General features: G+C 43.4%; 28 protein-coding genes, 11 tRNA genes, 2 rRNA genes and 1 pseudogene. 35 read left to right on the top strand and 7 right to left on the bottom strand.

Annotation, left to right across the window (positions count from 1 at the left end; all coding sequences use genetic code 11):
- The 28 genes from BN1360_RS03570 to BN1360_RS03435 all read left to right on the top strand — a co-directional run.
- Nucleotides 1-1502, top strand: a 23S ribosomal RNA gene (locus BN1360_RS03570); the annotation flags it as partial.
- 59 nt (nt 1503-1561) lie between these two features.
- Nucleotides 1562-1678, top strand: a 5S ribosomal RNA gene (gene rrf, locus BN1360_RS03565).
- A 5-nt stretch (nt 1679-1683) separates the two neighbouring features.
- Nucleotides 1684-1759, top strand: a tRNA-Asn gene (locus tag BN1360_RS03560).
- Between the two features lie 3 nt (nt 1760-1762).
- A tRNA-Thr gene (locus BN1360_RS03555) sits at nt 1763-1838 on the top strand.
- A gap of 7 nt (nt 1839-1845) precedes the next feature.
- Nucleotides 1846-1920, top strand: a tRNA-Glu gene (locus tag BN1360_RS03550).
- Nucleotides 1921-1945: 25 nt separating this feature from the next.
- Nucleotides 1946-2021 (top strand) — tRNA-Val (locus BN1360_RS03545).
- A 13-nt stretch (nt 2022-2034) separates the two neighbouring features.
- Nucleotides 2035-2109, top strand: a tRNA-Gln gene (locus tag BN1360_RS03540).
- A gap of 6 nt (nt 2110-2115) precedes the next feature.
- Nucleotides 2116-2191, top strand: a tRNA-Lys gene (locus BN1360_RS03535).
- A 30-nt stretch (nt 2192-2221) separates the two neighbouring features.
- Nucleotides 2222-2305, top strand: a tRNA-Leu gene (locus tag BN1360_RS03530).
- 6 nt (nt 2306-2311) lie between these two features.
- A tRNA-Gly gene (locus tag BN1360_RS03525) sits at nt 2312-2386 on the top strand.
- A gap of 3 nt (nt 2387-2389) precedes the next feature.
- Nucleotides 2390-2466, top strand: a tRNA-Arg gene (locus tag BN1360_RS03520).
- Nucleotides 2467-2492: 26 nt separating this feature from the next.
- Nucleotides 2493-2569, top strand: a tRNA-Pro gene (locus BN1360_RS03515).
- A 7-nt stretch (nt 2570-2576) separates the two neighbouring features.
- A tRNA-Gly gene (locus BN1360_RS03510) sits at nt 2577-2650 on the top strand.
- A 387-nt stretch (nt 2651-3037) separates the two neighbouring features.
- Complete coding sequence (ppc, locus tag BN1360_RS03505; RefSeq protein ID WP_068778530.1) at nt 3038-5833, top strand: phosphoenolpyruvate carboxylase; 2796 nt, start codon at nt 3038-3040, stop codon at nt 5831-5833.
- Between the two features lie 273 nt (nt 5834-6106).
- Complete coding sequence (gene sigW, locus BN1360_RS03500) at nt 6107-6703, top strand: RNA polymerase sigma factor SigW (protein ID WP_068778529.1); 597 nt, start codon at nt 6107-6109, stop codon at nt 6701-6703.
- A gap of 130 nt (nt 6704-6833) precedes the next feature.
- Nucleotides 6834-7451 carry a zf-HC2 domain-containing protein gene (locus BN1360_RS03495; RefSeq protein ID WP_068778528.1) on the top strand — a complete coding sequence of 206 codons (618 nt, stop codon included), beginning with the start codon at nt 6834-6836 and terminating at the stop codon, nt 7449-7451.
- 288 nt (nt 7452-7739) lie between these two features.
- Entirely contained in the window at nt 7740-8573 is an 834-nt protein-coding gene (gene cdaA, locus BN1360_RS03490) for a diadenylate cyclase CdaA (RefSeq protein ID WP_068778527.1), read from the top strand.
- Complete coding sequence (locus BN1360_RS03485; protein ID WP_068778526.1) at nt 8566-9942, top strand: CdaR family protein; 1377 nt, start codon at nt 8566-8568, stop codon at nt 9940-9942. Before cdaA ends, BN1360_RS03485 begins: the two co-directional genes overlap by 8 nt.
- 36 nt (nt 9943-9978) lie before the next feature.
- The gene (gene glmM / locus BN1360_RS03480; RefSeq protein WP_068778525.1) at nt 9979-11319 is read left to right on the top strand and encodes a phosphoglucosamine mutase; all 1341 of its coding nucleotides are present in this window, start codon (nt 9979-9981) and stop codon (nt 11317-11319) included.
- 340 nt (nt 11320-11659) lie between these two features.
- Entirely contained in the window at nt 11660-11821 is a 162-nt protein-coding gene (locus BN1360_RS03475) for a hypothetical protein (protein ID WP_157259335.1), read from the top strand.
- A gap of 252 nt (nt 11822-12073) precedes the next feature.
- Nucleotides 12074-13906 (top strand): glutamine--fructose-6-phosphate transaminase (isomerizing), encoded by a 1833-nt coding sequence (gene glmS / locus BN1360_RS03470; RefSeq protein ID WP_068778524.1) that lies wholly within the window; start codon nt 12074-12076, stop codon nt 13904-13906.
- Between the two features lie 275 nt (nt 13907-14181).
- The gene (locus tag BN1360_RS03465) at nt 14182-14937 is read left to right on the top strand and encodes a hypothetical protein (protein WP_068778523.1); all 756 of its coding nucleotides are present in this window, start codon (nt 14182-14184) and stop codon (nt 14935-14937) included.
- The gene (locus BN1360_RS03460) at nt 14927-17044 is read left to right on the top strand and encodes a Mu transposase C-terminal domain-containing protein (RefSeq protein ID WP_068778522.1); all 2118 of its coding nucleotides are present in this window, start codon (nt 14927-14929) and stop codon (nt 17042-17044) included. The genes BN1360_RS03465 and BN1360_RS03460 overlap by 11 nt, the downstream gene beginning before the upstream one ends.
- Entirely contained in the window at nt 17037-17906 is an 870-nt protein-coding gene (locus tag BN1360_RS03455; RefSeq protein ID WP_068778521.1) for a TniB family NTP-binding protein, read from the top strand. Before BN1360_RS03460 ends, BN1360_RS03455 begins: the two co-directional genes overlap by 8 nt.
- A gap of 198 nt (nt 17907-18104) precedes the next feature.
- Complete coding sequence (locus BN1360_RS03450) at nt 18105-20132, top strand: type I restriction-modification system subunit M (protein WP_068778520.1); 2028 nt, start codon at nt 18105-18107, stop codon at nt 20130-20132.
- Complete coding sequence (locus BN1360_RS03445) at nt 20129-21409, top strand: restriction endonuclease subunit S (protein ID WP_068778519.1); 1281 nt, start codon at nt 20129-20131, stop codon at nt 21407-21409. The genes BN1360_RS03450 and BN1360_RS03445 overlap by 4 nt, the downstream gene beginning before the upstream one ends.
- Before the next feature lie 2 nt (nt 21410-21411).
- Nucleotides 21412-24654, top strand: coding sequence for a type I restriction endonuclease subunit R (locus BN1360_RS03440; RefSeq protein WP_068778518.1), 3243 nt, complete (start codon nt 21412-21414; stop codon nt 24652-24654).
- A gap of 5 nt (nt 24655-24659) precedes the next feature.
- Nucleotides 24660-25922: an ISL3 family transposase gene (locus tag BN1360_RS03435; protein ID WP_068778517.1), complete on the top strand. Its 1263-nt coding sequence runs from the start codon at nt 24660-24662 to the stop codon at nt 25920-25922.
- 407 nt (nt 25923-26329) lie between these two features.
- Here BN1360_RS03435 and BN1360_RS03430 read toward each other — a convergent pair whose 3' ends face one another.
- The 5 genes from BN1360_RS03430 to BN1360_RS03410 all read right to left on the bottom strand — a co-directional run bounded on the left by BN1360_RS03430 (nt 26330) and on the right by BN1360_RS03410 (nt 32365).
- Complete coding sequence (locus tag BN1360_RS03430) at nt 26330-28735, bottom strand: ATP-binding protein (RefSeq protein WP_068778516.1); 2406 nt, start codon at nt 28733-28735, stop codon at nt 26330-26332.
- A complete protein-coding gene (locus tag BN1360_RS03425; protein ID WP_068778515.1) occupies nt 28728-29444 on the bottom strand; it encodes an ABC-three component system middle component 1 in 717 nt (238 codons plus the stop codon). Before BN1360_RS03425 ends, BN1360_RS03430 begins: the two co-directional genes overlap by 8 nt.
- Nucleotides 29441-30859, bottom strand: coding sequence for an ABC-three component system protein (locus tag BN1360_RS03420; RefSeq protein ID WP_068778514.1), 1419 nt, complete (start codon nt 30857-30859; stop codon nt 29441-29443). The genes BN1360_RS03425 and BN1360_RS03420 overlap by 4 nt, the downstream gene beginning before the upstream one ends.
- A 124-nt stretch (nt 30860-30983) precedes the next feature.
- Nucleotides 30984-31643 (bottom strand): hypothetical protein, encoded by a 660-nt coding sequence (locus BN1360_RS03415; protein ID WP_068778513.1) that lies wholly within the window; start codon nt 31641-31643, stop codon nt 30984-30986.
- A gap of 380 nt (nt 31644-32023) precedes the next feature.
- The gene (locus BN1360_RS03410) at nt 32024-32365 is read right to left on the bottom strand and encodes a hypothetical protein (RefSeq protein ID WP_068778512.1); all 342 of its coding nucleotides are present in this window, start codon (nt 32363-32365) and stop codon (nt 32024-32026) included.
- 230 nt (nt 32366-32595) lie between these two features.
- Here BN1360_RS03410 and BN1360_RS03405 point away from each other — a divergent pair, with 230 nt between their 5' ends.
- From BN1360_RS03405 to BN1360_RS03400, 3 genes and pseudogenes are all read left to right on the top strand, one after another.
- Nucleotides 32596-34389: a TniQ family protein gene (locus BN1360_RS03405; protein WP_068778511.1), complete on the top strand. Its 1794-nt coding sequence runs from the start codon at nt 32596-32598 to the stop codon at nt 34387-34389.
- A pseudogene (locus BN1360_RS26360) lies at nt 34386-34820 on the top strand (TniQ family protein); the annotation flags it as partial. The gene BN1360_RS03405 and the pseudogene BN1360_RS26360, both read left to right, overlap by 4 nt.
- Before the next feature lie 204 nt (nt 34821-35024).
- Nucleotides 35025-36458 (top strand): hypothetical protein, encoded by a 1434-nt coding sequence (locus BN1360_RS03400; protein WP_229520786.1) that lies wholly within the window; start codon nt 35025-35027, stop codon nt 36456-36458.
- 21 nt (nt 36459-36479) lie between these two features.
- On the opposite strand, the gene BN1360_RS03395 is transcribed toward BN1360_RS03400, so the two are convergent.
- Nucleotides 36480-37079, bottom strand: a complete 600-nt coding sequence (locus BN1360_RS03395) for a hypothetical protein (protein WP_195714222.1) — start codon at nt 37077-37079, stop codon at nt 36480-36482.
- A gap of 172 nt (nt 37080-37251) precedes the next feature.
- Nucleotides 37252-37614, bottom strand: coding sequence for a hypothetical protein (locus BN1360_RS03390; protein WP_068778508.1), 363 nt, complete (start codon nt 37612-37614; stop codon nt 37252-37254).
- A 767-nt stretch (nt 37615-38381) separates the two neighbouring features.
- Between BN1360_RS03390 and BN1360_RS03385 the strand changes: the two genes are divergently transcribed.
- The 4 genes from BN1360_RS03385 to BN1360_RS03370 all read left to right on the top strand — a co-directional run bounded on the left by BN1360_RS03385 (nt 38382) and on the right by BN1360_RS03370 (nt 43952).
- A complete protein-coding gene (locus BN1360_RS03385; RefSeq protein WP_068778507.1) occupies nt 38382-38957 on the top strand; it encodes a dihydrofolate reductase family protein in 576 nt (191 codons plus the stop codon).
- Between the two features lie 536 nt (nt 38958-39493).
- Nucleotides 39494-40786 (top strand): hydroxylamine reductase, encoded by a 1293-nt coding sequence (gene hcp / locus BN1360_RS03380; protein ID WP_068778506.1) that lies wholly within the window; start codon nt 39494-39496, stop codon nt 40784-40786.
- Between the two features lie 678 nt (nt 40787-41464).
- The gene (locus tag BN1360_RS03375; protein WP_068778504.1) at nt 41465-42265 is read left to right on the top strand and encodes a response regulator transcription factor; all 801 of its coding nucleotides are present in this window, start codon (nt 41465-41467) and stop codon (nt 42263-42265) included.
- 232 nt (nt 42266-42497) lie between these two features.
- Nucleotides 42498-43952 (top strand): ABC transporter substrate-binding protein, encoded by a 1455-nt coding sequence (locus BN1360_RS03370; protein WP_420707870.1) that lies wholly within the window; start codon nt 42498-42500, stop codon nt 43950-43952.
- Nucleotides 43953-43974: the final 22 nt, after the last annotated feature.

The following is a 43974-nucleotide window of genomic DNA, read 5'->3' as shown; positions in this document are numbered from 1 at the left end:
CAACAGGTTGAAATTCCTGTACCACCGTAATCCGTTATGAGTGATGGGGTGACGCAGGAGGGTAGTGACGCGAGCTGATGGATGCTCGTCCAAGCAGTGAGGCTGATGTGTAGGCAAATCCGCACATCGAAAAGGCTGGGCTGTGATGGGGAGGGAAAATTTACAGTACCGAAGGTCATGATCTCACACTGCCAAGAAAAGCCTCTAGCCAGGAGAAGGTGCCCGTACCGCAAACCGACACAGGTAGGCGAGAAGAGAATTCTAAGGCGCGCGGAAGAACTCTCGTTAAGGAACTCGGCAAAATGACTCCGTAACTTCGGGAGAAGGGGTGCCCCGGTAGTGTGAATAGCACGAGGGGGCCGCAGTGAAAAGGCCCAAGCGACTGTTTAGCAAAAACACAGGTCTGTGCGAAGCCGCAAGGCGAAGTATACGGGCTGACGCCTGCCCGGTGCTGGAAGGTTAAGGGGAGTGGTTAGGGGTAACCCGAAGCTATGAACCGAAGCCCCAGTAAACGGCGGCCGTAACTATAACGGTCCTAAGGTAGCGAAATTCCTTGTCAGGTAAATTCTGACCCGCACGAATGGCGTAACGACTTGGGCGCTGTCTCAACGAGAGATCCGGTGAAATTTTAATACCTGTGAAGATGCAGGTTACCCGCGACAAGACGGAAAGACCCCATGGAGCTTTACTGCAGCTTGATATTGGACTTTGATACGATTTGTACAGGATAGGTGGGAGCCTAGGAAGCCGGAGCGCCAGCTTCGGTGGAGGCGCCGTTGGGATACCACCCTGATCGTGTCGGAGTTCTAACCTGGTACCGTGATCCGGTACGGGGACAGTGTCAGGCGGGCAGTTTGACTGGGGCGGTCGCCTCCTAAAGAGTAACGGAGGCGCCCCAAGGTTCCCTCAGAATGGTTGGAAATCATTCGAAGAGTGCAAAGGCAAAAGGGAGCTTGACTGCGAGACTGACAAGTCGAGCAGGGACGAAAGTCGGGCTTAGTGATCCGGTGGTACCGCATGGAAGGGCCATCGCTCAACGGATAAAAGCTACCCTGGGGATAACAGGCTTATCTCCCCCAAGAGTCCACATCGACGGGGAGGTTTGGCACCTCGATGTCGGCTCATCGCATCCTGGGGCTGAAGTAGGTCCCAAGGGTTGGGCTGTTCGCCCATTAAAGCGGTACGCGAGCTGGGTTCAGAACGTCGTGAGACAGTTCGGTCCCTATCTGTCGTGGGCGTAGGAAATTTGAGAGGAGCTGTCCTTAGTACGAGAGGACCGGGATGGACGCACCGCTGGTGTACCAGTTGTTCCGCCAGGAGCATAGCTGGGTAGCTAAGTGCGGAAGGGATAAGCGCTGAAAGCATCTAAGCGTGAAGCCCCCCTCAAGATGAGATTTCCCAATGAGTAAGACCCCTTGAAGACGACGAGGTTGATAGGCCTGAGGTGGAAGTGCAGCAATGTATGGAGCTGACAGGTACTAATCGGTCGAGGGCTTATCCAAAAACATCTAAATATGCAAAATGAGTTTCGTATCCAGTTTTCAAGGATTAACCTTGAACGTTTGGTGGCGATGGCGGAGGGGTTCCACACGTACCCATCCCGAACACGACCGTTAAGCCCTCTAGCGCCGATGGTACTTGGACCGAAGGGTCCTGGGAGAGTAGGAAGCCGCCAAGCAATGTTCCCTGATAGCTCAGTTGGTAGAGCACTCGACTGTTAATCGAGTTGTCACAGGTTCGAGTCCTGTTCGGGGAGCCATTAGCTCTCATAGCTCAGTAGGTAGAGTGCATCCATGGTAAGGATGAGGTCACCGGTTCGATCCCGGTTGAGAGCTCCACGAGTAAGGCCCGTTGGTCAAGGGGTTAAGACACCTCCCTTTCACGGAGGTAACAGGGGTTCGAATCCCCTACGGGTCACCATTTTCTTTAAAGGATTGTTACATATGGAGGCTTAGCTCAGCTGGGAGAGCATCTGCCTTACAAGCAGAGGGTCAGCGGTTCGATCCCGTTAGCCTCCACCATATGAGTCTTTATTGGGGATTAGCCAAGCGGTAAGGCAACGGACTTTGACTCCGTCACTCATAGGTTCGAATCCTATATCCCCAGCCATTTTATGAGCCATTAGCTCAGTTGGTAGAGCACCTGACTTTTAATCAGGGTGTCGAAGGTTCGAGTCCTTCATGGCTCACCAGTATTCTCTTGAAGAATACATTGTGTATGTGCGCGTGTGGCGGAATTGGCAGACGCACTAGACTTAGGATCTAGCGTCTTTGACGTGGGGGTTCAAGTCCCTCCACGCGCACCATGCTTTGCGGACGTGGCTCAGCGGTAGAGCATCGCCTTGCCAAGGCGAGGGTCGCGGGTTCGATTCCCGTCGTCCGCTCCATTTGCGCCCTTAGCTCAGCTGGATAGAGCGTTTGACTACGAATCAAAAGGTCAGGAGTTCGAATCTCTTAGGGCGCGCCATTTCAATTCAATAACATCATGTTTAACGGGATGTAGCTCAGCTTGGTAGAGCACCTGGTTTGGGACCAGGGGGTCGCATGTTCGAATCGTGTCATCCCGACCATCATTTTGCGGGTGTAGTTCAATGGTAGAACTCCAGCCTTCCAAGCTGGTAGCGTGGGTTCGATTCCCATCACCCGCTCCATACATAGCAGCAACATCATCAGCGCGATGATGTTTTTTGTTATAGATGTAGAATTTATATTCTATATCGCATGGAGCATGTCCTTGAATCGCGGCTGCTCTTTCTTAGAACAGTCTTGGATGGAGGGCTTAGGCCTAATCTTCAAATTTTTAAAGCGTTCAACTTATGGTTCTTAGCTTCCTTGAGAAGGCACTTCTATACCTTCCGATTTTACCGCTTTACAGTATTATCGGAGCGATGCGAGCGTTTGCTTGTGCTGATTTACCTTATTTAACCGTGTCGGATGTTGAATTCTTTACAAATAAAGTGAAGATTTTCAGAGAAGTTTATTGTATTATATTAGGAAGGCTTTAGAAAGACGGAATAGGGATGAAATGGGGGAGAAATATGACTGAAATAGCGGTTACCGCCGGCAAGAGCAATTCGAACAATCTACTAAGGCGCGACATCCGATTCCTCGGAAATATTCTGGGAGAAGTCCTTGTACATCAAGGCGGCAATGAGCTTCTGGATATTGTCGAGAAAATCAGAGAGACGAGTAAGTCCTTGCGGGCGGTTTTCATACCGGATCTACATGAAGAGTTTAAACAATTAATAAGCTCTCTTGAACCCGAGATTCGTCACCAAGTAATCCGTGCATTTGCTATTTACTTTCAGTTGGTCAACATCGCTGAGCAGAATCATCGGATTCGCCGCAAACGGGATTACGAACGTTCAGCTGGTGAAGCGGTGCAGCCTGGATCCATAGAGGCTTCCGTTCAAGAGCTGAAGGAGCATGGATTCACCTATTATGAAGCGCAGGAGATCCTGGAGGGGATGTCTCTGGAGCTCGTCATGACTGCGCATCCTACTGAGGCTAAGCGTCGTGCTATCCTGGATATCCATAAGCGGATTGCTGATGATGTAATGCAGCTTGACAATCCTACGCTTACATTCCGTGAAAGGGAACAATTGAGAGAGAAGCTTCTGAATGAAGTCATTACGCTCTGGCAAACTGACGAATTGAGAGACCGCAAACCAACGGTAATCGATGAGGTCAGAAATGGAATGTATTATTTCCATGAGACGTTGTTCCATGTGCTTCCCGATGTATATCAGGAATTGGAACGCTGCTTGAGCAAATACTATCCGGAGCATCACTGGCATGTGCCGAAATATTTGCGCTTTGGTTCTTGGATCGGTGGAGACCGGGACGGGAATCCTTCAGTAACTGCTGAAGTGACCTGGCAGACTCTGAAAATGCAGCGCAAGATGGCTGTTAGGGAGTATCAGCTTGCCCTAGCCGGGATGTTCAAGCATCTAAGCTTTAGTACGTCGATTGTAGACGTGACGGATGAATTAATGGCTTCGATTCAGAAGGATCGACTCCAGGTTACCCTTCAAAAGACGCCAGAATGGCATAATGAGAAGGAACCGTACCGCATTAAATTATCCTATATGACAGAGAAGCTTCATAATGTTCTGGATGAATCCAAAAATGGGACCTCGGAACGTTATGAGAATGCTCGGGAGCTTATCGCTGATCTGAAAATAATTGATCGCAGTCTGCGTCATCACTATGCGGACTATGTAGCCCATACGCATCTTAGCCAAATGATTCGGCAAGTAGAGCTATTCGGCTTCCATACAGCGACGCTGGACATTCGTCAGCACAGCCAGGAGCATGAGAAGGCTATGACCGAAATTCTGGCCAAGATGAACATTACAAGCAACTACGCAGAGCTGAAGGAAGAGGAGAAGCTGGTGCTGCTTGAGCAGCTGTTGAATGATCCTCGGCCGCTGACTTCTCCGTATCAGGAATATAGCCAGAGCACAACAGAGTGTCTTGATGTATACCGTACGATCTTCAGAGCTCAGAAGGAATTTGGAACCCAGTGTATCACCAGCTATCTGATCAGTATGACGGAAGCAGGCAGCGATATTCTGGAAGTAATGGTCTTTGCCAAAGAAGTGGGTCTGTTCTACAAAGATCAGGATGGCACTGTCGTAAGCACACTTCAATCGGTTCCACTATTTGAGACGATTGATGACTTGCATGCAGCCCCGGCTATTATGAGCCGTCTGTTTGAGATGCCGATCTATCGCCAGTCTGTGGCGGCAATGAATGATCTTCAAGAGATCATGCTAGGTTACTCGGATAGCAATAAGGATGGCGGCGTAGTTACAGCGAACTGGGAACTGCGTGTAGCCTTGAAGCAAATTACCGCAACGGGTAAGAAATATGGCGTGAAGCTGAAGTTCTTCCATGGACGTGGCGGAGCGCTTGGGCGCGGTGGAATGCCGCTTAACCGCAGCATTTTGGTACAGCCGCCTGAGACGATTGGTGGAGGCATCAAGATTACGGAGCAAGGAGAGGTAATCTCCTCCCGTTATTCTCTCAAAGGGGTTGCTTATCGCAGTCTGGAGCAAGCCACTTCGGCATTAATCAAAGCAGCCATAAATTCGAAGCTGTATGATGAGAATAATCAGCAAGAAGAGGAATGGGATGAGATCATTGCCGGCATCTCGGAGACATCCTTAACAAAATATCAGGATCTCGTATTCCACGATCCGGATTTCCTGAAATTTTTCAAAGAGTCAACGCCGCTTAGCGAGGTGGGTGAGCTGAATATCGGTTCTAGACCGTCGAAGCGCAAGAATAGTGACCGCTTTGAGGATCTGCGCGCTATTCCATGGGTATTTGCCTGGACTCAGAGCCGCTATCTCTTCCCGGCATGGTACGCTGCGGGAACAAGTCTGTACAACTTCTATCAAGACGATGAGAAGAAGCTGCAAGTTTTGCAGGATATGTATCACAACTCGACCTTCTTCCGCTCTTTGATCGATACGCTGCAGCTTGCTATTATTAAAGCGGATCTGGTTATTGCCAAAGAATATAGCGGAATGTGCGGTGATCAGGAAGTGAGGGATCGCATCTTTGGCAAGATCGAGCAGGAATTCAATCTGACCAAGGAAATGGTTCTGAAAATTACCGGGTTGCCTGAAATTCTTGATGATGCGCCAGCGCTTCAGGAATCGATCCGCCAGCGGAACCCTTACGTAGATCCGCTAAGTTATTTGCAGGTCCAATTATTAACTGAACTGCGTGCTGCTCGTGAGCAAAATCGGGATGACGCATTACTGCTTCGTGAAGTACTGCTTACGATTAACGGAATCGCAGCTGGCCTTCGTAATACAGGCTGATATTAGGTTTAATGTGACTAATTCAAGCCGGATTCCTCCTAATACGATGGGGGAGTCCGGCTGTTTCTTTTATAGGCAAGATCGTAATACCCCGATGAACGTAATAGAGACTTTTCCTATATATAAAGTCCCTGGAATCGAGCTAATTCTATTGCTTTTTGCAAGCACTTGAATTAACATTTGAATGAAGTACCGGCGATGAACGGGATTTTCCCTGGATTGCTAGATCGGGGAGAAAGCCGGACAGGCATAAGGCTGTGATGGAGCCCGTCCATGGATCTGGAGGAAATTATTGTGGTTGATCATTTTGATACGAGGTTGGTCAAGCTGGCGCGTAAAGGCGACCAGGGCGCATTTGCAGAACTCGTTGATTTATACAAAGATAAAATATTTCATTTAGCATATCGGATGTTGTCTAATCGGCATGAGGCTGAAGATATTGTACAGGAGACGTTTCTGCGTGTGTACAAAAATTTCAACCGATACGATGAGAAGCAGAAGTTCTCGACTTGGATTTACCGCATTGCGACAAATCTGTGTATAGACCGTCTGCGTAAGCGCAAGCCTAATTACTATCTTGATGCAGGTATGAATGATCAAGAAGGTGTGGATGGTTATGCGCTGATTCCTGGCGATGAGCGGACACCGGAATCGGAATACCTCTTATCCGAGACGCAAGCGATGATTCATCAGGCGATTGAAGGCCTGCCTGCCAAGTACAAGTCCGTTATTGTGCTAAGATATTTGCAGGAATTATCGCTTCAAGAAATTGGGGATGTTTTGGACATGCCGGTAACCACGGTCAAGACCAGGGTGCATCGCGGGCGTGAGTTTTTGCGTAAGAAGCTGGAACATAAAGCCGTCTTTTAAAAATGGATTATAATATTTCATTTTGTTTTTTGAAACGTTATTCGCTCCGTAACGTAATGTATGTTAGGACGACTACTTCCATACTGCGTATGGTTTTTCCATAGTATTGATATTGAAAGGAATGGCTGATATGGATTGCAAACATGCCTCCACTTTAATGCATGATTATTTCGACGGAGATCTTACGCATGAGCAGGCCGTGGAGCTTAAGGGACATCTGAATTCTTGTCCTGCATGCAGTGCTCTGTTCCAGCAATTGGAGCAGACGGAAATGACGTTGTTCGCGACATTAAGACTTGATCGCATCGATGCTCCAGATGCGTTGGTAAGCCGAATCATGAATGAGATTCCAAGACAACGCAAGCAGCAGCCATGGCTTCAGGTGATTAAGAGACATCCGGCCTTGACAGCGGCAGCGATTTTCTTGGTCGTTATGCTGTTCAGTGCTTTGTCTTTAATGAAGGCGGACGATCAGCTGATTGTCAAGGTAGGTAATCTGGATCAGGTAGTGATTAACGGAAATGTCGTTACTGTACCTGAGGGTGCCACTATCACGGGGAATCTTACCGTAGAGAACGGTAAAGCTGAAATTCTGGGAAATGTTGAAGGGAATGTGACTGTAGTCGATGGCTCTTATTATCAGGCTTCGACCGCGCATATTTCAGGCAAGGTCAAGAGTATCGATCAGGCTCTGGACTGGTTATGGTACCGAATCAGCAACACTTTTTCAGATGTCGCCTATAGGTAAGCAGGAAGTAACAAATAACGGTCTTGGCGCCCTCTTCTAGAAGAAGGCGTCTTTTATTTTTATCGATTAAAGAAAAATGCCTAATATTGCAGATGAACCTATGTTCTTCAAACTTGCATCTGGCTCAGGAACGTTATAACCTAGAGTTTAGAGAAATAAATAAATTTACAGATACAATTAAGGTTGATTAATACATTGCTGTATATCTGAGCAGACTTATAAGATATACATAAGCGTCTTCTAGTCAGTCACATGGCCTGAATTAGAAGAAAAACCGGGGGTTACACCATGGATTATTTTGCGAATATGGGTTGGCAGGACTGGATCAAGGATATCGTTGATATTCTGATCGTTACTTATATCATTTATCATTTGATTTTGCTCGTGCGGGGAACAAGGGCGATCCAATTGCTGAAGGGTCTGCTTGTCCTAGTTCTGATCTGGGCGGTTAGTACTTGGTTCGACCTATACACGCTCAAATGGCTGATGAACCAGATGTTCACGTTTGGCGTTGTGGCGATCTTCATTATCTTCCAACCTGAGCTTAGACGAGCCCTGGAGCAGCTTGGACGAGGAAAGTTGTTCAATCGGGGGATTGCAGATGAGGAAGAGTTCGCCCGTGAGCTTAGCGAGATTATTAAAGCGCTGAATTATTTATCACGTAGAAAAATAGGGGCATTAATTGTCTTTGAACGGAATACAGGCATTAACGAGTACACAGAGTCGGGCATTCCGATTCAATCGGTCATCACCTCACAATTGTTGATCAACATCTTCATTCCGAATACGCCGCTCCATGATGGTGCGGTTATTATTCAAGGGCATAAGATTACAGCCGCGGCCTGTTATTTGCCGTTATCCGAGAACCCGTTTATCAGCAAGGAGCTGGGGACGCGCCACCGTGCTGCGATTGGTATTAGTGAGGTAGGTGACGCAGTATCGATCGTCGTCTCGGAGGAGACGGGTCAAATCTCGCTGGCTATCGATGGACAGGTAGTGAGGGATATTAAGGAAGAATCTCTGATCTCCAAATTGTATGAAGAGCTTGGCCCGGACTCTAGCCCGAATGACAAGCGTAAGTCCTTCTGGCGTACGAAGGAGGCTGGCAAGAAGAATGGATAAATGGTTGAGTCATAACAATATTGTGAAGATCATTGCACTGGTCTTCAGTGTTATTCTGTGGGCTATGGTGCATATCGATAGTGGAACGACAATCGTCACGACTACACCGGATTTGAAGCCCAAGGTGATCAATAATGTAAATATTCAGGTGACGGGCTTTGATACCGATAGATATGTTCTATATGATTTGAATCCGGACAAAGTAAGATTGGAAGTCAAGGGGAGAAAAACCGATCTTACAACTAACTTTTCGAACTACAAAGTAAAATTGAACTTAAAGGATGTCGGGCCAGGTACATTTACCTTGCCATTGACGACAGAATTGCCCCCGGGTGTGCAGGCTGTCTCCATAGATCCGGCTTACGTAAAAGTCACGATTGAGGAGAAACGAACGAAGGAAATACCTGTTTCAATCATCACCAAGGGTGTTCCGGAGAAAGGCTTTGAAGTCGGAACTCCGATCTCGGCATTGGAAATGGTGAAGGTAACCCTGCCGGAGAGCGAGATCGATGATCTGCAGAAGGTACAAGGGGTAGTTGATATAACCGGACTGAATGATTCTCTCAAAGGGAAATCCGTGAAGCTAGTAGCCTATGACAAACAGGGTGAAGTGATGAGAAACGCGGAGATTGCCCCGGAAACCGTTGATGTTGATATCCCTTTTAACAAGACGTATAAGAATATTCCACTGGAGGTGCGCCAATCAGGGCAGCTTCCGGAGGGGTATGTGCTGGCTGGTGTAGATACAGATGTGAAGGGGGTTGTCGTATACGGGCCTAAAGAGGCTATGGATAAGATTACGGCTTACCCAATCACCGTTAATCTGAATAATTATAATGGTAACCCGGAAACGAAATATACCGTGAACTTGACTCCGCCTGAAGGATTTGAGAAAATCGAGCCTAGTTCTGTGCAAGTGACGATCAAGGTTGAGCCAGCTTCACAGAAGGTAATCGATAACATACCGATCTCTTTAACTAATCTGGGCGCGAATCTCACTGCTAGATTCATACAGCCCTCTGACAAAAAGCTTTCTCTAACGGTCATGGGTACGACTGACCAGCTTAGCGGACTGAAGGCGAAGGATATCATACTTGAGGCTGACTTATCTAAAATGGGTGCGGGTATACATTCCGTGCCCTTAAAGGTAACGCTGCCGAATTATGTGAAGCTGGTAGAATCGGGAGCGACGCTTGAGATTGAAGTGGAACTGACGGAGAAGGATTCGCATCCAGCTACGACGGACCCTGAAGGACCGCCAAGTCATAATACGGATGGGACGGATACGGGATCTTCAAATGGAACTGGGGAAAATGGTGCGACAGAATCAAACACAGGGACTAACAGTGAAAGCAATAGTGGGGGTTAATGATAGGCTTCACAAATTACTTGAGGAGTGAAAATCATGGGGAAGTACTTTGGAACGGATGGAGTAAGAGGGATAGCAAATCAGGAATTAACAGCTGAATTAGCCTATCGAATTGGCCGCTGTGGCGGGTATGTATTAACAGGCCAGGCAGCTAAGCCAAAGGTAGTTATAGGTATGGATACGCGGATCTCCGGCGTTATGCTGGAATCGGCTCTGGTCGCCGGTCTGTTGTCGATTGGTGCGGATGTCGTACGGCTTGGCGTAGTCACTACACCAGCCGTTGCTCTATTAACCCGGATGCTCAAGGCGGATGCAGGGGTGATGATCTCGGCATCGCATAATCCGGTAGAGGATAACGGGATCAAGTTCTTTGGCAGCGATGGCTTCAAGCTGCTGGATGAGACGGAACTGAAGATTGAGGAGCTTTTGGATAAAGAGACAGATGAGCTTCCTCGTCCTATCGGTGACGGGCTTGGTTCGGTCACGGTCGATTATGACTCCAAGCTGAAATATTTGGAGCATTTGAAGACGACGATAAGCCACTCCTTTGAAGGTTTGAAGGTTGTGCTTGATTGTGCGAATGGTGCCGCTTATGAACTGGCTCCAAGACTGTTCAGAGAGCTTGGCGCTGAGGTCCATACCATCGGTGCTGAACCAAACGGACTTAACATTAACGATCATTGCGGTTCGACGCATCCCGAGCTTTTGAAGGAAGAGGTTGTACGCCTTGGTGCTCATATCGGCCTGGCTTTTGACGGCGATGCCGATCGCCTGATTGCTATAGATGAACATGGTGAGGAAGTAGATGGGGACTATATCCTATGCATCTGCGGGCATGCGATGAACCAGGCTGGCAAGCTGAAGGACAGCACAATCGTCTCGACGGTTATGAGTAACTTCGGATTCTACAAGGCTATGAAGAAGCTGTCTCTGAATACGGAGCAAACTGCGGTTGGCGACCGTTATGTGATGGCCGAAATGATCCGCGGTGGTTATAATCTGGGTGGGGAACAGTCCGGGCATGTTATTTTCCTCGATCATAATACGACTGGCGACGGTATTTTGACAGCAATCCAATTGGTCGATACTTTGCTGGCTTCTGGTCAACCGCTAAGCGAGCTGAAAAATGTGATGAAGAAGTACCCGCAGGTGCTTGTAAATGTCCGTGTACAGGATAAGAGCAAGTATGCGGGGAACGCCGCTATCGAGGAAGCTGTAGCTGCTGTAGAGCGCAAGCTTGGTGATAATGGCCGCGTCCTGGTGCGTCCATCCGGAACAGAATCGCTGATTCGTGTTATGGCAGAAGGACCAGACAAAGAGGAAATCGAACAGTTAGTTGCGGATATTGTGACAGTAGTAGAGACTGAACTGGTATAATCTAATTTTTCTTACGGGTAAAGCCGCCGGACAGTGGTGTTAGAGTGCTGTCCAGGCGGCTTTGTTGCGTTATATGAGAGGCAGAAAGGCCATAATTGGGCATAATTGCGGATTTGCTCACAAATGCTTGATGGCCCTCTACAGTTGGTATATATAGGCCTTTCATTTGGAGAGCAGAGAGCTGAATAGGCTTTAGTAGAGCGATGAATGATTGCAAAATGGAACACAGATGCATATAATAAGCATATTCAAGTATAGAAAGTGAGGGTCGTGAGGTTACAAGCAAGATAAGCGCCAGAGCTTGGTTTCGCGCGGGAAGAGATTTGGAGCGGTTATCCGGATGACGCTGCTAAGAATCCTGTACCGGCAAATACAAGCTGACGAGGTGGGGGTGTTCGAAATGTTCGGCGGGGACCTCCCGGTGTGGCATCACACCGTAACCGTGAAGGCAAAACGAACAGGCGACTGTTCCGACAAACCTTACGGATGGATGCAGAAATAATTTGATTGTCTAATGAGTGAAACTCATGAGTGTACGCAAGAGATGAGCGGAAGGATCCGCGGTGAACGGAGCAGCAGTGGACATTCATGAAAAAAGAACGTTGGGCTGATGTGATTTTCATATTTTTCATATCGTAGAACCTGTACTTTGATAATTGAATAGTTCTGTCTCCTGTATACCGCGCGATAGGTCTTCCGCTTCTATTCTGCTTGCGATCATAACTGCAGAATTCGAACGGAGGATTATATAAATATGTGTGGTATTGTTGGATATATTGGGAAGAGAGACACGCAGTCGGTATTGATTGAGGGGCTTAAGAAGCTGGAGTATCGCGGGTATGATTCCGCGGGCATCGCTGTTTATACGAACAATGGGCTGAAGATTACCAAGGCGACTGGACGACTCGCCAATTTGGAGCACAAATTGGAGGATGCGCCATTGGTGGGCAACGCCGGGATCGGACATACGCGCTGGGCAACTCACGGCAAACCGTCTGATGTGAACTCTCATCCTCATACGGATCACAGTAAGAAGTTCTCTGTGGTGCATAACGGGATCGTTGAGAACTATCTGGAACTCAAGGATGAGTTGATCAGCCAGGGTTATGAATTTGTCTCAGAGACGGATACTGAGGTGATCTCTCACCTGTTGGCACGTGAGTACAATGGTGATATCGTAACAGCCGTTCAGAAGGCGATTAGTTATATGCGTGGCGCATTTGCGCTTGGAGTACTGACGGAATATGAACCGGATAAGCTGGTTGCTGTACGCCAAGCCAGTCCGCTTGTTATTGGAATCGGGGATGGTGAAAACTTCATTGGTTCCGATATCCCTGCGTTGTTGAATTATACGCGAAAAGTGTATATTCTGAACGACGGAGAGATGGCCGTATTGACTAAGGATGCTGTCGAATTGATGACCATTGAAGGGAATTTTATTTCTCGGGAAATGATTAATGTCGATTGGGACGCAGTCACTGCGGAAAAAGGCGGCTTTGCTCATTTCATGCTTAAGGAGATTCATGAGCAGCCTAAGGCATATCGCGACACGATGCTAGGCCGTATCGATGAGAGCGGGCGCCGTATTATTCTGCCTGATCTGCATCTGACTGAGGATAAAATACGGTCGATTAACAACGTTCACGTCGTGGCATGCGGAACTGCGTACCATGCTGGTCTAGTCGGGGGCGCCGTGATTGAGCGGCTCGTTCGAATCCCGGTAATGTACGACGTTGCTTCCGAGTATCGCTATCGCTCGCCGTTGATTACTCCGGAGACGCTGGTGATCGTTGTCAGCCAGTCCGGAGAGACGGCAGATACACTGGCTGCTTTGCGTGAAGCGCAAGCGAATGGAGCTCATGTACTGGCGATTACGAATGTAGTAGGCAGCTCGATTGCCCGTGATGCGGATGATGTCATCAACACGCTCGCTGGTCCGGAGATTGCTGTCGCTTCGACCAAGGCATATACGTCACAATTGATCGCTTTCTATCTGTTCAGCCTGTATCTGGCTCAAGTGCGCGGTACCCAAACCGATGATGAGATCGCGCATATTATTGCAGCAATGCATGCGTTGCCAGAACAAGTGGAGAGCATGTTAGCTAATGTTGATGCCATCAAGGTTTATGCTGAGCATATCGCCAAGCATGAGGATTTGTTCTTCATCGGCCGTGGCTTGGACTTTGCAGTGGCCATGGAAGGGTCCTTGAAGCTGAAGGAGATCTCCTATATTCATTCCGAGGCCTATGCCGCCGGCGAATTGAAGCATGGCACCCTGGCATTGATAGAAGAAGGCATCCCGGTCATCGCTCTGGCTACGCAGGAATCCGTGCTGGAGAAGACCGTCAGCAATATTAAGGAAGTGAAAGCCCGTGGCGCTGATGTTCTGGCGCTCACACATGAGGAGCATGTTGCCGGCCTTCTGAAGTCCGTCGACCAGGCCTTCGCCATTCCGAAGACGCTGTCGATTCTTACACCGGCTCTGTCCGTCGTACCATTGCAGCTACTCGCTTACTATGCTTCCCTTGCCAGAGGCAACGACGTAGATAAGCCGCGGAATTTGGCGAAGAGCGTGACGGTGGAGTAGAGGAGTAGTTATAGGTTTATATTAGTGTGAGTTATACTTTCAAATGGCATAAAGATTATTTAAGTTTGACACTAATGTGTAATTACAATTGACACTGAATTTTGATTCCCGCCATGGTACAATCATTGCCATGGCGGGATTTTTCTATGATTTAGCTTTATTTTCTGTATCAGGTATATCTGCCCTAACTGTAGTAGATAATGTCATAAATCATGCGCGTAATACGTCATAACAAATGACACAATTCGATTTAACTCTACTGAGGGAGGCTAACTATGCAATGGTTAGGAAAATCGTGGGCAAAGGAAGATGTTGAATTTGCTCCGAAAAGAAAGGTGGATAACAAAAGCAGTAAGCAGCGTCCCCATGTGATTGGTGCGTTCCACAGTCACAGGATGAATATCGTGGCAGAGTACGAGTCGCTTACGGAGTGGGCATTTTACTCCCTACTCGAACTGGATAAAGAAATCGTACGATATTACGTTCAACCTGTATGTATTCATATACCATATAACGGCAGTGATTATGGGAATCTCAACTTTTTTTCTCATGTACCGGATGTTCTCGTTTTCCGTGAAGGTTCTGTTCCCCATCTTTTTCAGATTAAGAGTTCACCAGAGGATTCAAATGAAAAGCTTGAAATTATCAACAAAGCTTGTGGGAAGTATGCAGCATCTCGTGGTTGGGAGTACTCGGTTATATATCCGAGGTCTCTGCCGAAGTTCGTGTCCAGGAACATAGATTTCCTGGCTGGATTCATAAAGACCCGCAAATGGTTTGACAGCTATTCCCCAAAAGTTATGTCTAGGCTACATTTAATCGGACAAACTTCCATAACCGAGCTATCTCAGAGCTTTATACCACAATATGACCCCCTATTAGTGCTACCAGTTATTTATCATCTTATAGCCAAGGGACATTTGTGGATTAATATTAATGATCCCATCAATGAATACTCATTAGTCCGAATTTCGACTGAAACGGATCGGTTCCTTTTACAAATCGGAGAGGGAAAAAGGTATGATCTTTAACGAAATCAAACTAAATGCTGAGCTCATATACTTCGGGAGAAAGTATGTTGTGCTCTCTATTTCCCCGCCGAGCATTGTGATTAAGCGGATTGAAGCAGATGGAGAGTCTATTGAAATAAACTTTGTCGAGTTGGTAACCAATCCTTCTTTCAAGGCAGGTAAAACAATGTTAAGGGAGATCGAGAGGGATAATACCAAATTTATGTCGGTACTAGATAGCCTATCTGAGGCGAATCGGAAGAAGGTATCAGACAGATATCAAATGATTAGAGTGCTACTTATTTTAGAACGAGTTAAACGCCATGATATCCGGGCCATGTATGAATTTATGATGAATCATCAGGATTATCTCTCTGACGGCCAAACTCTTAACGAGTTAACACAAGAGGAATTAATACGCAAAGTTTCTCAAAGATATTCAACTGTTGATGTAAATGGCGAAAGGATTAAGGGTACGTCTATTAGGACCATCAAACGTTTGTTATCAGCATACAGAAAAGCAGAAAGTGAAGACGAAAAGAGAGGAGAGGAAGGTCTAATTAGTCGAGCTGGCGGCGGCTATACGTCACGAACCGACAACAAACAACTGGTCATTTGTCACCCTAAGAAGCCTGATGAGGTTCTACAGGTGCTCGATGTAAGGATAGACGAGAGGTACATACCCATTATCAAAGAAGTGATTGAAAAGGAATTCCTCAACCTGAAGCGGATGACAAAGCAGGCATTCTACGAATCTGTTGCACTTCGATGTACTCGACAAGATATCGAGGAACCGAAGCGCATCACGATGTTGAAGCTACTTGATCGCATTGACTCGCAAATCAAAGTCAGAATGCGTGATGGCAATAAAGCTGCAAAGAAATTTGATGACCTGATAAGAGGGTTTTCCAACGAAGAAGCGCAATATCCACTTCACATTGTTGAAATTGATCACACCGAGCTTGATATAGATGTAATTGATGGGAATTCGGGTCTGGTGATTGGTCGCCCTTGGATTACGTTGGGGATAGACGTGTATAGTCGGATGGTATGGTGTATGTACGTCTCTTTCGAACCTCCATCAGCAAACGTTGTGCGTAAAGCTATTCAACAAGGCGTTTTCTTTAAAAAAGTTAAAGAGAAGTACGAATTGTTTAATGAGTGGGAGATATTTGGGATTCCTTCTGTCATTTTGCTGGATAACGGCTCAGAATTTCGCAGTGTAGCCGTGAGACGTATGATAAATGAAACTCTCAAATCTAATGTTCGATATCGTCCGAGAAAAACCCCAGAGTACGGCGCAGCCATTGAGAGGCTTTTCGGCACTTTGAATTCGAAATTGATACATAGGCTTGATGGAACCCGCAAGAGTAGTGTATTGGACCTTGGCGAATACAATCCGGACAAGGAAGCTGTTTTTACACTCGAAGACATTCGTGAGCTTCTGACAATGTATATTGTTGATCACTATCACATGGAGCCGCATCGAGGACTTCCGCTTAATGCAAATCGACCAATCACAAGATTTGTTGATGGACTCAAAAAGGTTGGATACCCGGATTTCATTAGCCCAGAGGATGAACAAACGTATGCGATTGAGCTTTTGCCCGTGGCGATGAAACCATATACTCGAGATGGAATAAGGATTGACAACCGATTGTATAAATTGGACAAGCTTTCCCACCTGATTGGATCTAGAACCATTAAATACAAAGTGAAGTACGATATCGATGACATTTCACGGATCTATATTCAACTACCGAATTCAACTGAATATATTGAAATTCCTGCGGTGTTACCCCCTGCTGAAGAGTTAGAAGGAATGAATGCTTATACCTATAAGCTTATCCGTGAAATTTCAAAAGAGGAAGCGGCAGATAAGGCGAATAAGATTCCAGGTACAAAAATGGTCCGGCATGCGAAAGTAAAGCTGCAACAACGCGTTCAAGAAAAGATTAAATCCGGCCGGAAGGCTCGGCAACTGGTGCAGCGTGCCAATATGGAAATTACGGTTGGACAACCACAACCAGTGACACTATCGAAACATGCACCGTCCTTGGAGCAACTAGCAGACGCAGTGAAAATGGCAGCAAAAGTACGGAAGCAAGGAGTAATGGAGCATGAATGATACCGATGTCAAAAATGCGTTGTTACAACGAGTGATGAGTCTAAATATTGAGCATCTCAGGTATAAAGAGATCTGGACAGAGTTGGACACCCTCCGGCCGGAAAAAGATATGGATCGTGGGTTGTTTACCCCAAGGCATTTATTTCTCTACGGAGAGTCTGGGGTTGGAAAATCGACTCTATTACGTAGATACGCTAAGGCTAATCCGGGATATGTGGATGTGGATGAAGATGGGACAGAGTACGACATTCGTCCTGTAGTCTACACTGACTTACCTCAACCCTTTACGATGAGCGAGTTCTATCAGCAAATTGTAAGAGCTTTAGGTGCGCCGCAATTGGCCGGAGTAAGAGTAGGCGACGTAAAGCGCCAAGCATTGTCTCTTATCGAGCAGCAACGTGTTGAAATGTTGATTCTTGATGAGATGGATTACATATTAACTTCTCGAAGCGTCAAACCCATTAAAGCAATGGAAGCAATAAAGAGTTTGACCAATATCGGCAACATTTCCGTGGTGTGTTCTGGAACGACTGCAACCAAACAATTGAGCGAACTTAACTTCCAATACTTTCGCAGGTTTCCGGCTGTCAAGCTACTCAGGTTTGACAAGTGTGACAAGGAGTTCTGCGATTTGTTAACCGAAATTGAGGCGCATATTAATCCACCAGATCCTTTGGGACTCGGGGATGTTGCTTTGCATATTCCTGAATTGCTTTTTCATATGAGCCAAGGCGTATTGGGGTCTCTAACGCCAGTTTTGCAACGAGCATACCGTACTTTGCTGAGTGAACATGAATTGAAGGACCTAGCCGATCATGGACACTTTGTAAGTGCTCTTCTCGCTGCAAAAAATATGTATTAGGCGAATCTGAAGAGAAGTTCATTATGCTACTCAATAAAGCAGAGACTTACGAGTCATGAAAAAATGATTACTTGTATTCTGAGGTAGTATCGCCAAAAAAGAATATAAAATTGCAAAACCTCACTTTTGTGCAAAACTTAGTTGACAACTATCGCATGTATAATGTATTGTTTGTGCAAAAGTTGGTTGGAGGACAAAATGATAGAATTCGCAGGTTCGGCTGCATCGCAGGCTGATTTTATTTGGAAGAACGCAGAAGATCTTTGGGGCGACTTTAAACATACCGATTTCGGTAAGATTATCCTACCATTCACTTTATTACGTCGTTTGGAATGTGCTCTTGAATCTACGAGAGACGCTGTAAGAGAAGCTTACGACAACTTCAAGGATGCTGAAATTGAGCTTGATCCGATTTTACGTCAAACCGCTGGCTACCCATTTTACAATACATCTGAGTATTCGCTTTCGACGCTTGGCAGCACTAAAACACGCCGTAATTTAGAAGATTACATTGCCCAATTTTCCGATAATGCTAGAGCCATTTTTGAAGAGTTTGAATTCGGAAATACGATAATACGGCTTGAGAAAGCTGGTCTGCTATACACTATCTGTAAGAACTTCGCGGGCATTGATTTACACCCTGACACAGTGCCTGATCGAGTGATGAGTAATATCTACGAGCATCTGATCCGGCGCTTTGGTGCTGAGGTTAATGAAGGCGCTGAGGACTTCATGACGCCCCGCGACATCGTACATTTAGCTACTGCTCTATTGCTTGATCCCGATGATGCGTTGTTTGAAGAGAATCCTGGTCTTATCAGAACCCTGTACGATCCTACCTGTGGGACTGGTGGATTTTTGACCGATGCCATGAACCATGTTGCTGATTACGGAAGCCACTATAAAATTCCACCAGTATTGGTTCCACATGGGCAAGAGCTTGAACCTGAAACTCATGCGGTTTGTGTAGCAGGTATGCTGATTCGTCGCCTGGAATCAGATCCAGGTCGTGATCTATCCAAAAACATACTTCAGGGCAGTACGCTCTCAAATGATAAATTTGCTGGTGAACGATTTCATTACTGCCTTTCCAACCCTCCTTTTGGTAAGAGATGGGAAAAAGATAAAACTGCCGTTGAAAAAGAGCACAAGCAGGGTGAATCAGGCCGTTTCGGGCCAGGACTACCTAAGATTAGCGATGGCTCAATGCTGTTCCTAATGCACTTGGCAAGCAAATTAGAACTACCACAGAATGGCGGTGGTCGCGCTGCTATCGTATTGTCTGGTTCCCCACTATTTAATGGTGGCGCCGGTTCTGGTGAGTCTGAAATACGTCGTTGGTTGCTTGAAAATGACCTTGTTGAAGCCATTATCGCACTGCCTACGGACATTTTCTTCAGAACCAATATCGCCACTTACCTGTGGATTCTATCCAACAAAAAAACCGAACATCGAAAAGGTAAAGTTCAGCTTATCAACGCAACAAGTCTTTGGTCGCCCATTAAAAACGAAGGTAATAAACGCCGTATCGTGAGTGATGATCAGCGCCGTCAGATTTTGGATATATATGCCGCAGCTGAGAATGATGAACTTTCAAAAATGCTTAATTACCGTGTATTTGGGTATCGACGCATTAAAGTTCTCCGCCCGCTACGCATGAAACTGTTGCTGGATGAGCAAGGGCTATCTAGGCTTGAGTCCTATAATATTTGGCAACTACTATCCCCTGAGCATCAATCGTTCTGGCTCGCTTCCATTAACCCGTTCTTGGGTGAAACCAAAAAGTACAGTTGGGCTGAAACCTTCGCTAAAGAAGTAGTGAATAGCTCTGAAGCTAAGTCGCTTAAGGTGAAGGCTAACAAGGCCTTTGTTACAGCACTACTGAACGCATTTGGACACAAAGATCCTAAAGCTGAACCTATTATAGATGCGCAAGGCAAAATCGTACCGGATACCGACTTAACCGATTACGAAAACGTGCCTTACCCGGAATCCATTGAGGATTACTTTGAGCGTGAAGTTCTGCCGTATGTACCGGATGCGTTTATCGACAACAGCTTTATCGATGACAAAGACAAGCGGCTTGGTCGTGTGGGTTATGAAATCAACTTCAACCGCTTTTTCTATGAATACCAACCGCCGCGCAACCTAAATGACATTGATTATGATTTGAAAGAGGTTGAAGACGAGATCGCCACACTATTGGCAGAGGTGGCAAAGGAATGAGTCACTACAAACCGTATCCAGAGTATAAAGAATCCGGCATTAAATGGATTGGGCCAGTGCCAAAACATTGGGACATCATCCCGATCAAAAGATTTACAAAATTAAGTACGGCGAGAACTTCCGATTCTGGCGAAAACATTACCTATATAGGTCTTGAAGATGTTGAATCGGGCTCAGGAAAATACTCACCAACAGAGGGGAACTCTAGGCAATCCGATACTTCTACTGTAGGAGCTTTTACTAAAGGCCAAATTTTATATGGAAAGCTCAGGCCTTACCTACGCAAAGCAATCATTGCTGATTTTGACGGAATTTGTTCTACAGAATTTCTTGTGCTGCAGCCTGAAAAAGTATTGCCAGAACTGCTTCAAAGTTGGCTTTTAACTTCTGATGTAACACAGCAGATTGAATCGACATGCGAAGGTGCGAAAATGCCTCGGGCAGACTGGGAAGGTATTGGCAATATTCCTATGCCTTTGCCACCAATCGAAGAGCAAATAGTAATCCGTAAAAGCGTCCAAGCTGAAACTGCTCGAATTGACACCCTAATAACCAAGAAAACCCGCTTTATTGACTTGCTCAAAGAAAAGCGACAGGCACTGATTACTCATGCTGTCACCAAAGGGTTAAATCCTAAAGTGAAAATGAAAGATTCTGGTGTTGAGTGGATTGGGGAAGTGCCGGAACACTGGGAAGTCATTTCAGGGAATCGGTTATTTAGTGAAAGTAAGCAACTCGCTTTTGAAGATGATCAACATCTTTCAGCTACACAAAAATATGGAGTAATTCCTCTTGAAGAGTTCCAGGAGCTTGAGGGCAGAAGGGTAACTCAGGCAGTAAAAAATCTGGAAAAGAGAAAACATGCAAGGATTAACGATTTTGTTATTAGCATGAGAAGCTTTCAAGGGGGAATTGAACGAGTCAAAGCGAACGGTTGTGTTCGTTCGTCATATGTCGTCTTAAAACCAACCCCTGATTCACATGTAGGTTATTTCACTTATTTATTCAAATCAATAACCTACATTCAAGGCCTACAGGCGACCTCTATGTTTATTAGGGACGGGCAAGACCTAAGCTATAACAACTTTCGTCAGGTGAAAGTACCCTGCCCGAGTGTGTCAGAACAAGCTCAGATTGCGGATTTTTTGGACAAAGTTATTAAATCTAATGATATGCTCGTTACAAAAACACAAAAAAGCATAGACTTGCTCAAAGAACGCCGTTCAGCATTTATCACAGCGGCTGTGACTGGACAAATAGACTTGCGAGGAGAATAGGGATGAATTTACCTGCCCATCAGGAAAAGCACTTCCAAGCTTACATCATTGACCGGTTGGTAGAGCAAGGTTGGAAGCTTGGTGACCCCAAACGTTACGATACTGATCGTGCGCTGTTCCCAGAGGACCTTGAAAGCTGGATTAAGAACAGCGGCCAGAAGGATAAGTGGGATAAGCTGGAACGATTAAACGGCTCAAAAACCCTTGAAGTTGTTATGGAGCGGTTGACAAAGGCGCTGGAGCAGCAAGGCACAGTACAAATATTGCGCCAGGGCTTCTCGATTGCCGGTTGCGGTCTGATTGAAATGACAGAGAGCGCACCTGAAGATAAGCGTAACGAAGCAGTGATTGAGCGTTATAAAGCGAATATTTTGCGTGTTGTCCCCGAGTTGAAGTATCACCCTGCTCGTGATTTTGCCATTGACCTAGTGTTCTTTATCAACGGTTTACCTGTGGCTACGGTTGAGCTAAAGACGGACTTCACGCAATCGGCAGAGGCAGCGATGGAGCAATACCGCCAAGATCGTTTGCCATTTGATCCAAAAACCAAGCGTAAAGAGCCTCTATTGACCTTCAAGCGTGGTGCAGTCGTGCATTTTGCCATGTCTGATTCTGAAATCATGATGGCAACCAAACTGGATGGCGTGAATACCTTCTTTCTGCCGTTTAATAAGGGGAATGATGGGCACGCTGGCAACCCACCGGGTGAGAAAAAAACTGATGGCAGCATTGAATATCCTGTGGCCTACTTCTGGGAGGATGTGTGTCAACCCGATGCGTGGCTACGCATATTCCACAGCTTCGTTTATGTGGAGAAAAAGAATGTCGTTGATATTCAGGGAAATTGGTCGAAGAAAGAGACGTTGATATTTCCACGTTTTCATCAATGGACAGCGGTCAATGCCATGATTGCTGATGCTCGTAAGAATGGCGCAGGAATGAACTATCTGGCTGACCATAGTGCGGGTTCCGGCAAAACCAGCACCATTTCCTGGACTGCTCATAATTTGGTGAAACTGCGTGAAGAAAATGGTAATGCCGTTTTTAACAGCATCATCATTGTGACTGACCGTAATGTACTTGATGGACAGCTTCAGGACGCGGTTAAGCAAATTGACCACCAATTTGGTGTTATTGCCGCGATTGACCGCCAGAAGTCTTCTAAATCCAAAAGCAAGCAGTTGTCTGAAGCACTGATGGCTGGAACCCCTATTATTGTTGTGACTATCCAGACGTTTCCTTATGCGATGGAGGCCATCATTACCGATAAGAATCTCAAGGGGAAAAACTTTGCGGTTATTATTGATGAAGCGCACAACTCTCAGACGGGTTCTACGGCTGCCAAATTGCAAACCGCATTGGGTATGAGTGGTCAGGGTAAAATGTCCACTATGACGGTGGATGAGCTGTTAGAACAACTGCAAAAGTCTCGAGTTCGCCCTGACAACATCAGCTATTTTGCCTTCACGGGTACCCCTAAACATGCGACATTGATGTTGTTTGGCCGCCCTGACGACATGACAAAGCCACCATCCAAAGAGAACCCGCCAAAAGCCTTCCATAAATACACTATGCGCCAGGCTATCGGAGAAGGCTTTATTCTGGACGTACTTAAAGGCTATGTGCCTTATCAAACCGCCTTTAATCTTTCTAGACAGCTTGAGGACAGCAAACGAGTGAGTGGCAAGGCAGCAAAACGCGCTTTAGCCCAATGGATGGCACTGCACCCCACCAATGTGACTCAAAAGGTGCAATTCATTATTGAACACTTCTCGAAAAACGTAGCTCATCGTTTGGATGGCAAAGCAAAGGCTATGGTTGTCACCAGTTCTCGTGCTGCTGCAATTCGTTATAAAAAAGCTGTTGACCGCTATATAGAGCAACACAGTGAATACAGCTTTATTCATTCGCTGGTCGCTTTCTCAGGCAAGATGACCGGAAAGCAGGTGATGCACAATGATGATGAGGCATTCAAAGATGATGTGTTTATTGTCGACGAAAATGAGGAGTTTACAGAACAAAGCATGAACCCTGAGTTGCAAGGTCAGGATTTGCGTTTTGCATTTGACCGCCCTAAATATCGCGTTATGCTGGTTGCGGACAAATTCCAAACGGGATTTGACCAACCAAATCTGGTGGCCATGTACGTTGACAAGAAAATCGCTAACCAAGTTGAAATTGTGCAGACCTTTTCGCGATTGAATCGCATGGCTCCCGGTAAAGATGAGGTGTTCATCATCGACTTTGTTAATGACCCTGCTAACGTTCGCTACGCTTTTTCACTATATGACGATGGAGCGCACATTGACGATGTTCAAGACTTGAACGTGGTCTATGAAATTAAAGAACGTTTAGAGGAGCATGGACTATATACCGAAAATGATCTAGCCGTCTTCAAAGAGGCTCGTTTCAAAACTATACGTGATATTACTCACGCACAAGCGCCCCAACACAAAGCTCTGTATGCAGCAACAGAAGGCGCTACCCGTCTTTACAACGACAAGATGAAAATGCTCCGTGATGCAATGGCAATGTGGGAATCTGCATTTGAAAAGGCGCATGCTAAAGGTGATGAAGCGGGTATGAAATCTGCTGATCATCATCAAGATGAATACGCAGAGCAAATAAAATCGTTACTGGGCTTTAAGTCAGACTTGGGGCGCTTTTGCCGTACCTACTCTTATGTTGCCCAACTCATTGATTTTGGCGATCCAGAGCTTGAGAACTTCGCCGCCTTTGCCAAGCTATTGCAAAAGCGCCTTCACAATGAAACGCCAGAAAATGTAGATCTTAAGGGGTTAGTGCTCACAGGCTTCGATATTAAAGGTCGTATTGAAGAGCCTTCAATAGAGGAAGAAAACCCTGTTTTACAACCTATTGGCCCAGGCAGTGGCGGTGGCGCAGGTGATAAGCCCAAGTTCGTGAAAGAAATCATTGAAAAGCTTAATAGCCTGTTTGGTGAAGCAACACCGATTCAGGATCAGGTTGCCTTTGTTAATCAGATCAAGTCGATTGCCGGAGAAAGCGATGTGGTTATGGCGCAAGTCGAGAGCAACACCCGCGAACAGGCGATGAAAGGAAATCTGCCTGGTGCTGTGCAACAAGCCGTTGTTCGGGCGCTTTCGAGCCATCAAAAGCTTGCCACGCTGGTACTTAAATCTGACCGTCAGGGTATGTCCGCACTAGTTGATGTGATTTATGAAATGCTGCGCGACGGCAAGTCTATAGACTTGGACTTGGACTAGCCCCTATGCTTGATTTATTGAATTTGCCGGGCATCAAACCAGTAAATATTTATAAAGAAAGCAAGGGACTCATCATTGTTGCGGTGGTGGATGTTGCTGAGGCGTTTATATGTCCGGATTGCAAGATCCCAATGCACAAGCATGGGACACGCAAGAACAAGTTTTCGGATACGCCGCTGTATATGGAGCCTGTTCGTCTTGAAGTGGAAAGGCCGCGTTTTCGCTGTGAAAGCTGCGGAAAAATGGCCTTGCCTAAGCTGAGCTTCTTGGACGATAAGCGCCGCGCAACTAAACGTTTGGTTGATGTCATCCGACAGCAATGCCTTAATACTACATTCCGCGCCTTGGCAGAACAAACAGGCGTTGCCGTTAATACGGTTAAAAATATTGCTCATGACTTGATTCAAGAGCTTAAGCAAACCGTTCGCTATGAAACGCCAGTCATCATGGGAATTGATGAAGTGAATCTAGCCGGTGGTTATCGATGCATTATTACTAATCTTACTACCAACAACGTGTTTGGAATGCTGGAGAAACGCACGCAAGACCATCTGAAGACATTCTTTAATGATCTGCCCGACCGTGGAAAAGTTGAGTGGGTTTGTACCGACTTGTGTTGGCCTTTCAAACGCTCCATTGCAGAGTTTTTGCCTAATGCGAAGCTGGTTATTAATAAGCCTCACGTTGTCAAAATGGCATTGGAAGGACTGGAAGAAGAGTGGAGGAAATATCAAGTACAACTCAGCAAGGAAGATCGAATTAACCTCAAAAAGTCCATTCAATGGCTAACGCTTAAACGATATGAGAATCTGACACTCTCCGAGCTTAAAGAGCTTGCTATTATTCGTGAACAAATTCCAGAGCTGGCCATTGCTTATGACTTTAAAGAGAGCTTCTTTGCAATCTATGACGAGCCAGAAAAACTACAGGCTCAGAACGCTTTTAAAGCATGGAAAAACAGGTTGCCACATGATGGACTGGAATCATTCAAAAGGATGGTCAAAATCATTCACAATCACTATCACGAAATTTTTGCATATTGGGATGCCCCTTTCACAAATACCAATACCTTCACGGAAGGTTTGAATAGTTTGCCCAAAATTTCTAATCGTTTAGGGCGTGGATACAGCTATGAGATTATTCGTGCAAAGACGTTGTATTCGGTAGAGGCGCGCAAGGTTGGTAGTGGTTTTCGCTCAGGTCGTGAGAAGGTTGAGTATGGGCCGCATATCCCAATGTTAATGAAGCAAGTGGAGAGTAACGATTGAATAAAGGACAATCCAAATAAATCAACCCTGATATGTATTGGTGAAAATAACTAGAATCCAACCCCAGAATTCACTTAGCTTGAATAACTAGTATCCAAAAATGTCTTCGAAAGCTTACGGCATCACTCTATAAGAACGGAAAACCCCACCAGTACGAACTCGTAATGGTGGGGCTATATTATTAGGATCTGAACAAACATCTCGATTTCAAACTTTCAATTGTATGAAAGCGCGGAAGCAACATACCATAAAGCTCGCGCTTTGATTTAAAAGGTGGACTCCTCAATTTTTTCTTTTTGATTTCACAGATGAACTTACCTGTCTTCATCTCAATAATAAAGTCTGGTTCGTAAATCTGCTATTCTTGATTAAGTGAACAGCAGTTATCAGCAACGGCATTCCAATTTTTAGATATTTTGAGAACCATCATGATCCTGTTGTTTTAATTCCTTTAGTTGTGTATGTTGTCTCATATTGAAGTTAAGAGTATTTAGACCGTACTTACTAAATTTGTACTGTAAATATCTTGATACGTCATCTTCATGTGTGGAAATAATAATTTGTTTATGATTGAAATCGTTTCTTAGTAGTTCAGTTAGGGACGCCATATTAATTTCATCCATGGATTGGACGGGATCATCAATTAGAATTACACCTAAATCCTTATTTGCATAAACTTTGTTAAGCGCTAATGTAAAGGAAATGACGAGTGCAGATAGTTGACCGGAGCTTAAATAATTTAATGCATCGTGATCAGATGAATTATCAGATACAAAAACAATGCTTCCAGCATCTTCTTTTTCTTTAATAAATATCCCGAGACCTCGTTGATAGTTCTGCATTATCTTACCGCTGTAAATATAAAATGGAATCTCAATATCAATCATTATTTTCTTCCAATGTTTCTTGATTCCATTATTATAAATTCCAATAACGTTTTTAATTTCATCCAACTTTGTTTGAAGTTTAGAGTGATCTTCACTTAGTTTCTCAAGTTTGTTTATGTTATCATTTTTTCTTTTATTGTTTTGATTAAAGAATAGAAAATCAATGTATTGTTTTTTTCGTTCTATTGCCTCTAATGTTACTTTATCTACATTTGCTTCTTGGCTTCCGAATGTTCCCTTAAATACTGTCTCAAATTGATTGTACTTTTCATCAAATTCGGCATACCCTTCTTTTATAATCTTCGCTTTTCCACGTAATTCGGTCACTAACAACTCCGTGGCGGATTCCATATTTTCAATAGGTTCGTTCATATTGTTATTTATATAAGGAGTAATATTGATCCCATTTTGGATGCACCATTCTAAGAATGCAAGTATTTCTTTCTCTCGTCGTGAACCGCGCTCTATTTGGGCATAGAAGTCCGCATTAATTACGTTATCTGCATGTGATAAATAATCTTCAATCCAACTAATAATTGGAGAGAGGTACTTTTGGAAAACCTCTTCAATCTCATTTTGTTGGACTATTGTAGATTCGTCATAAAGAGAAATGAAATGTTCTTTCTTGGTTTGAAATTCAGAGAGTAATCTATCATGATCTTGCCAATCGTAACCGCAAAATGGACATTCTTTACCTTGTGTAACTGTATGTTCATGAAACGTACTCGACTGTTGCAGCAGCTTATCTCTGGTAGTGTTTAATTCATTTACTATTCTTGATAACAAAGATCGATTTGTTGATTGGGTTTTTATTATTTCAATTTTTTTTTTTACTGTATCCAAGTCAAACTCAGTATAGTTCCGCAGCTCATCATAATTAATACTGAGTATATTTTCTTGATAATTTTTTAATTTGGTCAGGAGGGATCTAAGCTTTATCTCCTTCTCATGTAGCACCTTGATTTCTTGATACTTTTCAAGAAAAAAAGCATTGCTTATTGTAGCACTTATCAAAGATCTATTGTCTAAGTACTTACCAAGCCGTTGATTGTATACAGCACTCTTATATTCATTAAAGTTAGAAATGAAGTCCTCGATCAGGAGTAATTCATTGATAAATTTATCACGCATTTCCCTATCTGAAATAGTGATGTCTTCTTTATCCCATATCATATCGGAGATACCATTTAACAACGGTTCGTAATTCAAAACATTGTCATCATTGTTTAGTATCTCATTTACATTTTTGTATGACTCTAGACGTTGTTCAATTTCAGCAATAGCCTTTTGTTTGTCCTTTTTTTCTTGATCAAGAATTTTAGCTAATCCATCAAAATATTTCTTCTCATTTTCTTCAGACTTAGTATCAAATAGACGACTGATTTCTCCCATTCTTTCTTTCCCTGGTCTTTTTAAAAATGCTGTGTTCTCTTCTTGCTGAATGTAATAAAACAAACTATATAACCGATCTATTTCGTTAATTCCAAAATGACGACTGATATCGCTTTGTTCGCACTTGGTTTGATTGGTTATAGGGCTTTCAATTGAATCAAGGAGATAGGTATCAAAAATCTCCCATTTTCCTGGTTGCTTTTCTAATCCAGTCAGCCTTTTATTGAAAGGAAGTAATTTTGCAACGGTGATAGTCGGAGCACCTTCACTAACAAATTCTACTTTGATTAAAACGTTTTTTGTGGGATCGTTGCTGAAAAGGACATCATTATATGCAAAGCGAGCATCTTCAGGCTTTTTAATTCTTTCGATTTTTCCCGTTAATGCGAGTTCTATGGCATCAAAAATAGTAGTTTTGCCAAAACCGTTCGGCCCATCTAATACAATTAATTGGCCACCATTCCATTTTAAATGGAGGTAATCAATCCCTTTAAAGTTTTCAATATAAATCTGATTAAGCATATATTTAGTCATTTAATTTGACCCCCACGTATTCCAAAAGGCGTTTTCGTAAAGTATCTTCATCTGGTACTTCTTCCGTTTCCCCATCTGCATCTTCAATCTTATTCAAATTAAGTAAGTCATCTCTGAATTGAAGTAAATCAGGGGTAAGTAAATTATTAATTGTGACTTTTAAGCTGGGAAGTTCTTCATTCCTTATTGTTAAATTCAAAATGGGGAGTTTGATAAATAATTTGCTCACTAAGTTGTATTCAGTTTCATGATATGGGAACTTCTTGTGAGTTTGAAATGCATCTTCACTATTAAGAATCGTATGTAGATAAGTCATAACACTAGTATCCTTGACATTTCTAAGGATCAACTCTTCCTGGCTCTCTGTGTAAGTCAGGACATACTTTTTAAAGAAATAAGGATCTTCTTCAATATCAAAGATTTGTTTATTTAAAGTGCTATTATTATTAAGTGAACTTCGTTTCACACAGATCAACATTGACAAATTCTTATCCATTTGGGGTTCATAACCTTCATCGAGACCCTTAATTGCATCAAAATGTTCATTTAATGAACCGACAATAAGATCTTGAACATCTGCTTCAGTTAAAAATATAGAAAGGTAATAATTTGATTTAGCTGTATCAGAAGCTAATAAACTCGAATCATTCAAAATGGGACGAACAGTATAATTATTCTCCAAGAATAATCTTTCAATTAATTTTCTCACTGATTCAATTCTCCTTTTGCTATATCAATATCAATCATTCGAATCTTTTTTATTTTAGTTACCTTATCATTCGGATTCCCATCATCTGTTTCAATAGCTGTAAATTTCATTGCAGCCTCTTCCAAAGACTTTGCATTTATATTATCTGTAATCATTACTTCGATTTCATACAATTGATTACGGATAGCTGCATTGCTTAAAATGCTACTTGCAATACTTGACTTAATAGTATCGTCAGATCTATATCTATTGCTTATTAATTTTAATGTAGTCGGTAAATAACTAGTATTTATAGATTGAATTTTTTTTACGTATCTATAATTTGTTACATCTAGTTCACGTTTAATTTCATAGAAAGCATAAAGCAGAGTACCAATTCCATCTTCAGGAATGAGATTTCTAAAGGCGTCTTCATCTGCTTTGGGAATATGAATATTTGGTGTGACAATCTGACAAAAAGTAAAGAAATCACTATTACTTAAACTACTTAAAGTTGAAACATATTGCTCTACTTTACGAATGTCTTCTTGTCTCTCCAAGGTTCCTTCATCTATTGTTTTTTGGTGAAGATCAATTGAAAATGAGTCCCAAATACTGTGAAACATATTTCTTAGTCTTAAAATGACATATTCATCTGAGGGCTTTTCCCAGTTGTTTTCAAGTACTTGATATATTTCGGTGAACCATATGCGGTCAGGAATGAAATCAATTTCAGTAGCGTCATCGATTTGTTCATCATAATGTCTTCGGGTTATGTGCCTGTCCACTTCGCCTAGTAGGTAATGGTAAACCGCCTCGATTTGTACAACAGTACAATTCTGGCCCCTATGATCGTAATAACTCTTAATTTTTTGTTTGATTTCGTCTTCGAGTTCATTTAGAGGACAATACCTTTTTGAGCTTGCGTAAGAATAACATGAGAACTTTGAGAAAAGTTCTTCATAAGCATTTGCTGCCATGACCTGATCGTGATAATGGCGCGGTGAATAAGTTTTTATTTTAGGCCCTTTTAATGGGTCTTTGGGCGGTTTAGGCATCGGTGGAGGATCAAGATTCAGTAATCCTTTCTTTATCTCTTCTTCTGTATCAAGATCAGATGCAGAATGGAGATAACAAGATTCACACGACTTAAGTAATGTTTTTCCGAGTAAGTTCCAGATGGCTTCTTTATATTCACTCAATCCCTTTGCTTTGTACGATTTAACTTGATGAATGGATATATACGTTTCTCCATTTAAAATGCAGAAATCTTCATACCATTCCAGTTCTAGGGAGTGGCTTTCATACTCGTCAGGACTAATTCTCATCATGTAGTCCAGTACAACATTTAATGCGACTTTTCCTTGATATTGGTACCCAGACCAACTTGGAATAGCGCTATGGTAGGGGGTATATATAATTGTCTCGGTACTCATTTTTAACATCCTTTATATTTGGAATAAGTCAAAGTAACTAATATTTCGACGAATTCCAAGGATTTCCTTCTTTTTCTGTGAACTTCAGGAAGAAAAGAAGCCCTCAGATAAGCTGAGAGCTTCGCTATTTGAATTTACGACCTTTCTGAGAATACACACTTTCATGTAAGTTTAAACGGCAATATTGGACTACCTTACTCAATAAGTCTAATCCACCCAAGTAGCACAAACCTTCTGCCTCGTGAAGGGAGAGTCCAGATGAATAAAAGAATGTATTCTCATTGAAGTTGTGAGGGTAGACCCAAACAAATTCGTTATCTGCTAATTGTATTTCGATCATTCCTTGTTGTACTAAATATACTGGAATATCAATAACTAGCGGATTACATTGTATATGCTCTTCATAAATGAAGCCAAACTGGCTGGGCAAAGTTATGTTAAGCAAATGGTATAAGGCGGAATTTTGGCTGTATGTATCATCGGATGTATTTGCGGTTTTTATCAATATCTTTGAGAATTCAATAAGCTCTCTTAGGATCATAAATCTTTGGGCATCCACCAGCACTTCAGGATTTTCACCCTTGTCACAGAGCGGATCGGAGTAAGAATGATCCCAGGCATTTTTTATAAATGAAGGTAATTGAAAATGTCTCTCAACTTGTTTAATAAGTCTTCTCCATTTAATTATTAGATTGACATCGTATTTCAGCTTCAGTAATTCAACTGCCTGATATGAGGAATCAACTAAGGTTGCAAGTATCGTTCTTTGGTAATACGTAAGCACACCAATCCCTCCTTTTTGTGATACACCCCATTGTTGAGAAGCAATTTAAGTGTTAGTATCTTCCACTAATAAAATGGGTATGGAGGGTTAGAAAGCTTTAGAAGTTGATGATTAAAATAAAATGATTTCCATGTAGCATTCTCTGTTCAATTTAGCGGACATTTCAAATCACATCATATTCTTGGTGTGGTTTAGTGGGATTTTCTAAAGGGAGGTTGTAAGAGCCTTGAATGAGACGTAAAGGGTCAAGCATTGTCTCTTAGTAATGCTGCTTTTAGATTTTCGAAGCGTCAAACAGGACATAGTACTGGTGCTCTTAATAACTTAAAACGCGAGGAAAGAAATCCTGATAGCCTGCGAGATTTAATGCTTTGAGCATCTTATAGATTTTTCAAAAATTCATAAACTAGAAACAATTTCTCTTCCGGCAATTCCTTAATTAACTCAATTAATTCATCCTTGCCGATCGAACGTGCTTTTTTGGCAAAGGCATTGTAGTTTACTTCTGCTCCTATTCGGCTAGCGAGTTCGTCGATCTCCTGAATTATTTCAGCGAATTCCTCGACATTAGGCTCCATTCCCCAATGTTTGAAAACTGAACGATAGTATTTTTCAAAAAGCTGTGAAGCTTGAGATTCATCCAAACCTTTATTAATTTGTAATTGCTTAATAACCGCATTCATATATAAATCGCTCATAGTATGGTGAGGTTCACTTTGCATTATTAACTTCCCACCTCACTTTTGACCAGGTTTTTTAATTCTAAGTATATAACAATCATTTCCTGTGTTAGTTTCAAACATACCTCAAGTCTCCAAATTAATACGAGCCAGCAGCCACTGCTTAATGGCATTTACACACTTATGCAGTCATGTACAACTTTCCTGGAGTGTTTGTGGGGATAGCGCGGTGGATATAACTAATCCTAGTGTTGTCTAGGAGGATGTTATTAATGAAAAATATTATATTTACGGTTCGTCCGAACCCACGAAATGGAGAGTCATTGTGGAGTTTTCTACTTCGCCTATCTAACCAAAATGGCATTCCATTTCTATTAATGTTAAACAAGATCAAGCAATGGGATAGAAAGTATATCCAAAGGGATGACCTCAACCTCCTCGATATTTCACCTGGAAGCGTCCTGGATATAGAAAATCTTTCGGTTTTGACAGGACAGCCTATCGAGAGATTGCTGGATGCTACTTTAGCTCGTATTTTGAGGACGTTTGGTGTGAATCAAGAGATTCAGCGGGCACGTTTTATGTCCGGTATGATATTAGATACTTATCGGTTCTGCCCCCAATGTTTGAAAGAGAAGTTGTATTATAGACTCTTATGGAAGATGGCTCCTGTCAAAGCCTGTGCTCAACATGACGTTTTCCTAGTCAACGGGTGTCCTAGTTGCAAAAAACAGATTAATTTTCGGGAAGTTGAATTCCTCGACGTGTGCCCTCATTGTGGTTTTTCACTTGTAAGGAGTCAAGTGCAATCGATTGATGATTCTGAAAGAGAGCAGCTGCAATGGATAAATAAGGCGCTGCTTGATTTATTAGAACCTGGAAATCACCATGATAAACCAAATGAAATAGCAATGCGTCTTTTGTATCTTCAATGCGGAAGGCAATCGTATTTTGATCGGCAACTCATAGAGGCAACGGTGCAGTCGGTCTTACCTACATTACTCCAGCATGCAAGAGACAGTCTGTCACAACAGCGAACTCTGCACCTTTCATTTCTATTAAATATCCTGAATAAGCATCATCACTCGATAAATGAATTCTTAGAGATGACCGTTCCAGACAGTTTTGTAGAGTCAGTGATACAAGGTGTGGTTCGTAGGACAGATCATTTGTCGTGTCTAGCACCTTGGTGTAATGGATATCAGCGACCGGGAACGCTTATGAAGACGGGTACAACTATGAAGAAACGTAAATCCGGAGAGGTATTACTGTATTATTTGGCCTGTAATGAATGTGGGTGTGAATACGCAATCGACGAGGGAGGAGAACTCCATGAGCGAACATATTTTATTGAAGGATATTGGTCGTTGCGAACACTACTCACACCACTGACAGGGATAAAACAACTGGCAAGAAGTCTTGGATTTACAGAGGATAAAACTCGCCGATGCCTAGCGTATTTTAGTACCCGGATTAAACTTTCTGAGTGGAATGGTGCTAAGTTTGAGCTTGACACATCTTTGCTCGAACAAGTTATTAGCAATGTTCGTAAAGGAACGATATTGAAGGTCGTTCAGCAGTGGGATTGTTGGGAGAGTTATCAGCAATTTCTCGCTTATCGATTTCACCCGGAGGTTATGCGTACCCTTGTTGATTTGAAGAGGTCACGACCGTCGAAACGGTCAGATGGTGGTGTGAACTATGAGAAAGTTCGCGAAACGCTGGAGCGCTTATTGGAGCGAGATGAGGATATTTCGATTGTTGCGGTGTGTGACATCTTGGGAGTATGCCCTGAAACGATTCGACATTGGGGGTGCAATAACTTGATCGCTGAGGCCAAACAACTTCAAAGAAGACAACGAACTGAATCTATGAAAGATGAAATATATGAAAAGATTGAATCCTACTTGTTATCCAACACTAGCAGTGTTGTCACATCGCGTGCAGCATATGATATGCTTAGAATACAACGTACCATACTCTGGCGAACTGCCCCTGAGCTTACGGCATATATCCATGAGCAAATTGTCCGGCACAACCGGGGTGTCAAAGATGTAATTCAATGAATTGGAGCGGACCAAGTGTGATATCAAGATTTACTATTAGACCAATGCCGAAAAGTGGTGAATCCCTTACTGGGAATCTTATACGAATTGCTCACAGAAACTTCGTGAGTTTGAGTAGTTTGTTTACTTCAGTTCATAACGGTAGCAGGAGACGCACTGATCATCAGATTGATATTCTTGCGGAACGAGTTATTAATCTTGAAGCGTTGTCCGGAACTTTAGGTGTTCATCTCACCCAATTACGGAGCATGACTTTCCAATCGGTAGTAGAGAAATTCGTTGATCATATAGACACATCTCAGGAATACCCTGCTGTGATACGTGACCTGACAGATAAAATCCATCGACGATTTTGCCCAGTATGTTTGCAAGAGGACGGCGTATTGAAATTGATTTGGCAGGTGAAAGAAGTCGAGATCTGCGACAAACATTATGTTCGTCTAACATCGAAATGCCCTGTATGTGCGACGGATCAACCATTTCTTTCAATAAACTTAGCTGTACTTCGTTGCTGTTCATGTGGTTCTAAACTGACACTTCAGGGCACAACAAAAGTAGAAGACATGGGCTTGATCGCTAATCAGCTGCGTGTTTATTCCGACTGGCGTTATCTGATGAACCCTTCATTATCATCATTGGTTTCTAAAGTCCAAGAGTATACAAAAGAAAAATCTCTTGCAATTACTGTTTTATATCTACTGCAAGGTAAGCCTGAAACATATAATCCAGAATCAATTCCACAATCTGCATTGAGGAAATTGATGCAAGGGCTTGTAAGGAAGGTTAGAGATGACCCTGACCCGAAAAGGGTATCCGTACACCAGCTTCTGTCTATTCTAGGCAGGTTAGACCTAGAGCCCTCCGATATACGAAGAATTCTCATACCTAACTCCTATATATCATCCATGTATCCATTAAAATATTCCTTCGGGCCATGTTTAGCCCCATGGTGTAGGTTTAATGGTACAAGTAATGGTATGGAGAGAATCGTTTGGAAACATTGTTTTGAAGAAGATCGAGTACGGTACGCATACCCCAGTGTCTGTAAGGGGTGCTACATGAGATACGGTATTTCGGACAACCAATGGAATAATGTCTCAGTATCGTTTTGTGACGGCATAGAACTTGCTCAAAAAGTAAGAAAGCTGCTAAATAAAGGTGCTTCCAACACAATAATTACACAGAAACTTAAAATTCGATATGCTCAACTCTCAAGAATTACTGGATACCTTGCATATCATCAACTTCTAAACGATAGCAATGCGAAGCATTACACACCGCAATCAATACCCAACAATATTCTTGAGTGTGTTAAGAAAATCGGACCTTTTGTATCGGAGATTGGTCAAGCGAAAGCAAAAGAACTGTATGGGTGGAAAACGACAGAATTTTATTACTACATGGCCACGTCTGAAGCGCAAGCTTACCTTTCAATGGATGAAGAATCAAATGTTTTACTAAGAAGAAAGACGGTGAGAAGAAGAGTTATAACTGAGGGAGAGTTACGGAAACTTGAATCAATTATTGAACAATGGAAAATGAGCGATATTAAGATAACTTTTCATGGTCTTGCAAAAGCGCTTAATTGTCCAGCCATTATTCTTCATGAGAAGCCCTATGAGGATATGGTTATTACCGCTCAGACGGAACAACAGTTTCTTCTCCGTAAAAGGGAAAAGAACGAGTTGCGAAAAAGAGTGAGAGAATTCATCGACTCTAAGCTGCACAGTGGCGAACCCATTGTTGCTTATGAGATATATGCTCATATTGGACGAGGTGTCAATCATCTGAAAAGGCATTATCCTTGGCTCAGGAAGTGGATAACATTAGTTGCGAAGAAGGATCAAGGAACTCGTATCAAGGAAAAAAAAGAAGATTTAATTGCAGGGGTGTTTCTCGCAGTGGAGGAAATCGCCGCTACATCTTCGAATTTGAATTTAGATGTTATTGCTAATCATCTAGGGGTGAGTAAGGATACTCTTAAGCTATATGAGGAAGTCACTGAAGCAATAAATCAGGCTAAGCTTCAGCACAAAATTGGAATAGTTAGAAACAGAATCCGTTCATAAGAGTCTTAAGAAAATCGGACATTATTCATCCCACAAAGAGAACAAATCTTCGCCGAATTGTTTATCAATATATTGATACTTGTATAGATGATGCTTCAACTCATTCCAATCCCGTTGGTAGTCATGATTGTTGTTAAGTGGGGGATAGAATCCAAACAGACTATAGTAGATACCTGTCTCAGTATTGCAGGTCTCTTGAGGGCTCAAGTATGTAATTATCCAATGTAGCGTTTTAACATCATCCTTTTCCAATGTAATGATTTGTGGATGAGTATTGGACATAAGCTCGTCGAGGATACGTTTTGTCTGATCGGTAAACCAGCGACCTACCTTTAGGATATAGATAATCCTTGCAAATTGAATGCACTTCCGGTTTGTAAGAACCTTGGCATCCAACCACGTTTTGCGGGTGGTTAGTACCTCATGATCCTTCCGATAACTTGCATGTCTTTTGAAGAATGAGAGGTTGTGTTCAGTATAGAAACTATCAAAGGCGTTTTGTTTGATCGTGGAAACATCAAGAGTGATGCCTTTAATATAGATATCAACATTGTCGATACTCATCAGGTTTCTTCGGTCTTCAAATACATGTTCAATAGCTTCACGTACCCATCTATTCATCTGTATTTTTGAGGATAGATACTTAATAGGACAAATCTCAAAGGCATCTTCAATATGATTACGATCCCGGTCCTGCCCATTCCAATCATAGGGAATCCAGTCATAACAAGTGATCTCTGCATATAAATCTATGGTATTTAAGGGAAGCTGCTGAATGATTAACGTATGCTTCTTATATTTGAATAATAGCTGGAGCCAGGTACTTACTGTAGCTTTCGAAGATTGGGCGATGAGTATCCCAGTTGCTCACGGCATTACGTGCATTAATAAGCATAACCCTTAGGAACTGAGTAAGATCTTTCGTTTGATTGTCGCACAAATCAACGTTCTCGTATTGGTCGTGCTTGTCTGCTTCTGATGCAGATCCGGCACGGAAACACCAATGCTCCGTATGATTATCAAAATCGATTCCATACCGTGCATTCAGAATAGACAGATCCCCTCGTTCGATTTCTTCCAATTGACTATCATCGGCATATGTAGAAACGAGTTGATCAATTGAACGTTCTAGCGCCGACCTTAAATCTGGTTTCATTGTCATTTCTCCATTTAAATTATCTTTTTTTCTTAGTTTACAGCTTTATTTTCCAGTCCACTACTTTATTTTCTTTGGATATGTATTAGACCGTTACTTCTCTTACAAACAATACAACTAATGCCGTTTTAACATATACTAATGATGGTTTATGTCATTATTAATTATTTATAATGTCATTTTGTTCGAACTAAACCTAGGGTTTAGGTTAGTTTTTGTGTCATCTGTAGATATACCTCACAATTAGTGTTCAGTGAATATAAAGTATTAGATTGGGTTAATTGTAGTAACGTAAATAGAGGATGGTTAGTTCATTATATAAGCTAACCATCCTCTATTTTTGTTTGCTTGAAAGTTGTGATAAGTATCCGTTTGTATTTCTGCTTCTATTATCTATCTTTTACACTGTTCTTGCTTTATAGTCACTTGAAAGTTCTAAAAGGAATACAGATGTTCAAAGGTTTGGATAAAAAAGGGTTTTGCATATTGGTTATATATAATATATAAAATCCTTTAGTTTATCTGGCTTTTATTAATTGGGTCTTGATAAACTAAGAAAATAAAGATGTAGACTGATAAATAAAGTATTAGACTCAAGCGGTAGCGATCTACTAACGGAGTTTTGCGCAACATTGTTGTCTTCGGAAAATACGGATTTCCACTAGAATGTAACGTGATGGTTTATAATGAACGTAACAGCAGGATGAAACGCGGGCTAATGGCCAGAAAACGAACAAACTAAATTCGAATTCGGAGGAGAAACGAATATGAGAAAACTCGTTCTATTTTTGCATGCATCACTTGATGGTTTCGTAGAAGGGCCGAACGGTGAAATGGACATTGGCTGGGTTTCCTACAATGCTGATCTGGAGGAACACGCGAAAGAAATTCTGAGTACTGCTGACACTGTTATTTGGGGACGTGGAACTTATCAGATGATGCACAGTTACTGGCCATCTGTGCCTTCGAACCCATCAGCTTCGCAGTATGAACGTAATCATGCGGAGTGGATCGAAAAGACAGCCAAAATCGTGTTCTCCACGACGCTGGAGAAAGTCGAATGGAACAATTCCAGACTGGTGAAAGAAGATGTCGAGGAAGAGATCAAGAACCTCAAACAGCAGCCTGGCAAGGATATAGTCATCCTCGGGAGTCCCAGGTTCGCACACTACCTTATGCAGTTTGATTTAATAGATGAGTATAAAATTACGGTTTCTCCCGTCCTGATCGGCAGCGGGTTGCCGTTATTCCAAGGTATCAAGGAGAAGATTAATCTTAAACTTATCGATAACAAGACATTTGATTCTGGAGCCATAGGCCTCGTTTACCAGACACTCAGATGACCGTGTCTCCTAAGTAGATTAGCTAACGAAGAACGGTAGCTCAATAACGAAAGGCAATCTAAGACTTTATTTTCCAAGTTTTAAGACTGCCTTTCGTTATTGTGGAGTTTAATCTAATACTACTTAAAGGTAGCCGATTCTCTCCTCCTAAAAACCGTATCAAATCAACAATTCCAGTCTACCACTTTATTTTCAACGGACAATTAGGGTCATATGATAAAAAAGTATGGAACCGCTGAAGTTAGTCCCGATGAGATATCATCGGGACTGTTTTTTTAGGGTTGAAGCAACAGCTATACATGCAGCAAATAAGCGGTGGTTATCTGCATGACCTGCAGCACCACCGCTTAATGAGCTTAGGTCAGACAAATAAAGGATTAGTTTGGAGTTACAAAGCTAATGGGCAGTTATGCGCAATAAACACCACAGTTCAAGAACTCGAAATAAAGAATGTGAGTGCAATCACACATGGATTTTTTTGGTTTTGTTACGTTGTGGATAACGATTCTATCATCTCATTTACGGAGGTTAACGATATGTTTTGTTATCAGTGTGAACAAACGCCGAATGGAGGATGTAAAGTTGTTGGGGTATGCGGCAAGAATGAGACTATAGCGAGCTTGCAAGATACGATGATTTTTGCATTAAAAGGTATTGCCGCCTATGCGACGCATGCCAGGCAGCTAGGATATAGCGATCCCGAGGTGGATCGAATTACCCATGAAGCTTTGTACATGACTTTAACCAATTCCAACTTTAATATGCAGGAGCACCTGGAGATGGCGATGAAGGTCGGAAATGCGGCGGTACGGATCATGGACGTGCTGGATCAAGCGCATACGGATCGCTTTGGCATTCCGCAGCCGGTAACAGTCAGTCAGAATAAAATTGAAGGTCAATGCATTGTGGTGACAGGACATAATTTGTACGCGCTGGAGGAACTGCTGCGGCAAACAGAAGGGAAGGGTATCAATATATATACCCACTCGGAAATGCTGCCCGCTCACGGATATCCGCAGCTTAAGAAATATGGACAATTAAAAGGCAACATAGGCAAGGCCTGGTACGATCAGCGTAGGTTGTTCGAGCAGTTCCCGGGTGCTATTCTCGCGACCACCAACTGCGTAATGCCGATTAAAGGCACATATGCGGATCGCTTTTTCTCTTATGAAGTAGCGGGGCTGGAAGGTGTCACAAAGATTATCAATGATGATTTCTCCCCGCTGATCGAGCGTGCTTTATCGCTGCCTGCGGTAAATATAGACTCCGAGCAGGTGCTCACGACCGGATACCACCACGAAACCGTGATCGGACTCGCTCCTGAGATTATTCAAGCCGTCAAAGACGGACATATCCGCCGCTTTTTCGTCATTGCAGGCTGTGATGCACCGGGGACAGGCGGAAATTATTATCGTGAACTGGCGACCTCCTTGCCGAATGATACTGTTATTTTAACTACTTCTTGTGGAAAGTTCCGCTTTAATGATGTAGATTATGGCACCGTAGGGGACACAGGCATTCCGCGTTATATCGACCTTGGGCAGTGCAATAATTCAGGTTCGACCGTGAAAATTGCTTTGGCCCTGGCTGATGCTTTTGGCTGTACTGTAAATGAACTGCCCGTCAGCATCGTACTTTCCTGGTTTGAACAAAAAGCGGTCGCCATTCTGCTCGGTCTGTTCAGCCTTGGCATTCAGGATATTCGCATCGGACCGAAGCCGCCTGAATTTATCTCGCCGGGAGTGCTTGATGTGCTGGTAGAGATGTTTGGATTAAAGTTGATTACTACCGCCGAAGAGGATATGAACGCGATGTTGGCATTGTCGTAAGGAAATAGGTGTTGTATTGAGTGGGGTGGGGGCCAATCACGATTTACATCAACCTCTCATATTTTTGGATAGGCCAAATCCTTTAACAATCTGAAGCCTATATTGGAAATGGGGCTGATCTATTGGGTGAGAACGGCAAGAGCAGGGATGATAGAGCGGGGAAGTTGCTGTCACCCCTTCGTTAATGCTTAATTAAGATACGTCAAGCATAAATTATGATATAGAGGCGTTGGAGATTTTCTCCGAGGCCTCTCTTTATTTTATCCAGAAGAGCAATGAATTAAGAAAGCAAGAAGGATAGGAGGGGAAGGATTAACGCAAATTTTCAGAAGATTTCCGCACAGGAAATAGTAAAAATTTAAACTTGATCTTGTTTTTGTTCAATGATAAAAAGGAAGTACTTAGTGCAAAAGATACACAATAATGATAGCAACTGGGGGGTGGTCCTAATGGTAAATATCAATAGGCTATCCCTGTTTCTATTTGGAGGCAGGATGTCTGGGATGCCGGGATTAGAGCAGGCAAATATTTATGGGAAGGGGGACCCGGGAGGGATGAGCACAGTTGTCTATCGTAAATTACATATTACCCTTCATAAATAATCGATGCTGCATCGTAAGAATTTTTCAAAGGCAATCAGGGCAAGAGAAATAATTTGTATCCGAGGGGGCGAATGCCATGAGGAGCCGAACGATTCTTATCGTCGATGATGAACCGAGATCTAGAGAGGGAATGAAGAAGATACTCGGGGTATGGGCAGCCGGTCAATATGAAATCCTCACGGCGAGCAATGGGGGAGCCGCACTGCAAATTCTTGAGGAGACTCCGATAGAACTAATGATTACGGATATCCGTATGCCGGAAATCAGCGGTCTTGCACTAGTGAGTCAAATGAGGGCCAAAAGGATTCAACGTCAGCCTTCCGTTATTTTTGTATCAGGTCATGCTCAGTTCGAGTATGCCCAGGAAGCGCTTCGTTTGTCCGTGGTAGACTACTTGCTGAAGCCGGTAGGTCGGGAGAAGCTGATCGCATCCGTAGAGGGCGCTCTGAAAGCAGGGGAGGAGAAGGAACATCTCGTCTTCATGCGAAAGACGGCGGATCCGCAGCTTATGGCTATCAGGGATGAAGAGGCCGTATTAAGCGAAGCCGTCCGTCAGGCGATGCACTATATAGAGACACATATAGATGAAGCGATAAGTCTGCAGGAAGTTGCCGGACATGTGCATCTGAACGGAAGTTATTTCAGTGCACTATTCAAGGAGCAATGCCAGATCAATTTTAGCGAATATGTCACCCGCAGGAAATTGCAAAAAGCGAAGGAATTGCTGCTGAAGACGAATCTGACTATCGCAGAGATCGCTTGCCGCAGCGGTTATCAGAGAGTCAATTATTTTAATAAACTGTTCAAAGAATATGAAGGAATGAGTCCGGGGCGATATCGGTCGATGAGGAACGGAATGGAGGCCCAAATTCAATAGGGACTCAATTAAATATAGAGAATTGTAAAGATGCCATGGGAGAGGCCCATGGTGTTTTTTTTGAATATAAGCGGAGGGGGTTTTGAAAAAAAAGTGAAGTTAAAGGGCCAGTTTTGATGCCAAAACCGGACTTTGTGAACGCGCTCTTATGCAATTGGCCCAAAATCCAAAAATAGTGGAACTTTCCCCAAACACAGGCTCCTTATGCATAGAGAGTATAGGATTTATAATTATGTATGCGGTTACAACGAAACCGAATAATGAGATAAAAAAGGGGAGGCAAAGTATGAAAAAAATGAAACGTGTTTTAGTAGGACTTTCTTTACTGCTCGTAATGTCGTCTGTACTTGCAGCATGTGGCGGAAAATCAAATTCATCGAACGAGCCGAACTCAAGTCCAGCTCCAACCACTAACAATTCTAGCACTCCACCACCGTCAAATGAGAAGGTTACAGTCAATCTCTGGAGCTTTACTGACGAGATTCCCAACATGACGGAAAAGTATCTTGCAACTCATCCTGACGCCAATGTGGAATTCAAAACTACGATTATTGCAACTACCGATGGCGCTTATCAGCCGGCTCTTGACCAAGCTCTGGCTGCTGGCGGTAAAGATGCTCCAGACATTTATGCAGCTGAAGCAGCTTTCGTGCTTAAGTATACACAAGGCGATGCATCCGATTATGCAGCTAACTATGCTGACTTGGGTCTTGACGACCAAAAGGTTAAGGATGCAGGCATCGCTCAATATTCCGTTGATATCGGCAGTAAAGATGGTGAGTTGAAAGGTCTTGGTTATCAAGCAACTGGCGGGGCCTTCATCTATCGTCGTTCCCTTGCAAAAGACGTATTCGGTACGGATGATCCAGCTACGATCAAGAATGAAATTGGACCGGGCTGGGATAAGTTCTTCGACGCAGCTGCGAAGCTGAAAGCTAAAGGATACGGCATTGTATCTGGTGACGGTGACATCTGGCACCCGATCGAGAACAGTTCTGACAAGGGCTGGATTGTAGATGGAAAGCTTCATATCGATCCGAAGCGTGAAGAGTTCCTTGATCTTTCCAAGAAGCTGAAAGACAACGGTTATCATAACGATACACAAGACTGGACTGAAGCATGGTATGCAGATATGTCCGGAAGTGGCACTCAACCAATCTTCGGGTTCTTTGGTCCAGCATGGCTGATCAACTACGTTATGAATGGTCAAGTCAAAGATACGAATGGCGACTGGGCTGTTACTGAGCCGCCAACCGGCTTCTTCTGGGGCGGTACATGGCTGCTTGCTAACAAGGATGTAACCAAGGACGAAGCTAAGAAGAAAGCAGTAGCTGACTTTATTAACTGGGTTACGCTCGATACTTCGGACACAAGCCTTCAATATTATTGGGCTAACGGTACGATGAAGGATGGCGAGCAAGGTACGAAGGACAGCGTAGCATCCTCTGTGGTTATGTCGAAATCCAACGGCGAAATCGAATTACTTGGCGGACAAAACATGTTCGACGTGTTCGTTCCAGCTAACGCTAACGCTTCCGGTAAGAACTTGACTCAGTTCGACGAGACGATAAACTCACTCTGGCGCGATCAAGTACGCGAATACACCGCAGGCAACAAGGATCGTGATAGTGCGATCGCAACCTTCAAACAGCAAGTCAAAGACCAGCTTGGTATTGATAGCGAATAAGAAGGAGCTGGAGGGGCGGGGG

The sequence above is a fragment of the Paenibacillus sp. GM2 genome (genome assembly GCF_900069005.2).
Classification (GTDB): domain Bacteria; phylum Bacillota; class Bacilli; order Paenibacillales; family Paenibacillaceae; genus Fontibacillus.
Note: the sequence above shows the minus strand (reverse complement) of the source record. Positions and strands in the feature narration are given on the sequence as shown.

Coding starts and splice junctions, on each gene's coding strand:
- ppc (WP_068778530.1), top strand. CDS start 3,038: ATGACTGAAATAGCGGTTACCGCCGGCAAGAGCAATTCGAACAATCTA.
- sigW (WP_068778529.1), top strand. CDS start 6,107: ATGGATCTGGAGGAAATTATTGTGGTTGATCATTTTGATACGAGGTTG.
- BN1360_RS03495 (WP_068778528.1), top strand. CDS start 6,834: ATGGATTGCAAACATGCCTCCACTTTAATGCATGATTATTTCGACGGA.
- cdaA (WP_068778527.1), top strand. CDS start 7,740: ATGGATTATTTTGCGAATATGGGTTGGCAGGACTGGATCAAGGATATC.
- BN1360_RS03485 (WP_068778526.1), top strand. CDS start 8,566: ATGGATAAATGGTTGAGTCATAACAATATTGTGAAGATCATTGCACTG.
- glmM (WP_068778525.1), top strand. CDS start 9,979: ATGGGGAAGTACTTTGGAACGGATGGAGTAAGAGGGATAGCAAATCAG.
- BN1360_RS03475 (WP_157259335.1), top strand. CDS start 11,660: ATGACGCTGCTAAGAATCCTGTACCGGCAAATACAAGCTGACGAGGTG.
- glmS (WP_068778524.1), top strand. CDS start 12,074: ATGTGTGGTATTGTTGGATATATTGGGAAGAGAGACACGCAGTCGGTA.
- BN1360_RS03465 (WP_068778523.1), top strand. CDS start 14,182: ATGCAATGGTTAGGAAAATCGTGGGCAAAGGAAGATGTTGAATTTGCT.
- BN1360_RS03460 (WP_068778522.1), top strand. CDS start 14,927: ATGATCTTTAACGAAATCAAACTAAATGCTGAGCTCATATACTTCGGG.
- BN1360_RS03455 (WP_068778521.1), top strand. CDS start 17,037: ATGAATGATACCGATGTCAAAAATGCGTTGTTACAACGAGTGATGAGT.
- BN1360_RS03450 (WP_068778520.1), top strand. CDS start 18,105: ATGATAGAATTCGCAGGTTCGGCTGCATCGCAGGCTGATTTTATTTGG.
- BN1360_RS03445 (WP_068778519.1), top strand. CDS start 20,129: ATGAGTCACTACAAACCGTATCCAGAGTATAAAGAATCCGGCATTAAA.
- BN1360_RS03440 (WP_068778518.1), top strand. CDS start 21,412: ATGAATTTACCTGCCCATCAGGAAAAGCACTTCCAAGCTTACATCATT.
- BN1360_RS03435 (WP_068778517.1), top strand. CDS start 24,660: ATGCTTGATTTATTGAATTTGCCGGGCATCAAACCAGTAAATATTTAT.
- BN1360_RS03430 (WP_068778516.1), bottom strand. CDS start 28,735: ATGACTAAATATATGCTTAATCAGATTTATATTGAAAACTTTAAAGGG.
- BN1360_RS03420 (WP_068778514.1), bottom strand. CDS start 30,859: ATGAGTACCGAGACAATTATATATACCCCCTACCATAGCGCTATTCCA.
- BN1360_RS03410 (WP_068778512.1), bottom strand. CDS start 32,365: ATGCAAAGTGAACCTCACCATACTATGAGCGATTTATATATGAATGCG.
- BN1360_RS03405 (WP_068778511.1), top strand. CDS start 32,596: ATGAAAAATATTATATTTACGGTTCGTCCGAACCCACGAAATGGAGAG.
- BN1360_RS03395 (WP_195714222.1), bottom strand. CDS start 37,079: ATGAATAGATGGGTACGTGAAGCTATTGAACATGTATTTGAAGACCGA.
- BN1360_RS03390 (WP_068778508.1), bottom strand. CDS start 37,614: ATGAAACCAGATTTAAGGTCGGCGCTAGAACGTTCAATTGATCAACTC.
- BN1360_RS03385 (WP_068778507.1), top strand. CDS start 38,382: ATGAGAAAACTCGTTCTATTTTTGCATGCATCACTTGATGGTTTCGTA.
- hcp (WP_068778506.1), top strand. CDS start 39,494: ATGTTTTGTTATCAGTGTGAACAAACGCCGAATGGAGGATGTAAAGTT.
- BN1360_RS03375 (WP_068778504.1), top strand. CDS start 41,465: ATGAGGAGCCGAACGATTCTTATCGTCGATGATGAACCGAGATCTAGA.
- BN1360_RS03370 (WP_420707870.1), top strand. CDS start 42,498: ATGTATGCGGTTACAACGAAACCGAATAATGAGATAAAAAAGGGGAGG.